General features: G+C 60.6%; 36 protein-coding genes and 4 pseudogenes. 17 read left to right on the top strand and 23 right to left on the bottom strand.

Annotation, left to right across the window (positions count from 1 at the left end; all coding sequences use genetic code 11):
* Positions 1–1,065 precede the first annotated feature (1,065 nt).
* A complete protein-coding gene (locus X771_RS136905; RefSeq protein ID WP_023690461.1) occupies positions 1,066–1,278 on the bottom strand; it encodes a hypothetical protein in 213 nt (70 codons plus the stop codon).
* A gap of 781 nt (positions 1,279–2,059) precedes the next feature.
* Between X771_RS136905 and X771_RS1000000166075 the strand changes: the two genes are divergently transcribed.
* From X771_RS1000000166075 to X771_RS1000000167610, 3 genes are all read left to right on the top strand, one after another.
* A complete protein-coding gene (locus X771_RS1000000166075) occupies positions 2,060–2,695 on the top strand; it encodes a class I SAM-dependent methyltransferase (RefSeq protein ID WP_023670654.1) in 636 nt (211 codons plus the stop codon).
* A gap of 585 nt (positions 2,696–3,280) precedes the next feature.
* A complete protein-coding gene (locus X771_RS136910) occupies positions 3,281–3,505 on the top strand; it encodes a hypothetical protein (RefSeq protein WP_023690459.1) in 225 nt (74 codons plus the stop codon).
* Complete coding sequence (locus X771_RS1000000167610; protein ID WP_245261925.1) at positions 3,495–3,683, top strand: hypothetical protein; 189 nt, start codon at positions 3,495–3,497, stop codon at positions 3,681–3,683. Before X771_RS136910 ends, X771_RS1000000167610 begins: the two co-directional genes overlap by 11 nt.
* A gap of 109 nt (positions 3,684–3,792) precedes the next feature.
* On the opposite strand, the gene X771_RS136915 is transcribed toward X771_RS1000000167610, so the two are convergent.
* Both X771_RS136915 and X771_RS0135340 read right to left on the bottom strand, forming a co-directional pair.
* Complete coding sequence (locus X771_RS136915) at positions 3,793–4,071, bottom strand: hypothetical protein (RefSeq protein ID WP_023670652.1); 279 nt, start codon at positions 4,069–4,071, stop codon at positions 3,793–3,795.
* Between the two features lie 316 nt (positions 4,072–4,387).
* Positions 4,388–5,014: a LysR substrate-binding domain-containing protein gene (locus tag X771_RS0135340; protein ID WP_023690457.1), complete on the bottom strand. Its 627-nt coding sequence runs from the start codon at positions 5,012–5,014 to the stop codon at positions 4,388–4,390.
* Positions 5,015–5,126: 112 nt separating this feature from the next.
* Here X771_RS0135340 and X771_RS01000000165555 point away from each other — a divergent pair.
* Together X771_RS01000000165555 and X771_RS136930 are read left to right on the top strand one after the other, a co-directional pair.
* Positions 5,127–5,664, top strand: a pseudogene (locus X771_RS01000000165555) (VOC family protein).
* 1,049 nt (positions 5,665–6,713) lie between these two features.
* Positions 6,714–7,016 carry a DUF1330 domain-containing protein gene (locus tag X771_RS136930; protein ID WP_023670645.1) on the top strand — a complete coding sequence of 101 codons (303 nt, stop codon included), beginning with the start codon at positions 6,714–6,716 and terminating at the stop codon, positions 7,014–7,016.
* Between the two features lie 1,569 nt (positions 7,017–8,585).
* Here X771_RS136930 and X771_RS136935 read toward each other — a convergent pair.
* The 3 genes from X771_RS136935 to X771_RS136950 form a co-directional block, all read right to left on the bottom strand.
* Complete coding sequence (locus X771_RS136935; RefSeq protein WP_023694064.1) at positions 8,586–9,317, bottom strand: hypothetical protein; 732 nt, start codon at positions 9,315–9,317, stop codon at positions 8,586–8,588.
* Between the two features lie 1,068 nt (positions 9,318–10,385).
* Positions 10,386–11,342 carry a hybrid-cluster NAD(P)-dependent oxidoreductase gene (locus X771_RS136945; protein ID WP_198025867.1) on the bottom strand — a complete coding sequence of 319 codons (957 nt, stop codon included), beginning with the start codon at positions 11,340–11,342 and terminating at the stop codon, positions 10,386–10,388.
* A 210-nt stretch (positions 11,343–11,552) separates the two neighbouring features.
* A complete protein-coding gene (locus X771_RS136950; protein ID WP_023690450.1) occupies positions 11,553–12,410 on the bottom strand; it encodes a LysR family transcriptional regulator in 858 nt (285 codons plus the stop codon).
* Positions 12,411–12,539: 129 nt separating this feature from the next.
* On the opposite strand from X771_RS136950, the gene X771_RS136955 reads away from it, so the two are divergent.
* The 6 genes from X771_RS136955 to X771_RS136980 all read left to right on the top strand — a co-directional run bounded on the left by X771_RS136955 (position 12,540) and on the right by X771_RS136980 (position 19,352).
* Positions 12,540–13,622 carry an amidohydrolase family protein gene (locus X771_RS136955; RefSeq protein ID WP_031201701.1) on the top strand — a complete coding sequence of 361 codons (1,083 nt, stop codon included), beginning with the start codon at positions 12,540–12,542 and terminating at the stop codon, positions 13,620–13,622.
* An 11-nt stretch (positions 13,623–13,633) separates the two neighbouring features.
* Entirely contained in the window at positions 13,634–13,987 is a 354-nt protein-coding gene (locus X771_RS136960; RefSeq protein ID WP_023690448.1) for a Rieske (2Fe-2S) protein, read from the top strand.
* Positions 13,988–14,009: 22 nt separating this feature from the next.
* Positions 14,010–15,716, top strand: a complete 1,707-nt coding sequence (locus X771_RS136965) for an ABC transporter substrate-binding protein (RefSeq protein ID WP_245262808.1) — start codon at positions 14,010–14,012, stop codon at positions 15,714–15,716.
* Positions 15,717–15,803: 87 nt separating this feature from the next.
* On the top strand, positions 15,804–16,850 hold the full coding sequence (locus tag X771_RS136970; protein ID WP_023673826.1) for an ABC transporter permease: 1,047 nt from the start codon (positions 15,804–15,806) through the stop codon (positions 16,848–16,850).
* Entirely contained in the window at positions 16,847–17,731 is an 885-nt protein-coding gene (locus X771_RS136975) for an ABC transporter permease (RefSeq protein WP_023690446.1), read from the top strand. Before X771_RS136970 ends, X771_RS136975 begins: the two co-directional genes overlap by 4 nt.
* Positions 17,721–19,352, top strand: coding sequence for an ABC transporter ATP-binding protein (locus tag X771_RS136980; RefSeq protein WP_023694068.1), 1,632 nt, complete (start codon positions 17,721–17,723; stop codon positions 19,350–19,352). Before X771_RS136975 ends, X771_RS136980 begins: the two co-directional genes overlap by 11 nt.
* A gap of 147 nt (positions 19,353–19,499) precedes the next feature.
* Here the strand turns inward: X771_RS136980 and X771_RS136985 are convergent, their stop codons facing one another.
* Both X771_RS136985 and X771_RS136990 read right to left on the bottom strand, forming a co-directional pair.
* Positions 19,500–20,282, bottom strand: coding sequence for a hypothetical protein (locus X771_RS136985; protein WP_245262807.1), 783 nt, complete (start codon positions 20,280–20,282; stop codon positions 19,500–19,502).
* A 203-nt stretch (positions 20,283–20,485) separates the two neighbouring features.
* On the bottom strand, positions 20,486–20,833 hold the full coding sequence (locus X771_RS136990) for a phage holin family protein (protein ID WP_023690442.1): 348 nt from the start codon (positions 20,831–20,833) through the stop codon (positions 20,486–20,488).
* An 850-nt stretch (positions 20,834–21,683) separates the two neighbouring features.
* Here X771_RS136990 and X771_RS137000 point away from each other — a divergent pair.
* Positions 21,684–22,007, top strand: coding sequence for a hypothetical protein (locus X771_RS137000; RefSeq protein ID WP_023690440.1), 324 nt, complete (start codon positions 21,684–21,686; stop codon positions 22,005–22,007).
* Positions 22,008–22,269: 262 nt separating this feature from the next.
* Here X771_RS137000 and X771_RS137005 read toward each other — a convergent pair whose 3' ends face one another.
* The 10 genes and pseudogenes from X771_RS137005 to X771_RS137030 form a co-directional block, all read right to left on the bottom strand.
* Positions 22,270–23,190, bottom strand: a complete 921-nt coding sequence (locus X771_RS137005) for a DUF2493 domain-containing protein (protein WP_023690439.1) — start codon at positions 23,188–23,190, stop codon at positions 22,270–22,272.
* 340 nt (positions 23,191–23,530) lie between these two features.
* The gene (locus tag X771_RS137010) at positions 23,531–24,568 is read right to left on the bottom strand and encodes a toprim domain-containing protein (protein ID WP_023690437.1); all 1,038 of its coding nucleotides are present in this window, start codon (positions 24,566–24,568) and stop codon (positions 23,531–23,533) included.
* Entirely contained in the window at positions 24,565–28,893 is a 4,329-nt protein-coding gene (locus X771_RS137015; protein WP_023690436.1) for a strawberry notch family protein, read from the bottom strand. The genes X771_RS137010 and X771_RS137015 overlap by 4 nt, the downstream gene beginning before the upstream one ends.
* Before the next feature lie 173 nt (positions 28,894–29,066).
* Positions 29,067–29,267 (bottom strand): DUF6117 family protein, encoded by a 201-nt coding sequence (locus X771_RS1000000167590; RefSeq protein ID WP_023673140.1) that lies wholly within the window; start codon positions 29,265–29,267, stop codon positions 29,067–29,069.
* Positions 29,233–31,343: pseudogene (locus X771_RS01330) on the bottom strand (ParB/RepB/Spo0J family partition protein). The gene X771_RS1000000167590 and the pseudogene X771_RS01330 overlap by 35 nt, the downstream one beginning before the upstream one ends.
* Positions 31,344–31,556: 213 nt before the next feature.
* Positions 31,557–31,812: pseudogene (locus X771_RS1000000169555) on the bottom strand (DUF2958 domain-containing protein); the annotation flags it as partial.
* A complete protein-coding gene (locus tag X771_RS137020; RefSeq protein ID WP_023690434.1) occupies positions 31,809–32,777 on the bottom strand; it encodes a zincin-like metallopeptidase domain-containing protein in 969 nt (322 codons plus the stop codon). The pseudogene X771_RS1000000169555 and the gene X771_RS137020, both read right to left, overlap by 4 nt.
* Positions 32,778–32,922: 145 nt before the next feature.
* A pseudogene (locus X771_RS1000000168465) lies at positions 32,923–33,521 on the bottom strand (hypothetical protein).
* Between the two features lie 20 nt (positions 33,522–33,541).
* Positions 33,542–33,958 (bottom strand): hypothetical protein, encoded by a 417-nt coding sequence (locus X771_RS1000000168460; protein ID WP_155927363.1) that lies wholly within the window; start codon positions 33,956–33,958, stop codon positions 33,542–33,544.
* 1,146 nt (positions 33,959–35,104) lie between these two features.
* Positions 35,105–35,854: a Crp/Fnr family transcriptional regulator gene (locus X771_RS137030; protein WP_023686036.1), complete on the bottom strand. Its 750-nt coding sequence runs from the start codon at positions 35,852–35,854 to the stop codon at positions 35,105–35,107.
* A gap of 269 nt (positions 35,855–36,123) precedes the next feature.
* On the opposite strand from X771_RS137030, the gene X771_RS1000000167580 reads away from it, so the two are divergent.
* Positions 36,124–36,585: a MucR family transcriptional regulator gene (locus X771_RS1000000167580; protein WP_023673144.1), complete on the top strand. Its 462-nt coding sequence runs from the start codon at positions 36,124–36,126 to the stop codon at positions 36,583–36,585.
* Between the two features lie 219 nt (positions 36,586–36,804).
* Positions 36,805–36,996 (top strand): hypothetical protein, encoded by a 192-nt coding sequence (locus X771_RS0135315; protein WP_023673145.1) that lies wholly within the window; start codon positions 36,805–36,807, stop codon positions 36,994–36,996.
* A 575-nt stretch (positions 36,997–37,571) separates the two neighbouring features.
* On the opposite strand, the gene X771_RS137035 is transcribed toward X771_RS0135315, so the two are convergent.
* The 5 genes from X771_RS137035 to X771_RS137050 all read right to left on the bottom strand — a co-directional run bounded on the left by X771_RS137035 (position 37,572) and on the right by X771_RS137050 (position 39,979).
* Positions 37,572–38,234: an outer membrane protein gene (locus tag X771_RS137035; protein ID WP_023690432.1), complete on the bottom strand. Its 663-nt coding sequence runs from the start codon at positions 38,232–38,234 to the stop codon at positions 37,572–37,574.
* A gap of 209 nt (positions 38,235–38,443) precedes the next feature.
* Positions 38,444–38,674, bottom strand: coding sequence for a DUF768 domain-containing protein (locus X771_RS137040; protein ID WP_023690431.1), 231 nt, complete (start codon positions 38,672–38,674; stop codon positions 38,444–38,446).
* Complete coding sequence (locus X771_RS137045) at positions 38,671–38,892, bottom strand: DUF768 domain-containing protein (protein ID WP_023690430.1); 222 nt, start codon at positions 38,890–38,892, stop codon at positions 38,671–38,673. The genes X771_RS137040 and X771_RS137045 overlap by 4 nt, the downstream gene beginning before the upstream one ends.
* 23 nt (positions 38,893–38,915) lie before the next feature.
* Complete coding sequence (locus tag X771_RS1000000169550) at positions 38,916–39,065, bottom strand: hypothetical protein (RefSeq protein WP_023673151.1); 150 nt, start codon at positions 39,063–39,065, stop codon at positions 38,916–38,918.
* A 71-nt stretch (positions 39,066–39,136) separates the two neighbouring features.
* Complete coding sequence (locus X771_RS137050) at positions 39,137–39,979, bottom strand: ATP-dependent DNA ligase (protein WP_245262809.1); 843 nt, start codon at positions 39,977–39,979, stop codon at positions 39,137–39,139.
* On the opposite strand from X771_RS137050, the gene X771_RS1000000167575 reads away from it, so the two are divergent.
* The 3 genes from X771_RS1000000167575 to X771_RS0135300 all read left to right on the top strand — a co-directional run bounded on the left by X771_RS1000000167575 (position 39,863) and on the right by X771_RS0135300 (position 40,840).
* Positions 39,863–40,129 (top strand): DUF3606 domain-containing protein, encoded by a 267-nt coding sequence (locus X771_RS1000000167575; RefSeq protein ID WP_348625479.1) that lies wholly within the window; start codon positions 39,863–39,865, stop codon positions 40,127–40,129. The genes X771_RS137050 and X771_RS1000000167575 overlap by 117 nt on opposite strands.
* A gap of 193 nt (positions 40,130–40,322) precedes the next feature.
* Positions 40,323–40,502, top strand: coding sequence for a hypothetical protein (locus X771_RS1000000168455; RefSeq protein WP_156936054.1), 180 nt, complete (start codon positions 40,323–40,325; stop codon positions 40,500–40,502).
* A gap of 56 nt (positions 40,503–40,558) precedes the next feature.
* Positions 40,559–40,840, top strand: coding sequence for a KTSC domain-containing protein (locus tag X771_RS0135300; RefSeq protein WP_023690426.1), 282 nt, complete (start codon positions 40,559–40,561; stop codon positions 40,838–40,840).
* Positions 40,841–41,124: the final 284 nt, after the last annotated feature.

Below are 41,124 nucleotides of genomic sequence, written 5' to 3'. Positions count from 1 at the left end.
AATACCAAAAGGATGTCTCCACACCGAGGCCGGCGCCGCCAACCACGACCGGCAAGGTGAAGGCAACGATGACGGCAACGTTACCGTTCGTGGCGCGCCTTAGGCGGCTCAAAGCAAACCAGATCCGGGTGAACGCGTTGGATGCCATATGTATTAGAAACCATGAATAGATAAACGAATGTGTAAAAAACCCATTCCGATTCGATGAAGTCCGACCTGCCAGACGAAATAGGTGCGCTGCAATTCCTCCTCGCCTCGCATGTACCGAGATCAGGCCGCTCAATCTGCGGTCGATCTCTACGGGTTGGAAGCGGCGACCGCCGTGGCGCAGTGCGCTTTGGAGGCTCATTTCGACGGTCGACCAGATGACTATCGCTTTTGGTGCGATGTCTTTCACCAACTGAGAAGAGCAACTGAAGGAACTTTTGCCGCGAAATCGTGTTCGTTCGAGCATGACCAGAATAGCCGACCTTGGACCGCCTAAGCCCGGCAAGCCACACCAACCGCAGGACGGGCACGATCGATTTCACCCATGCCCGATCTGCGGCCAGCAGGTCGACAAGCGCGACTTCCGCCAGGTCATGTGGCACGAGCAACCAGATCATGAGCCGCTGGAGCTCGATCAGTGAGGCAGGAACAACTGGGCCGCCAGCCAGAAGCCGACGGCCATCAAAGACAAAACAACGAGTGCGACGAGGAACAGCCTCATCGCCGGTTCCTACCACGCGTCAGAACAAAACCCGCCGACCGAAGCCAGCGGGCTTTTGTTGCAGGGCCGTGGTTTGCTTAGGATGTGGATCGCGGTTCAACACTGGGTGCCAATTGCGCAGTCACTGCGCTCAGACGCCCACGTTTGGTCAGTACTGGCTTGCTGTATTCTTTCTTCATGCAGTCCCTCCAGTGGAAATTTGAGGCAAAGCGCATTTACAGCCAAAGGTTGTCAATCAGCCCGCGCCTTGTCAATTCAAAAGGTGCCCGCCGCCCTTGCGTCCGGCGGACGAGAGACGTCACACCGCAAGCATCTCACCAGCCATGGAATCGTCCAACACCGTCCAGGTACTGAGGTTACCTAGCCGCAGGAGGGTCCTGAAGCCGCACAACCTTGTCGAGATGTAGCCGTATCCGCTGGCCTTCAGCGAAGGACAGCGCAAACGATTCCAGGCCGAATGAGCGTGTAATTTCCTGGTCGGTCTCTATGATGCGGACGACCCATTCGCCACTGGCTCCGACCACTTCCACGCGAGGCGTGGCCTTGCGAATTGACACCACGTTGCTCATCACATCCTCCCTACGAAACGCAATGGCAAGTCGATTTAAGACCGTCGTAGTCGGTAGATCAATAACAAATGCTTGCTCGGATCGGACGAACCATCCTGGATGGGCATACAACGGGGGCTAATGCCACTTCAGTCAGGCGAACCCTCCGGGGAACCTCCCTTGAGATAGCCTCTGCTTCAGGTCGTTGGCATTCAGGATGGCCGCCAGCTCTTCGGCATACTCCATGTCGGGAAGGTCGACAGATGGGTGGCCCGCTACAATAGCCGGCAGCCCGGTGNGCCAGCTCTTCGGCATACTCCATGTCGGGAAGGTCGACAGATGGGTGGCCCGCTACAATAGCCGGCAGCCCGGTGAACACGTCGAACACCGTCCACGTCCCATCCGGTTCCCGCCTTACGCCGTACCGCAGAGTTGCCATGAGGGGATGCTAATGGAAGCCGCGAATATATGGTACAAAAAATGCGAGCGGGCGATCGGACAACGGGCACGCCTTGCAGAAGTTTTGCCGCTACGACGGGTTCGGTCGGGCACGGCCAGAATAGCCAACCTCGGACCGCCCATCCCCGGCAAGCCACATGACCTGACTGGGAAGAGCATTTCTATGCGCGCCCCATTTGCGCGCAAAAGGTAGACCGTCGCGACTTCCGCCAGGTGATGTGGCACGAGCAACCGGACCACCAGCCGCTGGAATGCGACGCCTAAGAGCGCAGCACAACCCAACTGGTCATCGCTATCGAAGCAGCGTTTGCGGGGCGGCCGCTTCTAGGCGCATGGTGGCTAGATGACCCGAATATGGGTGGGATCGGATGGCGCCACGATTTATAGCGAAACCACTGTCCTGGCCGACCGAACCGGCGGCTGGCTGGTCCGGGCCGGAATGAACCGGGGCAATGCCCGGCTCAACGGCTACGCTCTCGATCAAGTGCACCTGGTCCCGGTAGATCGTGCCGTGGAGGTCGGTTTCGGCGGCGCAGTTTTACTGCCGCAACTTATCCGTGAGGCAGCATTCGTTTGCGGTGTTGACCGCTCGCAGGATGTCGTGAACGCTGCCTCCCACCGGTTCGCCGATGCAGTGCGCGTCGGACGAGCCGAGTTCCGAACCGGGCTAGTCGAGGACTTGCCCTTGCCGGATAGCACATTCGACAAGGCTCTCAGCGTCCACACAGTGTACTTCTGGCAAAGCCTTAGAGCTGGATCCGCAGAGCTCCATCGCGTCCTCAAACCAGGCGGTCGCGTCGTGCTTGGCTTCCTCCCGAAGGCACATATGGACCGGATGAACATGCCGGCCGATATTTTTACACCTCGCGAGCCGGATGAGGTCATTGCTGCCTTGCGAGAGGCAGGGTTCAGCGACCCTGAAGTGCGGAGACCGAGCACGGAAACCGCATGGCTCGTTGTGACAGGCACGCGAAGATAAGTTTCGGCGCCTGGAAGCGGAAAAGCCCGCCGCCGAAGCCAACTGGCTTTGTTGCAGGGGTTTGCCTAGGCTCCTCTGGGTTCAACACTGGGTGCCAATTGCGCCGTCACTGCGCTGAGACGCCCACGTTTGGTCAGTACTGGCTTGCTGTATTCTTTCTTCACTGCAGTCCCTCTCTAGCGAATTTCGGCAAAGCGCCTTGGGCCTAAAGGTTCTCACTCATCGGTGCAGGTTGATGGCGTGCACACAGCCGTTACGGCCGAGAGCTTCTCGCGCTTCTTTAGTTCCGGCTTCTGATAAGGCTTCTTCATGCAGGGTTCCCCACGTTTGTCCCTCAATGCGAAAATGCGGTGCGCCGACCACGATTGTCAACCGGAAACACTGAAGTAGCGGCCGAGCGACGCCAGGGGCCGGCACGCGCGGTCAGGGCGGCGTGCGCAGCGTGGATGCTGCAATTGCCTGGCCGGTTGCCATGGCCTGCTAACGAGCGCACACTGCTGCGGTCGCCTCGAAAAATCAAAAACAAACAGGCACGAGGCGCTTGGGAGCGATCATCAGGCTTTCGCCCGACCAGGGAGAAGGCCCATGCCCACACCGGCACAGAGCCGGCTCATATATTTTATGGGCCAACTCGTTCACAACGAGAGCATCGTTTCCAAGCAGGATATTATCGTCGGCTTACTGGATCACGAAGGCAGTCCGACGGCCGACGCCGACGAATTGCTGGCGAACTTGCATCGATCACTGCAACAGGCCCGACAGAGCTTGCACGAGGCGCAAGAGATCTATGGAGTCAGAAATGCGGAGTAGCGAAAAAACAAAACTCGCATACACAGCCGCAGAGTTCGCCGAAAAACACGGTTTGACCGTGAAGGCAGCCGAAATCATCCTGTCCGTGAACGGCTCCTCACGTGTCGCTTGCGATGCAGCAGCACGCGCATTCAAAGAAGCGGTTGCGCACCGAGCACACAGCAATGACGGCGAATGAGGCCCGCGCCTGCTTCCGAGGCTGCGCGGGCCGACCATGACGAGTGGAGAGGACATCTTGGTCACCGGCAGGAATCGCTGAAGAACGAGCCGGGTGTGAACGAACAGCCTCAGAGCGAGGTTGTTCCCGACTGACGCAAAAAAGCCCGCCAACATGAGCCGGCGGGCCAAGTAATGGGTCGCTGTCCAATGAACGCGTTAGGTGTCTTCAGATGGATTTTGGTCGAGAAGCCGCCGCGCGTCAGGCGCAACAAATCGGGCGCCGATTGAACGCCCTGCGGACGCAGGAACGCCTTCGTCTCGCGGGCGCTCCGCGTAAGCAAATCTTCGCCGCCGAGAAGCTCAATCGTCTCGGCCCAACCGTCGTCTGCAAGCAATTCGTGTGTCATCGCAGTTAGAATCCCACCCGATTCCGCAGGGCAATACCTATCTTATCGCCTAGGCCCTTTTGCCCCTACCGCCGAGACATGACCGCGCACCACGGAGCTGTCGAACATCTGCACCAGGTGCGACCGGTGTCGTTGCGCCCACTTCTGTGCCGGATAAGCAAAGACTAGGCCGGTAAACGGTGAACGCAGTTCGGGGAGTACCCGCACCAGATCGAGCTGATGGGCGAGATAGCCTGGAAGAAAGCTGATGCCCAATCCTATCGCCACGAGCGCCCTCACCGTTAGCAGATCATCGCAGGTGAGGCCCCCTGTCAGGTCAACACCGATCTTCCGGTCGCCCGCCAGCATCGGCAGCGGTCGCGCCCATGCCTTGCTGAGGGCGATTAGATCGTGATGTTCGAGTTGCTCCAGTGAGACAGGTGTGCCCCGGCGGCCGAGGTAGGCCTTGGAAGTGTCCTGAAGGACCCGTCACGAAAGCGCGTGAGATCAGGCTGGAATCGCGCAACGGGCCGACGCGCACGGCGAGGTCGATGCCGTCGGCGACGAGATCGGCAACGCGGTCGGTGACGACGAGATCAACGGCGACCGCCGGATAAGCCTTACGGAACGCTGCAATAACAGGCGGTAGAAGCGTCTGCGCGATATCCACTGACGCCGTCAGCCGAAGCTGTCCGTCCATCCCCGCCGACTCTGCGCGAAGCTCAGCTTCGACGGTCTCGATTTCTCGCAGCGCGATGCGACACCGCTCGAAATAGGCTTGGCCCTTGGGCGTAGCGCGCAGCTTTCTGGTCGTGCGCTGGATCAACGAGAGCCCGAGCCGTCGCTCCAGGGCCGCGACCTTGGCGCTCACTGTCGTTGCAGGCATGCCGAGACGGCGCGCCGCGCCGGCAAAGCTCCCTGCCTCGAGGACGTTGATGAAGACACATATCTCGTCGATGCGCATTCCCGGATTATGCAGAAAACGGGATGCTCATTCCAGTCATCTCATATTTTCCGGGCAATGCATTTGCGCGATGATTTCGCTTGTGGAAATCGCCAGCAGGGGAGCGGAGGCCATGAACGATCAATCGATCAATCCCAATGACGCCGCCAGCGTCGTCGAAAAATATGCCATCAACCCGCGCGTTCGGGTCGGTCACGTCCATCTCAACGTCGCCGACATCGAGCGATCGCTAGCCTTTTATTGCGGTGCCCTCGGGTTCGGCGTCACCATGTCGCTAAGCGAGGAGGCTGCCTTTCTCGCGGCGGGCGGATATCACCATCATCTGGCGCTCACTAACTGGAAAAGCCGCGGCGGCGCCGCGCCCCCGATTGGCACGACGGGCCTACACCATGTCGCCTTTCTCTATCCGACACGGGCGGCGTTGGCGGCTGCGCTGCGCCGCCTGCGAGCAGCAGGGGTGACGCTCACCGGCGCGAATGACCATGGCGGCTCGGAGGCGATCTATGTGCGCGATCCCCGGCAACGGGGTAGAACTCTATTGGGATCGCCCGGAAGCGGAATGGCCGCGCAACCCGGACGGCGCGCTGAAACTGGTCAGCAATCCGCTCGACGTGGACAATCTCGCCCGCGAGGGGGCATCAGACTGCTAAGCCGGCCACCGCCATGGCGGGCTGCGTTCGGAGGACTGCTGCGACAGTGCTAGCCATTCACCGAGCCACGGAGCCGGTTGGCTGCGAGCGGAGGGCAACCACTCGGCTGGCGGGCTTCGCCACCCCAGGTATTAAAGTGTACGCTTCGAGAAGACCGTCGGCAAACTCAAGCGCTTAAAATGCGTCGCAATACCCTGCGGGAAGAGAAGCGAAGCTTCGCATCCGAGCTTATAGGACTTGACCGGCGGCTAGCCAGACGGCTCCCGCGCGGCTGAGACGGCCCTGTCCCGTTCCTTTGGATGAACTGCGCCTTGTGGCCGGTGATGTTCTCGATCGCCTTCAAAAGGGGTCGATGGACCTCACAGAGCTTGGCATGCTCGCTGTGGTACGCACAGCGACCCGAATATGCTCTTGTGCAGCGCTTCGGCTGCCGCCAGGAAGCGCTCGATTTCAGCCCGGGAAAGCTGTTCGGAAGGTTTGGTTCTGGCCATTGGTGCTTGCGCAATTACTAATTTAGTGAAACCTTACGTTCTTCTGGGGAGTAGACGTGAGACCGGTCGGTCCAGCTATGGGCGGCATTGAACATGATGTTTTTTCCGCGATTACTGATTGGGATGTTTGCCACGTCGACCGTGGTAGCGACCTGGACTTACCTAGCAACCGATTCGTTCTGGAAGTCCCTTGCATGGACCTTGCTGATTTTTATCATCTTTCAGGTTGCATATTTCCTATTTTCATTCGCGCTTTTCTACAAGTAAGTTTTGGATGAAAAGAACCGAAGAAAAACCGAACACTGCCGAGCCTACCTGTCGAGACGGCGGTGTCTCATCTGAAGGGCGCTCGATGACGCTTTGAGGGAGACCGCCAGACACGAGAGCAGCGATCATGCTAATCTTTGCGAACCATGCGAAAGAAGGAAAGCCGTGGCAGCTCCAACAATCATCGAAAAGCGCGCTGGCGCTGGATGTCGCCACGGAGATCGTCGTTAGGGTGCGGACCGACGACGCCGAAGCCGAGGAGGGCGAGCGGGGTCTAAGGAGGAAACACAGATGGCTGCCTATCTGATAGCGGATGTAGACGTAAAAGACGCTGCCTTGTTCGAGGAATATCGGCGGGACGTTCCCGCTACCGAAGAGCGGTACGGTGGGCGGTACCTGGGCCGCGGTGGCGCCACCAAGGTTTTGGAAGGTGATTGGGATCCACACCGACTGGTCATTGTCGAATTCCCCGACATGGCGTCATTGATGGGCTGGTATAATTCGCCGGAATACGCCCGGCTGATCGAGATCCGCAAACGTTCCGCTAACACCAGGATCATCGCTTTAGAAGGGATTGCAACGCCTGCCGCGTGACCCATAAGCGCGGCCAGCGGACCCGACGACAGTTGGGCATCCTCAGCGTCATTTCTTCCTCACGGCGAGATGCCGGAGCAGCAAGACCACTTAGTACCGTCTATGATCAATTTGCCGCTGCGCCGGCGAGCGAGCAAAAGACGCGGGAACAGGTGTCTCGTGACCGCCGTGTTATCCCGATCATCCGAAGACGTTCGCTCTGGTGCGGGACGACTTCAAGTTCTTTTTCAAGGGTGTTCGGAGGTTGGCCCACGGCTGAAGGGCTGCACAACCAAGGGGCGACGATCAGCTTCTCCACCTTCAGACACATCGTGATAACCTGTCGGCCATGAAATCGGTGGCTTGAGAGAAACGTGGGCGGGCCCCAGGAGACTAATTTCTGCCCATGGGGAAGGCGATGTCCGCGCTAGCCGGAATGTCAGCTACCGAAGATCCGCCGTGTGAAGGCTGCCAGTCCGCTAACGGCCGCCCCAAAGCTGCCGGTCAAGACAAGGTCGCGTTGGAACCGATCCTTCGCATCCCCCGTTATCGAATGGAAGGGACATTACTTGCCATTAGGAGATGAAGAATGAAACGGCTTCTTTTTGCCACTGCCATGATGGCTCTTTCCAGCGGGCTTGCGTTCGCGGGGACGACAGGGACAACAGGGACGACGTCGAGTGGCTCCTCCACTACCACAACGATGCCGACGACAGATAACAACACGGATTCGACCACAACGAAGTCGACCAATTCGAACTCAGCGAAGGACTGTGCGCCCGGCCAGCAGAGTGGCAGTGCTAAGCAGGCCGCTCCTGGTCAACAGGATGACACCAGTGCCAAGTCCGCAGCCCCTGGACAGATGAAAACGACTGCCGAAGGTTGCTAATTGTGGCGGGAGGGGCTGGTTTGCACCGGCCGGAATGGATGCCTCCCGCTGCCGACCGGCGGCAACGGACCGGCCCGCGCCCTTCGATCAGCGCGGGCCGTTTTTCTGAAAGAACCTCCCTTAATCGTCCAAGGAGCCTGCAGCCTTTTCTTGGGCGAGCCGGAATGCATAGTTGGTTGCGGATGTGATTGTTGAATAGCGGCCCTTGGTGGGGCAGATTTGAACGCGACAAACGCCTCAAGCGGCACGCCCAGGAAATCGTATTGCTTCCCCCCTCGCTCAAACAGACCGAGAGAACCCTGGTCCGGGTCAATAGTCGAACTTGCGCATCGAGGTCGACGGCATGGTGCGTTTCAAGAAACCAGCGTGAGCCGCGGCCAGCCGGGTATGGACCGCCCTACAGGCTGAGCTGTATTCGAAGATGTGGCCGGGCGTAGAATGACCTCGCGTTCCGCCGCTTCGCGCGCCGCCCTGATCGGAGTTTTCGCGTTGACGGTGTGGGTGGCCGTCACGGCATCGGCTGCGATCTCCTCAACACGGTATTTCGGCACTTTTGTTCCTAAGCGTCGGTAGCGACTCCGCTTGTTTAGGGGTCGCCCTCAAAGAGGAGAAAAGGTGGCAAGCTCGTCGTCTCCCTGCCGCCGGGGGTGTGACCCGGCGGCTTGCACGTTCGACTAGGGTCGTTTCAGCGGTGACCGGTCTTACGGCGTTGGCGCAGGATCCTGTTTGGAAGCCATCTCGTCGATCTTCTCGGCAAGCACGCTGTTGGCCCATTCGGTGACCTCGGCGTCGACCGGCTTGTTGGCCATATCGGCGAGCGCGTCATCCAGCGATGGGACGGCGGCAGCAGCATCGGCCGCCGCTATATTGGCGGCATCGAGCGCCGCCTGCGCTGCATCGATCTGCTCCTGGGTCGGGACTTGGTCGGCCGGAGTATTCGGGTCGTTCAATTTGGCGTTCAACGCGTCGACTTCCGCTTGGGCGGCATCTACCGCGGCTTGGGCGCCCTTGGCGGCAGCCGAAGCTGTCACATAAGCCTGAATGCCGGCGAATTTCTTGCTCTTGGAGTTCATATAAGCGTTGATGTTGCGCTGCAGCGAGTTCAGCCGGCCAAGCTTGGCGTGAATGTTCTTGTCCTTAGGCGTCGCGGCGACCTCAATGTCGTCGACGGCGACCTGGTCTTCGCCCGAGGCCTTCTTTCCGGCGTGAGCCGATGCCGACTTGCCGTGCGAAGCGCTGTTGCCGGACTTCCCGCCGCCGTTGCCGGACTTGCCGCTATTGCCGTGACCACCGCCATTGCCGTGACCACCACCATTGCCGTGACCACCACCATTGCCGTGACCACCACCGTTTCCACCCGCACCAGCGAAAGCAGGAGCGGTCACTAGCGCAAGCGCGGCAAGCGCCGCCAAAAGGGTTTTTCGGGATGTCATGGTACCTCCTCAGGCGAATAGCCACCTCGCCGATTCGTTATAGAGCGGCTTATAAGAGTTTCCTAATTCGACTGAATGAACTTTAGATAAATGCTTGTTGCAATGAGCGACTGACGACTGCGAAGCGCTTTGTAACCCTCTGAAATCTAGCAAAAAATCCGGAGTCGCAGACCGTATCCCCCTTTAGCGCGACTGAAGTCCCATACCGATCGACCTTGGTCGGGCGATGCACAACCGCGGAATGCTTGCGGCATTTCGGAGTATGGCGTCACCATGTGGCTGTGACTGCGCATTGGCAGACAACTCGCCGGGCGAAGACCCCAACAACCTCGAGCCCGGCGAGCCTTACACCTGATCAGAGTACGCGATCAGGACCGGGGATCAGCCGGCGAAAGATGTGGGTGCAATATGGGTGCCAAACTATTCGTCCCAAATTGGGACCATGCTGCGGCCGGCAAGCTGCGCTTAGGTCTCATAAAAGGCTTAGGCGCTGGCATCGGAAATGGCGATCGCTGGTCGCTCTGCGCCAAGCCGCAGGACCAGCATCATGGTTGCCCCATTTTGCAGAACTTGACGCACACAACCCCCCGCGACAAAGGCTGCTGGGCCGTCGTAGCGCCGATCTGCTCCGGCATGGCCGCGTGAATGCCCGCTCGACTCCAGCAACAGCTTCATCCTTGGTTGCGACGTTCCCGCGCGCGCCGCCGTCATCGAGCGTATTATCTTACTCGCCTAACCCGGATCGTGCCGCGTCCGCTTTCCGGGACGCACGGATCTATGCTCAATACCTAATGTCAGGCGCGTACCTGAATGGGTCCTCGAGCCGAGATAGCGCGTTAGTCCATACCCGACATTGCGATGTCCAGAAATCGACCGTTTCGCGAACAGCGATGACTACTCGGAGCTGCTATCTCGTTTGCGCCACGAACTGTCCCCTGCCCTCAATGCTTCCAACGTCTCATTTGGGGGCCGATAACGGACTGACAGCTTCGAGCGTCGAGCCGTTGGGTTAGACCCTGACGCCGATGCGTGCGCCGACGGAATCTTCCAACAGTCAACAACGCCGAGCTAAGCATCGAGCAAAACCGTCCCTCGCGGGCGGCTGCAACATGCCAGGACATAGCCGGCAGATTTATCTTTAGCATTCAGTCCGCCCAAATCGTCCATGGTAACCTCGCCGGATAGTTTGGCTATTCGGCACGTTCCGCAAACGCCCTGCTGGCAGGCGGTTGGGATGTAGATGCCACAGTTCCGCGCCGCGTCCAGCAGGGTCTCTCCGGGCGCGCAGCGATGCTCCACACCCGAGCGGACAAAACGGACCGAAGACGAAATCGCCAAGCCCAATTCCGACCGAGAACCATTGCTGCCTCCGAAACTCTCCTCGTGATACTGCGCCGGCGGGAAGCCTATTGCATCAAGGCAGGCGCGTGCCGTCTTCATGTATCCTTCGGGCCCACAGGCAAAAACGGTGCGCTTGTGAAGATCGGGAACCAGGCTCAGCAGCATCCGACCATCAATTCGGCCGGTTGAACCCGTCCAAGCGGGACCTCCCTGGCCGCAAACCAAAGTCACTTGAACATTGGGAAAGCGAGCGGCAAGTGCTTCCAGTTCCGCTCGGAAGATGATGTCGCCTGGGGTTTTCGCGCTGTGAATGAAGCGGATCTCCCTGTCGTCTGCGCGGTCTGTAAGCGCACGCAGCATTGACATGGTCGGAGTCACGCCGCTCCCGCCCGAAAGGAAAACAGGTTTCTCCGACGGCAATTTATCCAGATTGAACGAACCGAGCGGCCCTTCGATCTCGATCTCGCTGCCCGGCGTCAAATGGTCATGGATCCAGTTGGAAGTGAGCCCGCCCTGCGTTCGCTTCACGGTGATCTGAAGATCAAGCGGTCGCGTCGGCGGTGACGATACCGAGTAGGCGCGCGTTATTGTGGCGCCGTTGATCCTGAGGTGCACGAGAACATACTGGCCCGCGCTGAAGCAGAACATCCGACCAGCGGCAGATGTGAGAACAAATGTTTTCACATCGTGCGTCTCGTCTATCACGCGACGGCAGAGCACTATATCTCGCGTCTTTTGTGCCCATCGCCGCTGACGCATGGTGGGCACGACATCTGAGGCTTGGATGGAGGCGTATGCATTCATCGTGCGGCTCGGCGTTAGGTCGAGCGAACATGCCAGTTCTTACCCCGCTGAACAGCAATATTATCCCAGCGTTATGATCGGGAATATCGATTAAACCTCCAGCGACATAACAGCGAGATGGAGAGCACGGATGCCTTTGCGAATGATCGGTTCGTGTTTGCGGCGTGCCAGTATCGCCGTATGGACTGGCTGGTGCAAGGTCGGCGCTCCTTCGACCAGGAACGATGGAATCTCACCGGTAAACCTGCGCGCATCATCGCTGCGCATGTAGCAAGTGCCGCCCGTTCGCCGGAGCATGATCTCCGCCAGAGCTTCCGATCCGGTCGAAAGTCGGCAGATCGCCAATTGAGCCAGCATCTCTGCGTGCGTTTTCTCCAGCACGACGGTGTAGCCTGGGCGGATGTAGGTGTCGGGATCGACGTCCGACAGGTTTCTGGCGGCAGTCGAAACCATTAAATATTCCTCGACCATCAGGTGCTCGTATGCGATCTCAGGCAAGTAGCGGGGGGCATAAAGCACCGCGATATCCAGGTTTCCCATGCTGAGGTCGCTGACCATCTGGTTCGAATAATCCGACTCGACATGGATTGAGGACTTCGGAAGTGCTTGGCACAGGGTTTCGACCCACCCGGGCAGGACTGAGCGGGTCATGCCCACTTGGGCGGCAACGCGCAAGGTGCCTTCGAAACGGTTGAAGGCCCGGACATCGTGGCGAGCCTGCGACCAAGTGGATACCAGAGATCTTGCGTAGGCTTCGAACCGGCGCCCTGCGGCAGTCGGCTCTGCCCCGGCGCGTCCGCGTTGGAACAGTTCAGATCCGATTGCGCTCTCCAGGTTCTTGATGCGGGTGCTGATTGTCGATTGGGTTAAGCCCAACCGATCTGCGGTGCGATTGAAATTTCTCGATTCGATGATGTCGAGAAAGGTTTCGATGTGATCAAGCTGCATGGAAATCCCGATCGAAAAATTCGATCATGTTCCTGCCTACCATAAGCTTGATCAAACAATACTCAAGGGGGAAGCTGCACCAGATCATCGGCCGGCGCACCGCCGGGACGGGCCACGGAGCGGAACAAAGTGTTCATAGTTGATTGCGACTGTCACAATTACTGGTCAAGCGCCACCGTGTTGACGCCATACCTTTCCGGCTTGTGGAAAGACATGTTCACCGAGGGCGAGAAAACAGGTCCAGTCGGCGCATTTCCGCATGGCCATCGCCCCTGGTTTCATCCGCAGGACTTCTCCCGCAAGGACGTCCGTCCGAAGACGGAAGCCGACAATTATCTCATCATGAAAGAGAAGCACCTCGACAAGTACAAAGTCGACGTGGCGATCCTCACCGGCGATGAGCCGATCGAGGCGTCGACCCTCGCCAATCCTTACTATGCCAGCGCCCTGGTCAGCGCCTACAATGACTATCAGATCAACCAATGGCTGCCGAAAGACGATCGTTTCATGGGTTCGATCATCATCGCACCACAGGATCCGAAGCTCGCTGCCGCCGAGATACGCCGTCTGGGCAGTTATCCGCGTATGGTCCAGGTTCTCGCTTCCCAAGGGTCCGTCAAGCCGTATGGAGACCCGTTCTACCATCCGATCTACGAAGCTTGCGCTGAAGTAGGGTTGCCGTTCGCCATACATCTGGGCGGGCATGGCGGCGTGAATTCAACTGCCATTGCGCCTGCGCCCACGACATTCTTCTGGGAAACGCATGCCATTTTGCACATGTCCGCGATGTCGCACGTGGCAAGCATGATCGCCCATGGCGTCTTCGAGAAGTGGCCGGACCTCTACTTCGTGATCATCGAGTGCGGTGTCGCCTGGGTTCCGTCGGTCCTGTGGCGCCTGGATGCCGACTACAAAGCGCTGCGTAAAGAGACGCCATGGCTGAAGATGCTGCCATCGGAATATTGCCGGCGCAACATCCGCTTTTCCACGCAGCCGCTGGAGCAACCTGCAAACATCCAACATCTCTGGTCCACGCTCGAAGCGATGGACGGGGAAAACACGCTGATGTTTGCGTCGGACTATCCGCACTGGGATTACGACGATGCCAACACGCTGCAAATCCCTCCTGCCTGGAAGAGCAAGATCATGGGACTGAATGCGTTGGAAGTCTACAAACGCATCCCCCGTGCGCAAGCCGCGAATGCTGCCTGAGGAACCATACGATGCCCGAGAAGACATATATCTGCCGCGTCCACGAGATCGAAACAGGATCTCCGTTTATCGCCAAGATCCGCAGCCTTTCGGTCGGGATTTTCCGCATCGGAGATTCATTCCACGCGCTGCTGAATGTCTGTCCGCACCGCGGCGCTCCACTTTGCGAGGGACCGCAATGCGGGACAACCGCGCCCGTTGAACAAGCGCAATTCATCTATCATCGCGAAAACGAGATCGTTCGATGCGCCTGGCATGGCTGGGAATTCGACATCAAGTCAGGTGAAGCCTTGGTCGATCCGTCCATTCGCGCTCGCACATTTCCAGTCACCGTCGAAGCCGGCAGCATCTATGTGACGGCCTGATTGGCCCAAAAGCCGATTGGGATTGGAAAAATTCGAAGAAAGATGGCCGAAGCCAACTAGCAGATTTGTTCGCAGGTGCTTGAAAAAAATAACGCGGAGAACTCCGCAATGGGAGAGTCAAATGTCAGAATCTGAATACAAGCTTGGTCTCGCGCAAAGCCTGGTCGGTGGCAGCAAAGTTTCCCGCCGCGACTTCATTCATCTTGGGATAGCCGCAGGCCTGACGGTCGCCGCCGCCGACACGCTCTTCGTCGCCAGGGCGCGTGCCGAACCGATGCACGGCGGCTTCGCCAAGCTCGGCATGGCTCATGGCGCGACGACGGATTCAATCGATCCGGCCGGCTACCCCGATACGTTCACACAAACCGCGTTTTCGGGCTCGCTATCCAACAGCCTCACTGAGGTCGACGCCAAAGGCAATGTCCAACCGGACCTCGCCGAGAGCTTCGAATCTTCGGATGGGGCCAAGACCTGGGCCTTCAAGCTGCGCAAAGGCGCAACCTTCCACAACGGCAAGACTGTGACGGCGGATGACGTCGTGACGTCATTGCAATATCACATGGGCAAGGACACAAAATCGGCGGCGAAGTCGCTGTTGGAGTCCGTCGCCGGGATCAAGGCCGACGGCCCGGAAACGGTGGTCTTCACGCTCAAGAGCGGCAACGCCGATTTCCCTTACATCATGAGTGACTACCATCTGGTCATCATGCCAGCCAAGGACGGCAAGGCGGACTGGGCTTCAGGGGTTCGCACCGGCGCTTTCCTCCTTGAGAATTTCCAGCCCGGCGTTTCGGCGAAACTCAAGCGCAATCCAAACTACTTCAAAAACGGCAAGCCCTATCTCGACGAGGTGGAATTCATCGCCATCACTGATCTTGCCGCTCGCATGGCGGCCTTGTCGACGGGCGAGGTGGACTATATCGGCCGCGCCGACCTCAAGACCCTCGGCATGTTGAAACGCAATCCGAAGGTGGAAATCGTCGAGGTCACCGGCTACGGACATTATACCTTGCCGATGAATGCCGCGATGGCGCCGTTTGATAATCCAGACGTGCGAACGGCATTGAAATGGGCGATCAATCGCCAAGAAATCGTCGACAAGATCTTTCTCGGCCACGCCACCGTGGCTAACGACAACCCGATCGCGCCAGCGATCAAATTCGCCAAGGATCCGCAACCGCAACACAACTTCGATCCGGAAAAAGCCAAGCACTACCTGAAAAAGGCCGGAATGGAGAACCTGAAGGTGGATCTCTCGGTCGCCGATGCCGCTTTTGCAGGCGCGGTGGATGCGGCTTCGCTCATTCGCGAGACGGCAGCCCAATGCGGCATCGACGTCAATGTCGTGCGGGAGGCCGAGGACGCTTATTGGGACAATATCTGGCTCAAGAAACCCTGGTGCGCATCCTATTGGAGCGGTCGAGCGACGGCCGACTGGATGTTCACGCAAGCCTTCGCCGCGGACTCCAGCTGGAATGAGTCGTTCTGGAAAAATCCCCATTTCAACGAATTGCTTGTTAAGGCGCGGGCCGAGACGGACGAGGCCAAGCGAGCGGGAATGTATGCCGAGATGCAGCAACTAACCCACGACGATGGCGGCAGCATCGTGCTGGTCTTCAACAATTTCGTCAGCGCCCAATCCAAAAAGCTCGCACATGGCGAAGTGGCGCCCAACTGGGAGAACGATGGACTGAAAATGGCCGAACGCTGGTGGATCGCCACGGCATGAAAAGGCGGCCGGGGCCACGATGGTTGTGAGGCTCCGGTCGGCTTGCTCCGAGTGCAGGACTGCCGCCCAAAGGGAGACGGCACTCACATGAACCCCGTCGCAAGAACGGTTCTGCAGCGCCTTGGCCTCGGCCTGGTCACTTTGTTCATCGTGTCCATCATCATCTTCTCTGCCATCGCGATGCTTCCGGGCGACTTCGCCAAGGCCACGCTCGGGCAGTCGGCGACGCCCGAAACGGTCGCCGCCTTTCAGCGGGAAATCGGCATCGATCGTCCGCCTGTCGAGCGCTATTTCGTCTGGGTCGCGCAAATGCTTCACGGCGACTTCGGCTCTTCGTTCGCGAGCCGCACCGGATATCGGCGTACCGTGGCCGAGATCATCGCGCCACGCCTCTACAATACGATGTTTCTTGCAGCGGTGACCGCGCTGATAGCGGTTCCGCTGGCGCTTGGGCTTGGCATTCTCGCCGCGCTGTACCGCAACGGCTGGTTCGACCGGCTGGTGAATGCCGTGACACTGACAACTATTTCGTTCCCGGAGTTTTTCGTCGCCTATATGCTCGCCTACCTGGTGATCTCGCGCGACACGTTCATTGCATCCGATTTCGCTCAATCCCTGCCCCATTGGCTCAGTATCTCACTGACCTGGGCACTCAATGCGGTTCCCAAATTTCCGACATTGTCGAATGTGAACGATCAGACCCCATTTTGGGAGCACCTCTGGAAAGTGGCGCTGCCGGCAATCACCCTTACACTCGTGATCGTGGCCCACATGATGCGCATGACCCGAGCGGCCATCATCAACATGCTCGCAAGCCCCTACATCGATATGGCGCGCCTCAAGGGAATGTCCCCGATGGTGATCGTGCTGAGGCATGCCCTGCCCAATGCCTGGGCTCCCATCGTCACTGTCGTGGCGTTCAATATGGCATATCTCATCGTCGGAGTGGTCGTGGTCGAGGTCGTTTTCGTCTATCCCGGGATCGGCCAACTGATGGTTGATGCGGTAAAATCCAGGGATGTTCCGGTTGTCCAGGCCTGTGCCCTGATTTTCGCCGCGACCTACATCCTTCTCAACCTGCTGGCCGACATTATTTCCATCGCCACCAACCCCAGGCTCTTGCACCCACGATGACCAGATCCCAATCTATCGCGGCGGTTCAGAGGCTGAGGCGCTCGCGTGCCAGCCGGGCGACAACAGCGCTGAAGAAGGCACCGCTTAGTGCATGGTTCGGCATCGTGGTGATCGTTGGCTACGTCCTTGTTGCGGTCTTCGCGCACTGGATAGCCCCATATGGCGAGACGCAGGTCTTCAGCGAAGCCTTCGCGCCGTGGAATCAGGAATTCGAATTGGGAACCGACCAGCTCGGCCGCGACATGCTCACCCGCTTGATCTACGGTGCGCGCAACACCATCGCTATCGCGGTCGCGACTACATTGCTCTCCTTCGCGGTAGGCGTGTCGCTCGGCCTCCTTGCCGCATTGTATAGGGGGTGGCTCGACCAGATCTTGTCGCGTGCGGTGGACGTGCTGATGTCGATCCCGAGTCTGATCTTCGCGCTGGTGCTTCTGTCGATCTTCGGCTCGTCGATCACCAGCCTGATTGTTATCATTGCGCTTCTCGATTCCACCCGTGTCTTTCGGCTTTCTCGCGCCGTTGGGCTTAACGTGGCCGTGATGGAATATGTCGAGGTGGCGCGATTGCGCGGCGAGGGACCGAGATGGATTATCGCCAATGAAATCCTTCCCAATGTCATGCCTCCACTGGTCGCCGAGTTCGGCTTGCGATTCTGCTTCGTGTTCCTGACAGTCGCGGCGCTGTCGTTCCTCGGAGTCGGTATTCAGCCGCCGACGGCCGATTGGGGATCAATGGTGCGCGAGAACGCAACCCTGATCACTTACGGCGATGTCACGCCGCTGCTTCCGGCCGGCGCGATAGCTCTTCTTACCGTATCCGTAAATTTCGTTGTGGACTGGTACCTGCACGCAACAAGCGGGTTGCGGGATGAAAAGTAGCGATCCAGGCTCACGCGAAAAAGGAAAGGATCTACTGCAAATCCGCAATCTGCATGTGGAGGGATCCTCGGACGAACAGTGGCATCCCATCGTCCGCGGGATCGATCTTACGCTGAAGCGGGGGGAGGTTCTTGGCCTAATCGGCGAGTCAGGCGCCGGCAAGTCCACCATTGGCCTTGCCGCAATGGGCTATGCCAAACCGGGCTGCCGGATCACACAGGGCTCGGTCCTGTTCGACGGGATTGATCTCCTGGCAGTCAATGAAAAGGGGCGCCGTCGTCTCCGGGGCTCCCGCATTGCCTATGTCGCGCAAAGCGCGGCGGCCTCCTTCAATCCGGCACATCGACTTTTGGAACAAACCATCGAAACCGCGGTGGCGCATCGAATCGTCAGCCGGGAAGAGGCGAACCGGAGCGCCGTGGATCTTTATCGGCGTCTTCAGCTCCCAGTACCCGAGAGCATAGGCTTTCGCTATCCTCATCAGGTCTCAGGCGGGCAGTTGCAACGGGCCATGACAGCGATGGCAATGGCTTGTCGACCGGACCTCATAATATTCGACGAGCCAACAACGGCGCTCGATGTGACCACGCAGGTTGAAGTCCTTGCCTCCATTCGCAACATCGTTGAGGAATTCAGTACTGCTGCAATCTACGTAACGCATGACCTGGCGGTGGTGGCGCAAATGGCGGATCGCATCATGGTTCTGCGACACGGAGTTACCGTGGAGGTGGCTGACACACGCCAGATGCTGGCCTCCCCCAGCCAGGAATATACGAGGACGCTCTGGGCAGTCCGCAAGCTCGCCAAGCCCGAAGTTCCAGCCGATGACTATCTCTTGACGATAGACAACGTCACCGCGGCTTATGCCGGAGGGGTCAAGGTGCTCCAGGATGTCTCCATCAAGGTTCCGCGCGGAAGAACAGTCGCTGTGGTCGGCGAATCCGGTTCTGGGAAATCGACGCTCGCTCGAGTCGTTACCGGACTCTTGCCGCCAAGTTCGGGTTCGATTTCTTTCGCAGGCCAGCTCCTTTCCAAGAGCCTGAAGGCGCGGCCCAAGGAGGTCCTGCGTCGCGTCCAGATGATTTATCAAATGCCCGACAACGCCCTTAATCCGCGCCAAACGGTCGAAGAAGTCTTAGAGCGGCCACTCGAATTCTACCTCGGCCTCAAAGGCGCGCAGAGAGATCGCCGGATAAGCGAACTTATGCACCTGGTCGAGATGAGCGAGGATTTTCTGGAACGTCTACCTGGCGAGCTATCAGGTGGCCAAAAACAACGCGTCTGCATTGCGCGGGCATTGGCTGCCGAACCGGAGCTTATCATCTGCGACGAGATCACATCCGCGCTCGACCAAATTGTGCAGGAGGAGATCCTCAAGCTTCTGATGCGCCTACAGCGTGAACTCGGGATGAGCTACATCTTCATTACCCATGACATTGCCACGGTGCGCGCGATAGCAGACGAGATTGTCGTCATGCACGGCGGCAAAGTCGTCGAGCAGGGATTGAAGAGCGTGGTTCTCACACCTCCGCATGCCGCTTACACCGAACGGCTTTTGTCCTCTGTTCCCGAAATGGATCCTGACTGGCTGACAAGATTGCTGGCCAGTCGGAAAATCTGACAGGTTGCAAGGTGGTCAGGAATTAAGTCCCCGTCCGCCCATCTTCCACGTGCTTTGAAGGGCATGATCGAGCTCCACGCGCAGCGATCAGCGCGACTATTATGCACGCCTTCTGGAACCGTCTATCGCTGATCCAGGACCATCAGGCTAGGTTTGACGCTGAGGCGTATCGGAAATACGTTCGCGCACGGCATGCTCGGTCTTGTCTGCTGTGGACTTCACGATCTCGCCGAGCTGATCGGCTATCGTGTCTGCTTCCATATCTTGCCGGCCAGCTTCCTGCTTGATGGTCTCATAGGCGTCGGCGGCGACCTGCTTGGCCTCATCGAGGCCCCTGTCGAGCAAAGTTTCGGCGGAATCGCGAAGCTTGTCGCCATAGGCGCCTAGTTGCTCGTCCTCCGTTGCGGTATGGGGCAGAATTGCACCTATAGCGGCGCCGATGGCGAGACCGACGGCCGCAACGGCCAAGGGTTGATCCTCCAACAGATCTTGCGCGGAGCGGCTGGCTTTCGCCGCCATGTCCCCAGTCGTCGAGCTTGCATTGGCAGCGCTTCCCGTCAGACCCGCCGCAGCGGCTCTTGCGGTGCTCGATATGGTGTCGCCGACGCTGGCAGCGCTCGAGGAGAGCGATTCCGCGGCATCGGAGAGCGTGCCGCCCAAGCCGCCGCGCTCCCCTGCTACATCATGTTGTCCCGGCGCTGAAGGCAATCGGTAGTCATCCGAACGTTGGATGGTGTTTGAGGTACCGCTGCCGAACATCAGCCAGGCCAGACCTGCGCCCACCATGGTGACCGGCAAAGGATTGTCTCGGACCTGCGTTCTGAGATTGCTGAGCATGGCCGCGCTCTCCCCTCCCGAGAACAGCCCGGTGAACTCATCCAGCAATTGTCCAGGCGTCATCTTGCCTCGAATGGATTCGGCGGTCTCCATCACCCGAGCGCGAGCAGCCTCGGCCTCGCGTTCAAGTTCGGCTGCGGATTTCTCGTTCATCTCACCTGTTCCTTAATCGCGCTCGCGTCNCTCATCCAGCAATTGTCCAGGCGTCATCTTGCCTCGAATGGATTCGGCGGTCTCCATCACCCGAGCGCGAGCCGCCTCGGCCTCGCGTTCAAGTTCGGCTGCGGATTTCTCGTTCATCTCACCTGTTCCTTAATCGCGCTCGCGTCGCGCTTGAGCTGTCCCTGGGTCCGGTCGGGGGTAAGTTCCGAAGGCGCCATGCTGGCCGTCCCGGTCCGCAGCAGGATGACGCCGAGGACCGCCACGACCACACCGACCAGCAGGGAAGACCACCCCGCGCCAAGCCCTGCCCGCGTCAGTGCGATAATGAGCGCCTGCAGCAACACCAAGAGCGCGGCGAGCAGGCAAATCGCGCCGCCCAGCACTTCCGCAGCACCTGCTCCGGCTTTGGTAAGCTTTTCAGAGAGCTCGGCCCGAAACAGCCTCGCCTCGGTTTGCACCAGAGTGGTGACATTCTGGGCCAAATCGGTGACTAGCCCGGCAAGGCTGGGATTGTCCTGGNCGGAGAAGCCTTGATGAACCGCCCGAGAGCCAATCCGGCCAACACCGATCCCGCAAGCAGGACACCGGGATTTTGCCGGCCGAAGGACTGCACGTCATCAAGGACTTGGCTAAAGGGCTTCTGTTTCAAGGACGATGAAAGCCGCTCAAGGCCACTGGCAGCATCCAAAGCGAACTTCGATGCGTTCCTTTCATCGTTGCTGGCAAGGTGATCGCTGGCGGCTCGCAGTGCACCACCCAACGCCGCCAAGCTCGATCCGATGTCGCGCTGCGCCTCCTCCGCCTTGTCGGAGATGACCTGCGTGGCTTCAGATGCATAGTCGCCAGCCTTACGGGTCACCTCGTCCCGCGCGTCGTGAAGCAACTCGCTGGCACGCTCATTTTCCTGGCGAAGTCTGTCGGAGACGTCGCTTTTCGCCTTGTCGAAATCGGTGGGCTGTCCGCCCTGATCGTTCTCATGCTGCATGAGGCCACCTAGTGAAAACCGAGGAAGGAGAGGACCGCGAGCACGACAACGATAAGGCCGATAAGATAGATGACACTGTTCATGTGCACGTCCTCCGTAGCTTTCCAACTTCGACGAACCTGCGATGTTCCGTAAGTGAGAGCATTTATCTCAGCCGAAACGAAGAGCTTCGTCAGGCACGCACCCAGTCACCAGTGAGTTGCCCTGTCCCTCGTGCGGAGCGCCAGTTGCTCCGTACGAACGGGTGCGCCCGACATGGTTGACGCGATCCCAAAGAAAACCGGAAGAGCGGACTTGGATCGCTTGACCTGGGCAAATATGATCCTGACGCCTTGCAGAGGGACTGGATGGAAATCGGTCGGGTCGAGCGCAAGCTCTCGGCGATCCTTGCGGCTGACCTCGCCGGGTACAGTCAACTGATGGGCGCTGACGAAGAAGGTGCCCTCGAGCGCTTGAACAGCCATCAACGTGACCACCTCGATCCCTGTATTGCCACGCATCGCGGCAAGATCGTCGGCGACATCATCGAACAGGACGGTCACGTCTTGGGCGCGGGGGTCAACATCGCCGCGCGTCTGGAGAGGATCGCCGAGCCTGGCAGGATCTGCGTTTCCGAACGCGTGCAGGAACATGCAGCGGGAAAGATCGGCCTGCGCTTCGAGGACTCGTGACAGTCCGGCGGAGTGCCCAGAATTTTGCCTGGTATCGTCGCGCCTCATCCATTCGGCCCAGCTGAGCATTTGCCGCGAACATAACAGCCTGAGGGCTGGCCGTTTGGCGACGCCCGCTTTTGGTGAATGGACTGAACCGGGGAACCGACTGTCATGAGGCGCGAAGCCGCCGTTCGCGTCGTGAAAGACATACCTCCACATCGGTGAGATTGTGGAATAGCGGTGACCAACCTGGACTAAGATCTAGGGTCAAAGGGGGCGCTCACGAGCCGCCTAATCGATAGACCGGGATGCCGAGCTTGCGGGCCTTGTCGGCGAGGTTCTCCTGAATGCCGGTGCCGGGAAAGATGATGACGCCGATCGGCATGACCGCCAACATCTGGTCGTTGCGCTTAAAGGGAGCGGCCTTGGCGTGTCTGCTCCAGTCGGGCTTGAAGGCGACCTGCGGCACCTTGCGATGATCGGCCCAGCGGGCGGCGATCTTTTCAGCGCCTTTGCGTGATCCGCCGTGCATCAGCACCATGTCGGGGTGCTTGGCGCGGATTTGGTCGAGCTTTGCCCAGATCATCTCGTGATCGGCGGTATCGCCGCCGGAGAAGGCGATCTTGGGGCCGGCCGGCAACATGACCTCGGTTTCCGCGCGCCGCCTGGCCGCGAGGAAGTCGCGGCTATCGATCATTGCGGCGGTGAGATGGTGGTGGTTTACCATCGACCCCGTGCGCGGTCGCCAGGCAGAACCGGTGTACTGATCGTAGTGTTCGGCGGCCTGGTCACGCATGAGCTCGAAGGCGCCCCGCCGTTCGATCATGGTCTGGCCCTGGGCGGTGAGTGTCTCGAGTTCAACCGCCTTGATCTCGCTGCCATCCTGTTCGCGCTGCAGACAGCGCTGGGCCTGCTCGTTGTCTTCCAGTTGCCGCTCGATCCGTTGTACAGCTCGGTGGAAGACATTGGTGAGGGACCAGAGCAAGTCATCGAGGTCGGGTTCGAGGCGCGTGTCAGCCAGGGTGACGATGAGGGCGTCAAAGATGTCGGCCACGGCTCCGGCCACTTGGTCGCCACCGGGGAGCGGTCGCGGATCGGGCTCGTCCGCAAATGGTCGCCAGCCATAGAGCTGGAGTTCGGTGAGGATGTGATCGGTCGCAGAAGCGGCGTGGTGCGGTTCAGTGTCGTCGTGCTCTCTCATGGGGATGCTCCCGTCGGTTTGACCGCGACCCTCGCGGCCTTCATGGCGACGAGAGCCCACGGGCGGGACGGTCCGACACCCGCAGCGATGCGGAGGGCCGGAGCGCAGCGGAGGATGGCGGCGGCCGACTATTTTGCCTCGCGATGGAAAGGCGTCGCGCCCGATCGCTGCCATTCGCGACCAGTCGCGCGCGCCGGAAAATAGTCGGCCGCCGCCATTGCCTGGCCGGCCAGTTCGTGGGCCGATCGCCCTCTCGAAGGCCGGGTCTCGGGTCTCTGCCGGCGGGTCACTCATCCATGCGCCGCACCGGCACCGTGCGCCGCGCGCTTCCCCTCCCGGCTCATGCCGCCTGTGTCAGATATCGGATGCGATCTTTGCGCATGAGCTGGTCTGCAATCGAGGCCCGGAAGGCCGCAAGTCCGAAGCGGCTGAGGTCTTCGTTGAAGTCTTGCATCGCTGGCGACAGCACGATTGCATCGATTCCGGCGTCCGTCGCGCGCTCGAGCAGGCTGTCGCGGGCACCGTCACCGGCCGGATCGTTGTCGCGGATGACATAGAGCCGGCGCAGGGTTGGCGGGAACAGGATGGCGGCTAGATGGGCTGCCGAGAGTGCCGCAGCCATCGCCATATCGGGCAAGGCGCATCTGAGCGACAGCGTCGTCTCAATGCCCTCGCCTGCCGCCATGACGCTGCCGGGTGCACCGAAGCGGACGGCGTGACCCAGAAGGTCACCCATTGCGCGACGCGGCGTGTCGACGAGCGCCTTGCCGGTGCCGTCCGGTGCGAGCCAGGTGCGGTGCGCGCCGGTCAAATGTCCATCAAGGTCGGTGACAGCAGCGATCATTGCCGGCAAGGTCTCGGTCGGTCCATGATCGCCGGGCCGGTAGTAGCAGCGCGGATGGAACCGCAGCGATCCGGTGCCGGACAAAGTCGCAATGCCACGTCCACGCAAATAGGTTTCCACGAGGGTGCCGATAATGGGCTTCGACATGGCGACCAGTCGGCGAGCCGCTTCCGGAGATCCAATGGGGACCTGCGTGATCGGCGCGGCCGGTCGGGGTGGCATGGCATCTGGCATAGCGAGAAACAGGCGCGCCTCATTGGCGACGTCCCGGAAGTTGACCAGTCCGAGGGATTCGCGGATGACGTCGAGCAGGTCGCCATGCTCGCCGGTAGCGGCGTCGGTCCATTTGCCTGGCGGTCCCTTCGGGGATGGCTGCAGACGCACGAACGTCGAGCGGCCCGGCGCATTGCGGACGTCGCCGACGCTCCAATAGTTGCCCTGGCGACGGCCATTGGAGAGGTAGTGGCGGCACACCGCCTCGGCATGTTCGGCGAGGCGGTGTGCGAGGTCGGATGCAGCGTGACGCGGAATCATGCAGCCTCCCGCTCACTGACCCGCTCGATTGGGAAGCGGTCGAGCACGCGCTCCAGCACGGCGAGCCCGTTGGCGTCGATCGGCACGAACATCCTGAGCTTCCACGAAATGATCTCGTGGAAGAGACCGTAGGCGGTGAGGCGCTCCCGCATCATGTCGGTGAAGCCCGACAGTTCGATGCGCCACGCGCCCATGACGCGGCTGCGGCGAAGCTGGAGACCCTCGGCGAGATCAAGGATCGTCCGCCCGTCGATCAGCGCCGCGAGCGCCTGCTCGGGCGATAGCGATGCGACGCCTGTCACCGTGGCGTTGGCGGCCCAGGCCGGCGTGACAAGGCGACCAATTATGCGCTCGCCCTCGTCGGTCTGAAGTCGAAAAACGCGGGTCGACTCGTTTGGCAGACGCTTCCAGATCGGCAACAACAGGCCCGTCACCATGTGCAGCACGGCATCGGCAAACTCGGGAGTCTCGGCGACCTCCGCATTCCATGCTGCAGCGAAAGCTTCACGGTGGGCCTCGACCCAGCGGGTTTCGCCCATAGCCTTGAGCGGCATGTTCTGGCCTTCCATTGGCCGGATCAGGCGGACCCGCGGCTCGATCTCGCCGTCGTCGAGCATGATGCTGGTGGTTGGGATCTGCACGGCGGCGCGGCCAGATTGCTCGTTGATCAGTAGGATGGCGCGCAAATCGCGAAGGTGATGGAGCGCCGCATCGAGCATGACGGGCCGATTGCGCTTGCGCTGGGTGATCGTCAGCAGCCGCGTTTCGGCGCCGGTGCGCGGATGGGCGTAGATGACCTGCCGGTCGGTGATGACGAAGCTCTCGGCCCGCAGGGTCTCCAGCCCGGTGTCATAGGTGCCCGAGGCGATGGCGCCACCGATCCGAGCGGCCAGAAGCTGCTCGAAGGCGCCGAACAGCACGCCCTGCACTTCGATGGTCAGCGCCAACAGGCGATTGAGGAAGGTGGTGATCGGCGGCAACTCGTCCTTGATGCCGTTGTTGTCCATCAGCTTGAGACCGGTCGCCGCCTCGAAACGCTGGAGTGTGCAACCCTCGACCTTGCCGCGTACGATCAGGAGATAGAGCTGCCGCAAGGCATCGCCGGCATAGTGGCTTTCAAGATTGTCCTCTGGCCGGAACAGCCCTTGGCCACCGGTCTGGCGCTGGCCGCGCGTGATTGCGCCCAACGTGTCGAGACGGCGGGCGATCGTCGAGAGGAAGCGCTTTTCCGCCTTCACATTGGTCGAGATCGGCCGGAACAGCGGCGGCTGCGCCTGATTGGTCCGATGCGTGCGGCCCAGGCCCTGGATGGCGGTGTCGGCCTTCCACCCGGCTTCGAGCAGATAATGCACACGCAGCCGCGTGTTCCGTGCCAAGAGTTCGGCATGGTAGGAACGACCCGTCCCGCCGGCGTCGGAAAACACCAGAACGCGCTTCTGATCGTCCATGAAGGACTGCGCCTCGGCCAGATTTGCCGACCCTGCTCGGTGCTCGACGACCAGGCGGTCGCGCTTGCGCACGATGCGGCGCGAGCGGCCAGTGACTTCGGCGACGAGGTCCGCGCCGAAATGTTGGACGATCTGGTCGAGCGCGCCGGGGACAGGCGTCAAGCTGGCGAGTTTCGCGATCAGCTCGTCGCGCCGGGCGACCGCCTCGCGGCTCTCGACCGGCTGGCCATCGCGGTAGACCGGGCGCGACGACAGATTGCCCTCCGAATCCGTGAAGGGCTCGTAGAGCTGCACCGGGAAGGAATGAGCGAGGTAGTCGAGGACGTATTCGCGCGGCGTGATGTCGACGCGAACATCGTTCCATTCCTCGGTCGGCAACTCGGCCAGCCGCCGCTCCATGAGCGCCTCACCCGTCGAGACGATCTGGACAACGGCCGCATGGCCCTCCTCCAGATCGCCGGTGATGGATTTGATCAGGGTCGGTGTCTTCATGCTGGTCAACAAATGGCCGAAGAAGCGCTGCTTGGCGCTTTCAAAGGCGCTGCGCGCGGTCGACTTGGCCTGGGCATTGAGCGTGCCGGTGCTGCCGGTGATGTTGGCCGCCTGCATCGCAGCATCGAGATTGTTGTGGATGACGCCGAAGGCCCCAGCGTACGCGTCATAGATGCGGACCTGTTCGGGCGTCAGCTCATGCTCGAGCAGTTCGTATTCGACACCGTTGAAAGAGAGCGAGCGGGCGGTATAGAGGCCAAGTGCCCTGAGGTCGCGTGCCAGTACTTCCATCGCCGCCACGCCGCCAGCCTCGATCGCCTCGACGAACTCGGCGCGGGTCGAGAATGGAAAATGCTCGCCGCCCCAGAGGCCGAGCCGCTGGGCATAGGCGAGATTGTGCACGGTGGTGGCGCCAGTCGCCGACACATAGACGATGCGGGCATTCGGCAGGGCGTGCTGTAGCCTCAGGCCGGCACGGCCTTGCTGGGAGGGAGCGGCGTCGCCGCGTTCGCTCTTGCCGCCACCGGCATTTTGCATGGCGTGCGCCTCGTCGAAGATGATGACCCCATCGAAATCCGGACCCAACCATTCGACGATCTGCTTGACCCGCGAAAGCCTCTCGCCGCGATCGTCGGACCGCAGCGTGGCATAGGTGGTGAACAGGATGCCGTCCGCCAGCGTGATCGGCCTGCCCTGCGGGAAGCGGGAGAGCGGGGTGACCAGCAAGCGCTCCATGCCGAGCGCGGACCAGTCGCGCTGCGCATCCTCGATGAGCTTGTCTGACTTGGAGATCCAGACGGCCTTGCGACGGCCCTGCATCCAATTGTCTAGGATTACGGCGGCGGACTCGCGGCCCTTGCCTACACCGGTACCGTCGCCGATCATGAAGCCTTGCCGGAAGCGCACGGCCCGCGCCGCGTCATCTGCCGCCGCGCTAATTACGTCAAAGGTATCGTCGAGCGTCCAGGCGCCGGCGAGATACTCGGCGTGAGCATCGCCCGCATAGATGACGGTCTCGAGCTGCGCGTCCGAGAGCAGGTCAAGGACGTTCTTCGGCAGGCGCGGCCGATAACTCGGCTTGGGCGGCGCGACCGAGGCCATGGCCGCCGATTGCACGAGTTGGGTGGGGTGCGGCTGCGCGCCGGGAATGCGGATCGCCTGAAGCGCGTAGTCCTCGTAGATGGCGTCGCTGATGTGGCCGCCCTCGGCGGCCTTCCAGTCGAGCACCTGATAGGCGAGCTCAACGGCATCGGGATCAGTGAGCGGTGGCCGCGGTGTTATTCTTGCCGTGGGACCAAGATAGCCGCGCACTGTGCGGGGTGCGGCCGACGACGATGTGGGAGTTGCACCTGCGGGTATGGTGACCGGCAGCCGTGCCGGCACATGCTCGCCGACCCATGCGATCAGCGTCGCGGCATCCGGGGCAACGCCCTGATCTGCCGGGAACACGTCCGGATCGTCCGCCGGCACCCGGTCGATGACGGTGAGGCGTGTCGGAAAGGTCGTGCCATGCTTGGCGTAGGCCGAGCCGTCGATGGCGGCGGAGAAGACGATGCGGCCACGTTCCTGCAGGCGAGTAAAGGCGGCGGTCCAGGCCGGGTGGTCGGGCGCGAAGTTCGCACCGGTAATCGTCACCAGCCGCCCGCCGGGCGCAAGGCGCGCCAGGGCCGAGGCGATGTGCCGCCAGGCCGCGTCGGCCATGCGGCCCTCGACGTTGGCCATGACCGAAAAGGGCGGGTTCATCAGCACCACGCTGGGCACGGCGCCGGGATAGAGATGGTCGTCGATCTGGGCGGCGTCGAAGCGGCTGGCGCAGACGGCCGGAAAGAGGCCGGAGAGAAGTGCCGCGCGGGTTTCGGCAAGCTCGTTGAGAATGAGCGAGGCGCCGGCTATCTCGGCCAGGATGGCGAGCAGCCCGGTGCCGGCGGAAGGCTCCAGCACACGGTCGGCCGGCGTGATGGCAGCGGCCGTTGCGGCGACCATGCCGAGCGGAATCGGCGTCGAGAACTGCTGGAAGGTCTGTGCTTCTTCGGATCGGCGGGTATGCGTCGGCATGAGCCGGGCGATCTTCGACAATGCTGACAGCCGGAGAGCCGGAGACGCGGCCTTGCGGAACAACGCCTTTCCGTACTTGCGCAGGAAAAGGACCGTCGCAGCCTCGCAGGCATCGTAGGCCTGCTTCCAGTCCCAGGCGCCGGCGGCGTCGGAGGCGCCGAATGCGGCTTCCATCGCCGCGCGCAACTTTGGCGCGTCGATGCTGTCGCCGCGCTCGAGATGGGGAAGCAGAAGGCCGGCGGCGGCGAAGATAGCGCCGGCTGCACCGGTTTGGGGGAGCGGGAGCGGCGCGGCTGCGGGAACTGCCACAGCGGGCGAGATCATGTACATGGTGTGAACCTCGGGAGAGCGGGGACAGGATCGAGCCGCGCGGCGCTCTCTCTGGACCGTGCGGATTCAAAACCATCCCGGCTCGCCTCTCCCTCTCTGGCCTCCACCGAAGCCAAAATGAAACAAGCGCCCCGCCATGAGGTGGAGCGCTTGCCGGTATCAACCGATCTCGATCATATTCCGCCGTCAGGCCCCGACTTCTGTAGGAAACCATTGGCGCTGTCGGGATCGGGCGGCAGGTAGGCATCATAGGGATTGCCGTCGGCAAGATGAGCGAACGGCGTGAACTCGTAGTGAAGAAGAAAGGGCCGAGCGACCCGCGCCACTCCGCCGACGGTGCTATCCGGCGGCGACCGCGTGTGCGGCAGTCTCATGGGTGGCCGAGCCGTCCTCGTCATCACCGGCCAGGAATTCGGGGAGGTCAGCTTCCTCGCCCACATTCGGCCGGGCGGCGTCATTGCCGCGAAGGCGGAGCGGTTCGGGTAGCCAGCCACTATCGGCCAGGAGGCGCTCGGCCTCTTTGGCCATGTCGGCCTTCTTGAGATGGTCGATAAGCTGGGCGGCCTGGTCGCCGGCGCCTTCGCGCACGGCTTCGAGAATGCGGGACTTGGTGACGCGACCGAGATAGTTATCCACCGTCGGCCGCCAGCCGGCATCTACCATGTCAAGCCCGGTGGCACGGGACAACCGATCGGCTTCACGCCGGCGCTGATCGAGTCCATGCTGGGAAACGCCGCTGCCGTAGGGATTGGGTCGTTCGAACAAGGCGTTGATCCCATAGCTGACGCAATGCGCCAGCAGCGTCTGCCGGCTTGCTTCATCGAGTCCGTCGAGCCACGCCCATAGGGCCTCGTCGTCATCCAGTGGAATGTCGCTCTTCCATGCCTCATGGCGCTCATGGACGGCCTTGGCCGCAGGGCTGTCCTTGAGACCGACGTCCTGCCACGGCAAGTGGACATGTCGGACGAAGGCCTCGACGCAGCCGATGGCGGAACGCTGACCGAAGGTGTCGAGGACGAGCCGGTGCAAGAGCGCCGTGATGGCCACATGCTGGTTCTCGGCCAGTGCGTTGCGCAGCGCCAACGTGCGATGGGCAGTAAGTTCGATGACCAGGCGCTCGGGTAGCGGCTTGATGGTGTCGCCGTCATCCTCCTCAGGCTCGGACGCCTGCGCGCCGATGGTGATAATCGCGCGGGCCGAAGGATTGTGTCTGCTGTCTTCGTTCTCGGTGGCGCAACCTGGCTCGGCCGAGTGGCCGTCGACCGCCTGCATCGCTTCGTCCTCGGGGCGCACATGGGCCCGATCGACGACGAGATCGCCATCACGATCGATGCTGATGAACACACCGGCGCGGGCGATCTCGGCCCCATCGTAGTGCATCGGCCGGCTCTCGAAGGCCTCAAGCGCGGTCTCGATTTGACCGAGGCGCTGATCGACATCGTCGGGGAGTTCGTCGGATTCGCCATACTCGGCTTCCAGCCGGTCGTACTCCGCCCGCAGGGCTTCGCGTTCCGCCCGCTCCGCGTCGGTCAGACCGACGGGGGTGCCAGCGATTGCCCGCAGACCGTGATTGTACCCGTAGGGCAGATCGGCATCGACCACGATCCACTTCCAGCCCTCCGCCGCGATCTCGTCGGCGATCGACTTCAGCCTATCGCCGACCAAGCGGTCGAGCAGAGCGGGGTCCTGCAGCCAGCCGCCATTGTCGGCCTCGAACAGGTCGCGCAGCACCACGCCGCCGGCAGCGACATACGCGTCGACACCGACGAACAGCGCCCGGCGATCGCTTGCCCGCACAGTGGTCTCCGTCAGCAGGCGCCGGATCTGCTGCGGCTCCTTCGACCAGGAGTTTTCGAGCGCCTCCCAGACCTGCTCCTGACGGGCGTGATCGTCGGTCACGGTGAACGCCATGAGCTGCTCGAGCTTCATGCCATCCTGCTCGTAAATCTCCTGCAGCTTGGCCGAAACCCTGGCCAGCCTGAGGCGCTGCTGCACGAATGTTGCGGAGACGAAGAAGCGTGCGGCAATCTCCTCATGGCTCGCGCCCTGGTCATGAAGTGTCTGGAAGGCGCGAAACATGTCGAGCGGATGTAAATCTTCGCGCTGAAAATTCTCGGCCAGCGAGTCCTCCTCGATCGGGACCGCGCTGTGGGCGTCGCTGAGATCGGAAGAGCACACGTCTGAANCTTCTGCTTGACCAGCAGTTCCAGCGCGCGATAGCGGCGCCCGCCAGCCGGCACCTCAAACATGCCGGTCTCGTTGCCCTCGCCGTCCAACACTGGCCGGACGTTGAGGCTCTGGAGCAGGCCGCGCCGGGCGATCGACGCGGCGAGGTCCTCTATGGTTTCCCCGCGCTTGATGCGCCGGACATTGGACTGGCTCAGCATCAGCTTGTTGAAGGGGATGTCACGTGAAGCGTTGAGGGTGATCTTCTGCTTGGGCGTAGCCATGTGGACTATCTCCGCGACGGGCGGCCGAAACTCTCTCGTCCTCCAAACCCGTCAAAAAAGACGGGCGCAGCCCTCTCACTCTGAGGACTGAGCCGCACCGAAGATCCAGAGGTGGGGACAGGGCCGCAGACACGACTGCGCATCTGCGGCTTGCGGATTACAAGCTGAGATCTCACTCGCCGTCTCGGCCAGATTGGCCGGCATGGTCGAGTTGCGTTCGGCGTCGCGAAGGTTTCCGCCCCGGCGGACCGCCTCTGCCCAGACGGAAATCGGCAGGTCGGTGCCAAAGAGCATGTCCCGCTCGATGCCGATGCCGAAAGGCAGCCGGATCGACGTCATCTCGAGCGCGGTTGCGAGCCAATTCCTTCGCCGAGTTGATTTGAAGAGCTTCACCACCCGTACGTGTTCGGCGTCGCGATCGCGGCTATTGGCGAGCAGGCACGCGCAGTTCCTCGGTGAGAACGATCATGCCGCCCTCTTCTCGATTTCGACCTCATCGACGCTGGCGGGCCCTGCCCTGGTTCCGTTGTCGGGTTGCGGAAGGAAGGCGAGCAACCAGTCGGCTGCCTTGCTGGCTTGGGAGGCGGCACGCACGATGGCTCGGTTGTCTTCGCGCAGGACGTCGAGCCAGGAGGCCAGGTAATCGGCGTGGCGCACGGTCGGCGCAATACCTCGCGAGGCGCAGCAGAAGGCTGCGTTCATTTCGGCGACCAGTTCCTCGAAAGCATATCGCTTTGTGCCGAAGGCGCAGCCGAGGTCACGGCCGACGCGGGAGGGATGGCCGGTCGCATGGCCAAGCTCGTGCAGGGCGGTGCGGTGCCAGTCAATGGTCTCGAAATACGCCTGCGGAGGCGGCACCTGCACGTAGTCGTGCGCCGGCACATAATAGGCGCTATTGCCGCCGATGCGGAAATCGATCCCTGTCGCCTTGATCAGTGCCTCGACGGCCGGTTCGATCAGTCCGGGCTCTGGTGCGGGCGGAAACACCGCCAGATCGTCGGGCAGATTTTCGCATTGCGCGACGTTGAAGACGGTGAAGCGCTTCAGAAACTGTATGGCCCGTGCTGCCTCGCCGGTCTCCCGCGCGCGTTTCTTCTCGTCGTCAGGGATGAAGCGGTCAGAATAGACGACGGTGGTCCCGTGTTCGCCCTTGCGGACATGGCCGCCCAGCGATAGCGCCTGGCGGAAAGTCAGCCAGCCCTGGACGGGAAAGCCATGCTCGACGACCGCACCCCACAGGATCAGCACGTTGATCCCCGAATAGGCACGGCCAGAGGCGGCATTGGCCGGCATGGCGAGGGGTGCTTGCTCCGCCGCCGTGCCCCAGGGCACCCAGGGAAAGCGCCCAGCCTCCAGCTCGGCGATGATCTTGTTGGTGATGTCATCATAGAGGCTTGCCCGGTCGGCGCCGGCGCGAGCGTAATGTCTGGACATCTGGTTTCTCCGCGACGGGCGCCGGAGGCCTCTCCTCCAGCTCTCAACCCGTCACGGCAAACCGGTCCGTACTCTCGCTCTAGAGGCTAGCCCAGGCCTCGAAGGGGGACGCTCCCGGACTTGGGGCAAAGGCGGTCCGCGCCAATCAGTAGTGTCGCTGACCTATGGTTATTGCTGCCGGACTGCGTGCCGAATGCGGTCGGTAAGCGTTTGTGCGACGTCGAAATAACCTTCCCAGGCTTCGCGCACCTGAGCCCGCGCGGCGGCGGCGAAGACATCGAAGCCGTTGGCGTTTTTCGCAGGTGGGCAACTCATCCCAGCTGACAGGCACCGCGCACGACGCCCCCGCGCGTGCCCGAGTCGACCAGGGGCAGATTGCAGTGGAGCCCTGGCCGTTGCGCAGGTAATCGAGAAACATTCGGCCCTTGCGCTTCGCCTTGCTCATATTGGCGACGAAGCGCGACGGATCTGTACGGGCCAGCAGTTCGGCGAAGTCCTGGCAGAAGCTCTTGACCTCGTCCCAGTCTGCCTCCGGGAGGAGCAGGACGACCACATGAACGCCCTTGCCGCCGGACAGCAACGGCCACGACTGCAATCCAAGCGCTTCCAGAATGCTCCGAATGTCGAGGGCTGCCTGCTTGACGGCAGCAAAGCCCAAGCCCTGTCGGGGTCGATGTCGAAGATCATGCGGTGCGGCAGATCCGGCTGCTGGCGACGGCTTCCCCAGATGTGGAATTCGAGCACGTTCGTCTGGACGCCCGCGATCAGCCCAGCCAAGTCATCGACCACGAGATGCGGCTTTCCTTACCGGACACCTTCTCCAAGTGGCCATCATGGATGGCCCTGGGCACGCCTGGCAGGTTGTGCTTCTGAAAGAAGGTCTGCTGCAGGTCGCCGTGAGTATCGCGCACCAGCGACAGCGGCCGATCCTGAATGTGCGGCAGCATCTTCTCGGCGACCACTGCGTAGTAGGCGGCGAGCGTGGATTTGGTCACCTTGGTGCCTGGATACATGACCTTGTCCGGATGCGTCAGCTTGACGCCGACAGCAGCGGCGATCTCGTTGCCGGATCGAGATTGGCCGAGTCTCTGGGCCGTTTGCGCCTTTTGTTGAGAGTGCCGTCTACTCGGACATGAGGAACTCGGATACATGTCAATACGCTGCCTGGGATTCGGTTCCATGCCCAAGCACCGCGCCGGCGACCGTCGGCGCTCAAGGAAGAACGGCGCATAAGCCGCAGTCCTGCGCGCGGCCGCAACAGCGGACAATTGTCACGCGCAGGACGGAGGAAATTCGCCCCCCGCCGCGGGCGGTGAACAGGACAGCCGTAGGAGCGTCAGCATAGCGCCGGCCCCAGGACGGGACGCGGGACCGACTGTCCCCGTCCGCGGTGGTCCGCATGTTTTGGTTCGAAGCCCACCGGCTGAGATCGCGCAGTTCAGTTCTCGACAGTCCGACCGCTGATCCGCGATGATGCAAACAGGATTGAACCACACCAGAGCCGAGTTTGGCTGCAAGAAATCGATCTGGTCTTGCACCCTTTCGGCTTCTTCCTCAATTGCGTTGCAGCTTGTGAATTCCAAGCCTGACAGGCCCTCCCCTGTCACAACTCGTGCAGAAAGCGCTCGCTCGACCGAACTGAGAATGCGGCTTTTCCATTGCGCTCGATGAGGCGTTTTGCCGTTGCATGGTGCGAACATGATCTGCAACAAGCTCGCAACACATGCCACTCGCGAAATGTCGAGCGCCCATACAGGCCACCGTGAACGCTGCCAGGCGCTCTCAAGCGTCAACGCCGGTTGCTGTTTAGCTGGCGACGTCCCTTGGCACGCTTTCGGTCGGAGAAAAGCGAATATCCGCCGTCCTCCCGAAATCTGCAGCGACGCATGAGCCCCGGGCTTGACCCATTGCGTCGCCGAGATTTATTCCCTTGGGCGCCGGCATGGTGTGCCCCAGGAACCTCTTCCACAGTCGCTAGCCAATAGCGGGGCTCGAATTAATGCGGCTGAGCCCACAAATTGGTCGATCGCGCGGCCAATCGAAAGCCATGAAGAGAGGTGGAAACCCTGTAGTGCCGAAGTATCACGTTGAGGGGATGGATGGTGCTACGCAGACGGCCATACGGACAGTCAACGCCCATGTGGGCCGGTAAGCATCCGAATGCACTCTGCGCGCAAGTGAACCCCTTGCGCTAACGCTTCGACGCGCCATCAAAGCATTGACCATGTTGGGGGGCGATCGCACCGCTGATGGCCAGCGAAGGCCAACAAGTGGTCCGGCTACCCTTGGAGCCAATCCGCATTTCTGGCGATTTTTCCCTGGAGCAATCAGTGCATTGACATGAACTCGGCCGTTTTATTGTTCCTTGCTGAGTGCAGGTAATCGTGCCGGAACTCAGCAAGAAAGGCCAGTCCTTCCCAATCATGGATGGTCAATTGGCCATTCACAAGTGATGTAAGGTGCTTCTCCCGAAGAGACTTGAGCGTGCGGTTGATGTGGACTGCCGACAGCCCTGTCGCCTCGCCAAGGTCAGCTTGAGTCACACCAAAAGCGCAGGTTTGATCGGACGCAAGTCCGGCATCTTCCATACGTAGCATGATTTCACAGAGAAGGTGGGCCACTCGGCCAAGCGCTTGGCGCTTCCCGACATTGACCACCCATTCGCGAAAAATCGATGCATCAACCAGTGTCGTTCGCCAAAGATTTGCCGCCAGCCTGGGGTGGCGTTCGCAGAGCAGCCGGATAGCCGAGTGATCTATGAAGCCAACACTGCAAGCGCTCACCGTTCGAACGTCGCTATCCAACAGATCGAGGTGCAGGCTCAACAGATCGGGCATGTCGCCAGGCACATGATAAGCAGTGACCTGACGCTTCCCGTCTCCTGTTACCTTCGAGGTGCTGGCTAAGCCAGCCAGGACCATTATGCACCGGGACGGCTGGTCGCCTTCCCGGACCAAGTTCTGGTTTGCGCCAATCGCAACGATCCTTATTCTTACCGCGTCGAGAGCTTGACGCTCACCTGACGTGAGGGTGAAGGCACGATGGAACTTGGCGGTTAAGGGGCTTTGATAAAGCATGTCGGCTCTCCGTTTGGGCGGGAGCGCTATGGTCTCTCAGTCACCCGCGGCCAGCAGAACGCGAATGATGCCCGACCTTATATCATAAACACCGGACCGACTTAACCTGTGATAAGTCTGGCACTGCTTCCGATGGTCCTTTCCCCATCGGCAAACACAGGCTCAACAGGATTGGTGCTTACGAGGGAAGCGGCCCATCATCGGGCCTCGAGTTGCGCAGCTGCGGCAGCAGCTATAATAGATCGTTCTCAAATTCGAGGACTCACACCATGACCGACGCCCCCGACCACGCCGCTGAACTGGTAGAACTCACGGCGGATGTGGTATCCGCGTACGTCAGCAACAATCCCGTGCCGGTCGCGGGCTTGGCGGACCTGATAGCCTCAGTGCACGGGTCGCTGTCTGGGATTGGCCATCGCGTGGCTGCCGCGACCGAAGAACCAGTGCCTGCGGTAAATCCAAAAAGGTCAGTATTTCCCGATTACATCATCTGTCTTGAAGATGGTAAGCGGTTCAAAACCCTTCGGCGACATCTGCGCGTGGATTTCGGTCTCACTCCTGACGCGTATCGAACGAAGTGGAACTTGCCATCCACTTATCCGATGGTCGCTCCCAACTATGCGGCCTCACGGTCTGCCATGGCGAAGTCGATCGGTCTGGGTAGGAAGGCACCGCAGCCCACGGCAACTGCAACGGGCAAGGCAAGGCCGACGGCTAAGGCTAAAGCGTAGCTTCCGCGATCACACCATTACCACCGCGGCACCAATCGGCGATGTATGCATCGCGGCGGACCTGTCCGCTCTTGGCCGGTGCCCACCCAGGTTCCCCAACCCATGGCGCCGGCCATTTGTGGCCCACACCTCAGCTTCGTATTGCTGCCCAATCTTTTCTTGTTGTAGGCCGCTTACGACGTTAATCTCCGCTTGGCCTGATTGCTGGGAGGCAACGCCATGGCTGACATAATTCCAATTCGCAAAGCACGCCCTTGTGTCGAAGTTGGCAAACCCTGTGGCGAGTGGTTTGTCCGCGTGATCGAGGAAGACCAGGAACTCACCCGATCATTCAAGCTCGAATCCTATGCCGTGGCCTTTGCAGAAGGCCAAAGGTCGCGTCTGCATCTCAACACGTTTTCGCGGCTGTAGAGCAAGCCTATGCAGAGGTCCGCAGGGTTACTGGCGAATTTGGGCGATAGCATCGAAGCCATCGCCGGCCACATTGCGACCATGGAAACGCGACAACTGCACCAATAGCTCAAGTCGTTGCCATCGAGATCGGAAATCGCCAGCGCGGAAATGGTGATGGGCATCCTCGTCTATCGAGAGGTTGAACTGCGCCGCCGGCGGGGGACGGGCGGCAACGTGCTGCCCTTCCCCGGTCTCGGGACTCCACTTATCCAGCACTAGGCAGCGACGCCGGACCTGTAAGAGGCCATCGGATAGCGCATCCCTGTCGGTGATTGTTCACGTTCTTGAGCAGCACTTCATGCGGATCCTGCACGGCCTGGTGATTGTCGCAGATCGGCGACAATCGGGCCGACGATTGCCTTGTGCAGCCGTTCCGCCTCGATCTTGAAGCGGGCGAGCTGTTCCTGCGAAACGTGTTGTGAGGGGTTTTCGTCTTGACCATGGTAGCGAACTCCGTTGAGGGGATCGCCGCAAACGGTTCTTGCACAAAAAAGCCCCTCGCGGTGAGCGACAGGCTATTATGACATCAGGGATTAGAACTTGTAGGCGATGCCGAAGCGAACCTCGTTGGTCTTCAGATCAACGTCGGCATTGACCAGACCACCAAAGGATTCTGTACCGAAGTCGGTATAGCGATACTCGCCTCGCAGCAGCAGATTGTCGGTCATGGCATAATCCAAGCCCACGCCTATCGTCCATCCTGTGAATGTATCTCCGAACGAAGGTCCGCCTCCATTATTACTTATGTCGACATCGCCAAACGCAACGCCACCCGCAATATAAGGAAGAAAGCGATCAACGGCATATCCTAGGCGCAGTCTTGCCGCCGCACTCCAGTTGAGTTCTTCGGTGGCGATGCCGCCCGGGATCGGGATACCAGGAGCGCTGAAGACTTGGCCGCTGCCATCAACATTCGCATATACGACGTCCAGCTCCGCGCCAATCACAATGTTATTGGACATCTGATAGTTGTAACCGGCGTAGACGCCACCAAGGAACCCGTCGGGATCTGTGTCGACAAAGCCCGGCCCACCGAGTTCGTCTATGTTGCCATTCCCCCAAGCATAGCCTGCCTGTAGGCCGACATACCCACCCGTCCAGCTAAAGACCGGCGCGGCTTCTGCAACGATGGCATCGGCAGCATACGCCGACGAAGCCAGCAGAGACAACGACAGACCAAGAAGCAGCTTCTTCATAGGTGATCTCCTGTAACTAACCTTTTTGGTAGCAGAGCGCGCCGATTGATGCAGTTGTTTTTCTGCCACAGTTGGCCGAATTCAAATCGGCCGCCCGCACTTACATGAGAACCTTATGCCAACTCGCTGGTGGCGATCGGATCGCCCCTCGCCACAGTGGGCAACTGCTCGGCCACCCAAACTGTCCGGAACCTTCAGGCCGGGAACACTCATTCCGGTATCCCAAATTTAACATCGAGGAGGGTACGATAAAGGCTGTCGACCTCCTTGTCGTCGAACGCCTCGGTCAGCTCGCTTTCCGCAATCCCCTCAGCCTCTGCGTCGGCGATTAGGCGCTTTGCGAGCTGCTCGATCTCCGCTCGCTCTTTCGGCGCACCGGCGTCGGATAGATCGTGTTTTTTTATCCATTGGTTCAAAAATAGGACGGCCGGCTTGCTCATTCGGAAACACCTGGGGCAAAGTGCACGACGGCATCGACCAGCGTCCGATATAGGATATCAACCTCTTCGTCGATCTCTTCGCGCTCGATCGTCAAGGCTTTAGCGTCGGCATACAATTTGTGTATGTACTCACTTACCGAAACGGCGTCGGTTTTAGCCGTTTCGGGGAAATTGTTGCCGATCCAGCGATCGAGAAAGTTGACGCCGCGTGTGCTCATGAAGCCTAAGCTCGATCCAGCGCTTAGGTTCCAGCAGGGCGCTCGACGGCAGCTTCGTCGACCTCGGCTTCCATTTCGTCGTTGACAGTCTTGGTCTTGCCGAAGGCGGCCACCGGCTCACCGTCAAAGCCCTGCAGCCACGCGTCGGCATGCTCTCCCCAGTAGGCTGGCACCGCACGTCTCCTTGCCATCCTTGCTCGCTTGGGCGTACATCCAGGCGTAGGTGGCGCGCTCCTGATCTTTCCTAGCCACGGCCATCTGTGTCATCCTCTCGGAAGTCCTGCAGTGAGGCGTGGCGCAGGTCATCCTCGCCGCGCAGGTGCTTTACGCGGCCGATCAGCCCCGGCTTGACCCATTGCGTCGCAGGCCGCTTCATGACGCCCTTGGGCGCCGTGCCTGGGTGCTCTTGGACGCGTTTCCATAGCCTCTCGCGCATTTCCCGGTTCAAGGTGACGAACGCGCTGCCGACATAGCGCCCTGTGCCCCGCTCGGCCATGAGAGCGAAAGCCGGCTTGCCCGCTTCACGCTCGACGCCGAGCAGATCGAACTCGTCGATCGCATAGCACTTGGCCTTCAGCCAGTTGGCTGACGGACCGCTGCGGTATTTGCTGTCCTTCCGCTTCGACACCATGCCTTCAAGTCCGGCTTGGTCGAGCAAGTGAAGGATCGCCTTGGCTTCGCCGGGCAGAGGCTCGCTGAACTGAATACGCCGCCCGGGCTTGATCATGCTGGCCAGGATCTCGCGCCGCACCTCAAGCGCCATGTCGCGCAGATCGTGCCCATTGAGGTGCAATAGATCGAAGGCGACGAAATAGAGGTCTTGCTGTCGGCGGGTGATCGCTTTGCGCAGATCGCCGAAGTCCGAAAGGCCAGCTTCGTTCAAGACGATGATCTCACCGTCGACAATCGCGCTTTCGGCACCAAGGCGCTTGGCCTCTCTCACCAGGTCGCGATATTTCGCAGTCCAGTCGTGGCCGTTGCGCGTATAAATGCGTGTGCCGTCTTCATCGATGATCATCTGCGATCGGTAGCCGTCGNCACGACGCTCTTCCGATCTGACGACAAGAGCAAGCGGGACTTTCGCGATGGGGACCAGGTCTCGGCCGATGAGGATTATGAAGTCGAGTATTTCGCAACAAAGACCGGCATCACACCCCAGCAGGTGAAAGAGCTGATCGCGAAGCACGGCAACCAACGCGAAACGCTGGAGCGAGAAGCGAAGGCTCTGCGGAAATAATGACCAGGCTATCGGATCTCGGCAGACCAATAACTGGGCACCGACATGAAGGCCCGCCCGCGAGCGAACTCGCGCATTTCCTCCCTTGCCCTGTTTGCGGGCAACAGATCGACATGCGCGATTTTCGCCAGGTCGCTTATCATTCCGATCCGGATCACGATCAGCCTATCGAACTAGACGCCTAGGAACAAAAGTGCCGAAATACCACGTTGAGGAAATGGACGGCGATACCGTGACGGCTACCCACATCGTCAACGCGACAACGCCGATCAGGGCGGCGCGGGAAGCGACAGAGCGCGACATCACTCTGCGCACCACCGAGCCCATCTGGATCAGGGTTGCCGACGAAAAGCGCGGCCACATATTCGAATAAAGTTTCAGCCTGTAGCTGGCGATCCAACTCGGCTGGCTGAGTTTGGATGGCATACCATGCCGTCGACTTCGATACGCAAGTTCGACTATGACCCGAACACCAGGGTTCTCTCGGTTTGGTTTGTAGCGAGCGGGAAGCATTACGAGTTTTTGGACGTACCTGCTGAGGCCGTTGCCGCGTTCAAAGCTGCCTTTGCCAAGGGCGTCTATTTTAACAGCCACATCCGCAATCGTTATGCATTCCGGCTCGCGGCAGGGAGGGTNCCTTTGCCAAGGGCGTCTATTTTAACAGCCACATCCGCAATCGTTATGCATTCCGGCTCGCGGCAGGGAGGGTAGCACCCGCTTCGGGCGATTAACAGAATCTCAGATTCGAGGCGGCCCGCGCCACCCCAGGGGAGCAACTGTGCGAATTGACCCAGGTTCCGAGGGCAAACGAAAGAGCCCGCCGGCCGGGGCCAGCGGGCGCGTTTTATACTAAGCTAGGTGTTGGGCCTATTTGCCCATCATCATCGCAGCTTTGCAGAAGTTTTCGGTAGTGTGCTGAGAGTTCTGCAAATTCGCTGAGAGAGGGCGGTCATGGCAGGCTGGTGATGTTCAACGTCAAGATCGGAAGAGCGTCG

Source organism: Mesorhizobium sp. LSJC269B00 (assembly GCF_000502815.1).
Lineage (GTDB): Bacteria > Pseudomonadota > Alphaproteobacteria > Rhizobiales > Rhizobiaceae > Mesorhizobium.
This window is presented reverse-complemented; position numbering and strand designations above follow the sequence as displayed.

Coding starts and splice junctions, on each gene's coding strand:
- X771_RS136905 (WP_023690461.1), bottom strand. CDS start 1,278: ATGAGCAACGTGGTGTCAATTCGCAAGGCCACGCCTCGCGTGGAAGTG.
- X771_RS1000000166075 (WP_023670654.1), top strand. CDS start 2,060: ATGACCCGAATATGGGTGGGATCGGATGGCGCCACGATTTATAGCGAA.
- X771_RS136910 (WP_023690459.1), top strand. CDS start 3,281: ATGCCCACACCGGCACAGAGCCGGCTCATATATTTTATGGGCCAACTC.
- X771_RS1000000167610 (WP_245261925.1), top strand. CDS start 3,495: ATGCGGAGTAGCGAAAAAACAAAACTCGCATACACAGCCGCAGAGTTC.
- X771_RS136915 (WP_023670652.1), bottom strand. CDS start 4,071: ATGACACACGAATTGCTTGCAGACGACGGTTGGGCCGAGACGATTGAG.
- X771_RS0135340 (WP_023690457.1), bottom strand. CDS start 5,014: ATGCGCATCGACGAGATATGTGTCTTCATCAACGTCCTCGAGGCAGGG.
- X771_RS136930 (WP_023670645.1), top strand. CDS start 6,714: ATGGCTGCCTATCTGATAGCGGATGTAGACGTAAAAGACGCTGCCTTG.
- X771_RS136935 (WP_023694064.1), bottom strand. CDS start 9,317: ATGACATCCCGAAAAACCCTTTTGGCGGCGCTTGCCGCGCTTGCGCTA.
- X771_RS136950 (WP_023690450.1), bottom strand. CDS start 12,410: ATGCAGCTTGATCACATCGAAACCTTTCTCGACATCATCGAATCGAGA.
- X771_RS136960 (WP_023690448.1), top strand. CDS start 13,634: ATGCCCGAGAAGACATATATCTGCCGCGTCCACGAGATCGAAACAGGA.
- X771_RS136970 (WP_023673826.1), top strand. CDS start 15,804: ATGAACCCCGTCGCAAGAACGGTTCTGCAGCGCCTTGGCCTCGGCCTG.
- X771_RS136975 (WP_023690446.1), top strand. CDS start 16,847: ATGACCAGATCCCAATCTATCGCGGCGGTTCAGAGGCTGAGGCGCTCG.
- X771_RS136980 (WP_023694068.1), top strand. CDS start 17,721: ATGAAAAGTAGCGATCCAGGCTCACGCGAAAAAGGAAAGGATCTACTG.
- X771_RS136985 (WP_245262807.1), bottom strand. CDS start 20,282: ATGGAGACCGCCGAATCCATTCGAGGCAAGATGACGCCTGGACAATTG.
- X771_RS137000 (WP_023690440.1), top strand. CDS start 21,684: ATGGAAATCGGTCGGGTCGAGCGCAAGCTCTCGGCGATCCTTGCGGCT.
- X771_RS137005 (WP_023690439.1), bottom strand. CDS start 23,190: ATGAGAGAGCACGACGACACTGAACCGCACCACGCCGCTTCTGCGACC.
- X771_RS137010 (WP_023690437.1), bottom strand. CDS start 24,568: ATGATTCCGCGTCACGCTGCATCCGACCTCGCACACCGCCTCGCCGAA.
- X771_RS137015 (WP_023690436.1), bottom strand. CDS start 28,893: ATGTACATGATCTCGCCCGCTGTGGCAGTTCCCGCAGCCGCGCCGCTC.
- X771_RS1000000167590 (WP_023673140.1), bottom strand. CDS start 29,267: ATGAGACTGCCGCACACGCGGTCGCCGCCGGATAGCACCGTCGGCGGA.
- X771_RS137020 (WP_023690434.1), bottom strand. CDS start 32,777: ATGTCCAGACATTACGCTCGCGCCGGCGCCGACCGGGCAAGCCTCTAT.
- X771_RS1000000168460 (WP_155927363.1), bottom strand. CDS start 33,958: ATGGAACCGAATCCCAGGCAGCGTATTGACATGTATCCGAGTTCCTCA.
- X771_RS137030 (WP_023686036.1), bottom strand. CDS start 35,854: ATGCTTTATCAAAGCCCCTTAACCGCCAAGTTCCATCGTGCCTTCACC.
- X771_RS1000000167580 (WP_023673144.1), top strand. CDS start 36,124: ATGACCGACGCCCCCGACCACGCCGCTGAACTGGTAGAACTCACGGCG.
- X771_RS0135315 (WP_023673145.1), top strand. CDS start 36,805: ATGGCTGACATAATTCCAATTCGCAAAGCACGCCCTTGTGTCGAAGTT.
- X771_RS137035 (WP_023690432.1), bottom strand. CDS start 38,234: ATGAAGAAGCTGCTTCTTGGTCTGTCGTTGTCTCTGCTGGCTTCGTCG.
- X771_RS137040 (WP_023690431.1), bottom strand. CDS start 38,674: ATGAGCAAGCCGGCCGTCCTATTTTTGAACCAATGGATAAAAAAACAC.
- X771_RS137045 (WP_023690430.1), bottom strand. CDS start 38,892: ATGAGCACACGCGGCGTCAACTTTCTCGATCGCTGGATCGGCAACAAT.